49 protein-coding genes and 3 pseudogenes (2 of these 52 cut by a window edge) are annotated in these 56436 nt (G+C 65.1%); 24 read left to right on the top strand and 28 right to left on the bottom strand.

What is annotated here, in order from left to right; genetic code table 11:
- Window positions 1-375: the beginning of a LysR family transcriptional regulator gene (locus LRS11_RS05870; RefSeq protein ID WP_312026996.1), read on the bottom strand. Its footprint begins 576 nt before the window's first position; only the first 375 of its 951 coding nucleotides appear in the window; the start codon lies at window positions 373-375; its stop codon lies off the left edge, out of view.
- Between the two features lie 188 nt (window positions 376-563).
- On the opposite strand from LRS11_RS05870, the gene LRS11_RS05875 reads away from it, so the two are divergent.
- Window positions 564-1982: an acetyl-CoA carboxylase biotin carboxylase subunit gene (locus tag LRS11_RS05875; RefSeq protein ID WP_260495954.1), complete on the top strand. Its 1419-nt coding sequence runs from the start codon at window positions 564-566 to the stop codon at window positions 1980-1982.
- A 16-nt stretch (window positions 1983-1998) separates the two neighbouring features.
- Window positions 1999-3807 carry a sodium-extruding oxaloacetate decarboxylase subunit alpha gene (oadA, locus tag LRS11_RS05880; protein WP_260495955.1) on the top strand — a complete coding sequence of 603 codons (1809 nt, stop codon included), beginning with the start codon at window positions 1999-2001 and terminating at the stop codon, window positions 3805-3807.
- 191 nt (window positions 3808-3998) lie between these two features.
- Here oadA and LRS11_RS05885 read toward each other — a convergent pair whose 3' ends face one another.
- Window positions 3999-4214, bottom strand: coding sequence for a DUF1127 domain-containing protein (locus LRS11_RS05885; protein ID WP_260495956.1), 216 nt, complete (start codon window positions 4212-4214; stop codon window positions 3999-4001).
- A gap of 388 nt (window positions 4215-4602) precedes the next feature.
- On the opposite strand from LRS11_RS05885, the gene LRS11_RS05890 reads away from it, so the two are divergent.
- The gene (locus LRS11_RS05890; RefSeq protein ID WP_260495957.1) at window positions 4603-5640 is read left to right on the top strand and encodes a low specificity L-threonine aldolase; all 1038 of its coding nucleotides are present in this window, start codon (window positions 4603-4605) and stop codon (window positions 5638-5640) included.
- 259 nt (window positions 5641-5899) lie between these two features.
- Here the strand turns inward: LRS11_RS05890 and LRS11_RS05895 are convergent, their stop codons facing one another.
- The 3 genes from LRS11_RS05895 to LRS11_RS05905 all read right to left on the bottom strand — a co-directional run bounded on the left by LRS11_RS05895 (window position 5900) and on the right by LRS11_RS05905 (window position 8590).
- Entirely contained in the window at window positions 5900-6238 is a 339-nt protein-coding gene (locus tag LRS11_RS05895; protein ID WP_260495958.1) for a hypothetical protein, read from the bottom strand.
- Window positions 6239-6427: 189 nt separating this feature from the next.
- Window positions 6428-7537 carry a polyamine ABC transporter substrate-binding protein gene (locus LRS11_RS05900; RefSeq protein ID WP_260495959.1) on the bottom strand — a complete coding sequence of 370 codons (1110 nt, stop codon included), beginning with the start codon at window positions 7535-7537 and terminating at the stop codon, window positions 6428-6430.
- Between the two features lie 24 nt (window positions 7538-7561).
- On the bottom strand, window positions 7562-8590 hold the full coding sequence (locus tag LRS11_RS05905) for a histone deacetylase family protein (protein WP_260495960.1): 1029 nt from the start codon (window positions 8588-8590) through the stop codon (window positions 7562-7564).
- A 206-nt stretch (window positions 8591-8796) separates the two neighbouring features.
- On the opposite strand from LRS11_RS05905, the gene glsB reads away from it, so the two are divergent.
- Window positions 8797-9720, top strand: a complete 924-nt coding sequence (glsB, locus tag LRS11_RS05910; protein ID WP_260495961.1) for a glutaminase B — start codon at window positions 8797-8799, stop codon at window positions 9718-9720.
- An 82-nt stretch (window positions 9721-9802) separates the two neighbouring features.
- Here the strand turns inward: glsB and LRS11_RS05915 are convergent, their stop codons facing one another.
- The 3 genes from LRS11_RS05915 to LRS11_RS05925 all read right to left on the bottom strand — a co-directional run bounded on the left by LRS11_RS05915 (window position 9803) and on the right by LRS11_RS05925 (window position 12936).
- Window positions 9803-10795: an asparaginase gene (locus LRS11_RS05915; RefSeq protein WP_260495962.1), complete on the bottom strand. Its 993-nt coding sequence runs from the start codon at window positions 10793-10795 to the stop codon at window positions 9803-9805.
- Window positions 10796-10799: 4 nt separating this feature from the next.
- Window positions 10800-11246, bottom strand: a complete 447-nt coding sequence (locus LRS11_RS05920; protein ID WP_260495963.1) for a GNAT family N-acetyltransferase — start codon at window positions 11244-11246, stop codon at window positions 10800-10802.
- A gap of 244 nt (window positions 11247-11490) precedes the next feature.
- On the bottom strand, window positions 11491-12936 hold the full coding sequence (locus LRS11_RS05925; RefSeq protein WP_260495964.1) for an alanine/glycine:cation symporter family protein: 1446 nt from the start codon (window positions 12934-12936) through the stop codon (window positions 11491-11493).
- 177 nt (window positions 12937-13113) lie between these two features.
- Between LRS11_RS05925 and LRS11_RS05930 the strand changes: the two genes are divergently transcribed.
- Window positions 13114-13926, top strand: a complete 813-nt coding sequence (locus tag LRS11_RS05930; RefSeq protein ID WP_260495965.1) for a helix-turn-helix transcriptional regulator — start codon at window positions 13114-13116, stop codon at window positions 13924-13926.
- A gap of 76 nt (window positions 13927-14002) precedes the next feature.
- Window positions 14003-14710 carry a hypothetical protein gene (locus tag LRS11_RS05935; RefSeq protein WP_260495966.1) on the top strand — a complete coding sequence of 236 codons (708 nt, stop codon included), beginning with the start codon at window positions 14003-14005 and terminating at the stop codon, window positions 14708-14710.
- Window positions 14711-14841: 131 nt separating this feature from the next.
- Here LRS11_RS05935 and aspA read toward each other — a convergent pair whose 3' ends face one another.
- From aspA to LRS11_RS05950, 3 genes are all read right to left on the bottom strand, one after another.
- Window positions 14842-16266 (bottom strand): aspartate ammonia-lyase, encoded by a 1425-nt coding sequence (gene aspA / locus LRS11_RS05940; protein WP_260495967.1) that lies wholly within the window; start codon window positions 16264-16266, stop codon window positions 14842-14844.
- A gap of 450 nt (window positions 16267-16716) precedes the next feature.
- Window positions 16717-17472: a substrate-binding periplasmic protein gene (locus tag LRS11_RS05945; protein ID WP_260495968.1), complete on the bottom strand. Its 756-nt coding sequence runs from the start codon at window positions 17470-17472 to the stop codon at window positions 16717-16719.
- Window positions 17473-17576: 104 nt separating this feature from the next.
- Window positions 17577-19025: an alanine/glycine:cation symporter family protein gene (locus tag LRS11_RS05950; protein ID WP_260495969.1), complete on the bottom strand. Its 1449-nt coding sequence runs from the start codon at window positions 19023-19025 to the stop codon at window positions 17577-17579.
- Window positions 19026-19408: 383 nt separating this feature from the next.
- Between LRS11_RS05950 and LRS11_RS05955 the strand changes: the two genes are divergently transcribed.
- Together LRS11_RS05955 and LRS11_RS05960 are read left to right on the top strand one after the other, a co-directional pair.
- Window positions 19409-19552, top strand: coding sequence for a hypothetical protein (locus LRS11_RS05955; RefSeq protein ID WP_260495970.1), 144 nt, complete (start codon window positions 19409-19411; stop codon window positions 19550-19552).
- Between the two features lie 377 nt (window positions 19553-19929).
- Complete coding sequence (locus LRS11_RS05960) at window positions 19930-20835, top strand: LysR substrate-binding domain-containing protein (RefSeq protein ID WP_260495971.1); 906 nt, start codon at window positions 19930-19932, stop codon at window positions 20833-20835.
- Here LRS11_RS05960 and LRS11_RS05965 read toward each other — a convergent pair.
- Both LRS11_RS05965 and LRS11_RS05970 read right to left on the bottom strand, forming a co-directional pair.
- The gene (locus tag LRS11_RS05965) at window positions 20832-21626 is read right to left on the bottom strand and encodes a thioesterase family protein (RefSeq protein WP_260495972.1); all 795 of its coding nucleotides are present in this window, start codon (window positions 21624-21626) and stop codon (window positions 20832-20834) included. The two genes, LRS11_RS05960 and LRS11_RS05965, sit on opposite strands and share 4 nt — an antisense overlap.
- 37 nt (window positions 21627-21663) lie before the next feature.
- Window positions 21664-22485: a S9 family peptidase gene (locus LRS11_RS05970; protein ID WP_260495973.1), complete on the bottom strand. Its 822-nt coding sequence runs from the start codon at window positions 22483-22485 to the stop codon at window positions 21664-21666.
- Window positions 22486-22631: 146 nt separating this feature from the next.
- Here LRS11_RS05970 and LRS11_RS05975 point away from each other — a divergent pair.
- Together LRS11_RS05975 and LRS11_RS05980 are read left to right on the top strand one after the other, a co-directional pair.
- A pseudogene (locus LRS11_RS05975) lies at window positions 22632-23396 on the top strand (GlxA family transcriptional regulator); the annotation flags it as partial.
- Window positions 23397-23482: 86 nt separating this feature from the next.
- On the top strand, window positions 23483-23608 hold the full coding sequence (locus LRS11_RS05980; RefSeq protein ID WP_260496867.1) for a helix-turn-helix domain-containing protein: 126 nt from the start codon (window positions 23483-23485) through the stop codon (window positions 23606-23608).
- Between the two features lie 111 nt (window positions 23609-23719).
- On the opposite strand, the gene LRS11_RS05985 is transcribed toward LRS11_RS05980, so the two are convergent.
- The 6 genes from LRS11_RS05985 to LRS11_RS06010 all read right to left on the bottom strand — a co-directional run bounded on the left by LRS11_RS05985 (window position 23720) and on the right by LRS11_RS06010 (window position 30395).
- Entirely contained in the window at window positions 23720-25042 is a 1323-nt protein-coding gene (locus LRS11_RS05985) for a sigma-54-dependent transcriptional regulator (RefSeq protein WP_260495974.1), read from the bottom strand.
- The gene (locus tag LRS11_RS05990) at window positions 25035-26912 is read right to left on the bottom strand and encodes an ATP-binding protein (RefSeq protein WP_260495975.1); all 1878 of its coding nucleotides are present in this window, start codon (window positions 26910-26912) and stop codon (window positions 25035-25037) included. The genes LRS11_RS05985 and LRS11_RS05990 overlap by 8 nt, the downstream gene beginning before the upstream one ends.
- 183 nt (window positions 26913-27095) lie before the next feature.
- Window positions 27096-27830, bottom strand: coding sequence for an amino acid ABC transporter ATP-binding protein (locus LRS11_RS05995; protein WP_260495976.1), 735 nt, complete (start codon window positions 27828-27830; stop codon window positions 27096-27098).
- Complete coding sequence (locus tag LRS11_RS06000) at window positions 27827-28495, bottom strand: amino acid ABC transporter permease (RefSeq protein WP_260496868.1); 669 nt, start codon at window positions 28493-28495, stop codon at window positions 27827-27829. The genes LRS11_RS05995 and LRS11_RS06000 overlap by 4 nt, the downstream gene beginning before the upstream one ends.
- Entirely contained in the window at window positions 28492-29238 is a 747-nt protein-coding gene (locus LRS11_RS06005; RefSeq protein ID WP_260495977.1) for an amino acid ABC transporter permease, read from the bottom strand. The genes LRS11_RS06000 and LRS11_RS06005 overlap by 4 nt, the downstream gene beginning before the upstream one ends.
- A 242-nt stretch (window positions 29239-29480) precedes the next feature.
- Window positions 29481-30395 carry a glutamate/aspartate ABC transporter substrate-binding protein gene (locus LRS11_RS06010; RefSeq protein ID WP_260495978.1) on the bottom strand — a complete coding sequence of 305 codons (915 nt, stop codon included), beginning with the start codon at window positions 30393-30395 and terminating at the stop codon, window positions 29481-29483.
- A 374-nt stretch (window positions 30396-30769) separates the two neighbouring features.
- On the opposite strand from LRS11_RS06010, the gene LRS11_RS06015 reads away from it, so the two are divergent.
- The 4 genes from LRS11_RS06015 to LRS11_RS06030 all read left to right on the top strand — a co-directional run bounded on the left by LRS11_RS06015 (window position 30770) and on the right by LRS11_RS06030 (window position 34270).
- A complete protein-coding gene (locus LRS11_RS06015; protein WP_260495979.1) occupies window positions 30770-31516 on the top strand; it encodes an ABC transporter substrate-binding protein in 747 nt (248 codons plus the stop codon).
- 570 nt (window positions 31517-32086) lie between these two features.
- Complete coding sequence (purE, locus tag LRS11_RS06020; protein WP_260495980.1) at window positions 32087-32578, top strand: 5-(carboxyamino)imidazole ribonucleotide mutase; 492 nt, start codon at window positions 32087-32089, stop codon at window positions 32576-32578.
- Window positions 32579-32582: 4 nt separating this feature from the next.
- Window positions 32583-33665: a 5-(carboxyamino)imidazole ribonucleotide synthase gene (locus LRS11_RS06025; RefSeq protein ID WP_260495981.1), complete on the top strand. Its 1083-nt coding sequence runs from the start codon at window positions 32583-32585 to the stop codon at window positions 33663-33665.
- Between the two features lie 71 nt (window positions 33666-33736).
- Window positions 33737-34270 (top strand): DUF3299 domain-containing protein, encoded by a 534-nt coding sequence (locus LRS11_RS06030; protein ID WP_260495982.1) that lies wholly within the window; start codon window positions 33737-33739, stop codon window positions 34268-34270.
- Window positions 34271-34338: 68 nt separating this feature from the next.
- Here LRS11_RS06030 and LRS11_RS06035 read toward each other — a convergent pair whose 3' ends face one another.
- The 3 genes from LRS11_RS06035 to LRS11_RS06045 all read right to left on the bottom strand — a co-directional run bounded on the left by LRS11_RS06035 (window position 34339) and on the right by LRS11_RS06045 (window position 37695).
- A complete protein-coding gene (locus LRS11_RS06035; RefSeq protein WP_260495983.1) occupies window positions 34339-35244 on the bottom strand; it encodes a D-hexose-6-phosphate mutarotase in 906 nt (301 codons plus the stop codon).
- A gap of 73 nt (window positions 35245-35317) precedes the next feature.
- Complete coding sequence (locus LRS11_RS06040) at window positions 35318-37219, bottom strand: potassium transporter Kup (protein ID WP_409519782.1); 1902 nt, start codon at window positions 37217-37219, stop codon at window positions 35318-35320.
- A 71-nt stretch (window positions 37220-37290) separates the two neighbouring features.
- Complete coding sequence (locus LRS11_RS06045) at window positions 37291-37695, bottom strand: acyl-CoA thioesterase (protein ID WP_160077719.1); 405 nt, start codon at window positions 37693-37695, stop codon at window positions 37291-37293.
- A gap of 266 nt (window positions 37696-37961) precedes the next feature.
- Here LRS11_RS06045 and LRS11_RS06050 point away from each other — a divergent pair, with 266 nt between their 5' ends.
- From LRS11_RS06050 to LRS11_RS06090, 9 genes are all read left to right on the top strand, one after another.
- A complete protein-coding gene (locus tag LRS11_RS06050) occupies window positions 37962-39263 on the top strand; it encodes an MFS transporter (RefSeq protein ID WP_260495985.1) in 1302 nt (433 codons plus the stop codon).
- Between the two features lie 151 nt (window positions 39264-39414).
- The gene (locus tag LRS11_RS06055) at window positions 39415-40383 is read left to right on the top strand and encodes a phosphate ABC transporter substrate-binding protein PstS (RefSeq protein ID WP_260495986.1); all 969 of its coding nucleotides are present in this window, start codon (window positions 39415-39417) and stop codon (window positions 40381-40383) included.
- A 493-nt stretch (window positions 40384-40876) separates the two neighbouring features.
- Window positions 40877-42850 carry an ABC transporter permease subunit gene (locus LRS11_RS06060; protein WP_260496869.1) on the top strand — a complete coding sequence of 658 codons (1974 nt, stop codon included), beginning with the start codon at window positions 40877-40879 and terminating at the stop codon, window positions 42848-42850.
- A gap of 81 nt (window positions 42851-42931) precedes the next feature.
- On the top strand, window positions 42932-44548 hold the full coding sequence (pstA, locus tag LRS11_RS06065) for a phosphate ABC transporter permease PstA (RefSeq protein ID WP_409519804.1): 1617 nt from the start codon (window positions 42932-42934) through the stop codon (window positions 44546-44548).
- 65 nt (window positions 44549-44613) lie between these two features.
- The gene (gene pstB, locus LRS11_RS06070; protein ID WP_260495988.1) at window positions 44614-45447 is read left to right on the top strand and encodes a phosphate ABC transporter ATP-binding protein PstB; all 834 of its coding nucleotides are present in this window, start codon (window positions 44614-44616) and stop codon (window positions 45445-45447) included.
- A gap of 151 nt (window positions 45448-45598) precedes the next feature.
- Window positions 45599-46333, top strand: a complete 735-nt coding sequence (gene phoU / locus LRS11_RS06075; protein WP_260495989.1) for a phosphate signaling complex protein PhoU — start codon at window positions 45599-45601, stop codon at window positions 46331-46333.
- A 106-nt stretch (window positions 46334-46439) separates the two neighbouring features.
- Window positions 46440-47354, top strand: a complete 915-nt coding sequence (locus LRS11_RS06080; protein ID WP_260495990.1) for a response regulator — start codon at window positions 46440-46442, stop codon at window positions 47352-47354.
- 179 nt (window positions 47355-47533) lie between these two features.
- On the top strand, window positions 47534-48430 hold the full coding sequence (locus LRS11_RS06085; RefSeq protein WP_260496870.1) for a peptidoglycan DD-metalloendopeptidase family protein: 897 nt from the start codon (window positions 47534-47536) through the stop codon (window positions 48428-48430).
- Between the two features lie 94 nt (window positions 48431-48524).
- Complete coding sequence (locus tag LRS11_RS06090) at window positions 48525-50357, top strand: diguanylate cyclase (RefSeq protein ID WP_260495991.1); 1833 nt, start codon at window positions 48525-48527, stop codon at window positions 50355-50357.
- Between the two features lie 102 nt (window positions 50358-50459).
- Here the strand turns inward: LRS11_RS06090 and LRS11_RS06095 are convergent.
- A pseudogene (locus tag LRS11_RS06095) lies at window positions 50460-50791 on the bottom strand (transporter associated domain-containing protein); the annotation flags it as partial.
- Between LRS11_RS06095 and LRS11_RS22440 the strand changes: the two are divergent.
- Window positions 50783-50866, top strand: a pseudogene (locus LRS11_RS22440) (hypothetical protein); the annotation flags it as partial. The pseudogenes LRS11_RS06095 and LRS11_RS22440 sit on opposite strands and share 9 nt — an antisense overlap.
- Window positions 50867-51052: 186 nt before the next feature.
- Here LRS11_RS22440 and LRS11_RS06100 read toward each other — a convergent pair.
- The 5 genes from LRS11_RS06100 to ubiA all read right to left on the bottom strand — a co-directional run.
- The gene (locus tag LRS11_RS06100; protein ID WP_260495992.1) at window positions 51053-52171 is read right to left on the bottom strand and encodes an alpha/beta hydrolase; all 1119 of its coding nucleotides are present in this window, start codon (window positions 52169-52171) and stop codon (window positions 51053-51055) included.
- A gap of 455 nt (window positions 52172-52626) precedes the next feature.
- Window positions 52627-53967, bottom strand: coding sequence for a hemolysin family protein (locus tag LRS11_RS06105; RefSeq protein WP_260495993.1), 1341 nt, complete (start codon window positions 53965-53967; stop codon window positions 52627-52629).
- 81 nt (window positions 53968-54048) lie between these two features.
- Window positions 54049-55353, bottom strand: coding sequence for a phosphate regulon sensor histidine kinase PhoR (gene phoR / locus LRS11_RS06110; protein ID WP_260495994.1), 1305 nt, complete (start codon window positions 55351-55353; stop codon window positions 54049-54051).
- A gap of 37 nt (window positions 55354-55390) precedes the next feature.
- Complete coding sequence (gene phoB, locus LRS11_RS06115; RefSeq protein WP_173211039.1) at window positions 55391-56080, bottom strand: phosphate regulon transcriptional regulator PhoB; 690 nt, start codon at window positions 56078-56080, stop codon at window positions 55391-55393.
- An 82-nt stretch (window positions 56081-56162) separates the two neighbouring features.
- On the bottom strand, window positions 56163-56436 hold the end of the coding sequence (gene ubiA / locus LRS11_RS06120; RefSeq protein ID WP_260495995.1) for a 4-hydroxybenzoate octaprenyltransferase. 620 nt of this gene lie beyond the right edge of the window; 274 of the gene's 894 nt are visible here — the last part of the coding sequence; its start codon lies off the right edge, out of view — the gene reads right to left on this strand; the stop codon is at window positions 56163-56165.

Below are 56436 nucleotides of genomic sequence, written 5' to 3' on the forward strand. Positions count from 1 at the left end.
TTCCGGGTGCTGGGCGCGGAAGGCGGCGAACAGGTGCGGCACCAGGTACTTGGCGCTGGACTCGACCGCCAGGCTGAGCTGGCCCTGCAGCGAGCCCTGCAGGTCGGAGAGCTGCATGTCGAGGCTCTCCAGGCGGCCGAAGACGTCTTCGCTGGCTTTCAGCAGCGCCTCGGCGGCGGGGGTCAGGTAGAGCTTTTTGGCCACGTAGTCGAACAGCGGCTGGTCGATCAGCTCTTCCAACTGGCGAATCTGCAGGCTCACGGCTGGCTGGGTGAGGGCCATTTCCTCGGCGGCGCGGCTGTAGGAGCGGCTTTCGCAGACTGCCCGGAAAATCTGCAGCTGTCGAAATGTCATGCGCATCAGCGACTTACGCATAGCTATGGCTCGCCAGGAGGGTTGATTCGCTCAACTATAAGTCTTTACTAATGACTAGCCCAACAAATATTGATTTTGGTTAATCGCCGTGCCGGCGTAGGGTAAAGCCAAGACCGCTACAAGGCGTACGGTCGCCCGTCGACCGCTCTGCGGCGGTCGTTTGTTCACGTGATCGAGGAACCAGGCTCGTGATCAAGAAAATCCTCATTGCCAACCGTGGCGAGATTGCCGTCCGCATCGTGCGCGCCTGCGCCGAGATGGGCATTCGCTCGGTGGCGGTTTACGCCGAAGCCGATCGCATGGCGCTGCACGTCAAGCGCGCCGACGAGGCCCACAGCATCGGCGACGATCCGCTGGCCGGCTACCTCAACCCGCGCAAGCTGGTGAACCTGGCGGTGGAGACCGGCTGCGACGCCTTGCATCCCGGCTACGGCTTCCTCTCGGAGAACGCCGAGCTGGCCGATATCTGCGCCGAGCGCGGGATCAAGTTCATCGGCCCGTCGGCCGAAGTGATCCGCCGCATGGGCGACAAGACCGAGGCGCGGCGCAGCATGATCGCCGCTGGCGTGCCCTGCACCCCCGGCACCGAAGGTAACGTGGCGGATATCGCCGAAGCCCTGCGCGAAGGCGACCGCATCGGCTACCCGGTGATGCTCAAGGCCACCAACGGCGGTGGCGGTCGCGGTATTCGCCGCTGCAACAGCCGCGATGAGCTGGAACAGGCCTACCCACGGGTGATCTCCGAGGCGACCAAGGCCTTCGGTCGCGCCGAGGTGTTCCTCGAGAAGTGCATCGTCAATCCCAAGCACATCGAGGCGCAGATTCTCGCCGACAGCTTCGGCAACACCGTGCACCTGTTCGAGCGCGACTGCTCGATCCAGCGGCGTAACCAGAAACTCATCGAGATCGCCCCCAGCCCGCAGCTGACGCCTGAGCAGCGCGCCTATATCGGCGACCTGTCGGTGCGCGCGGCCAAGGCTGTCGGTTATGAGAATGCGGGCACCGTGGAGTTTCTGCTGGCCGAGGATGGCGAGCTGTACTTTATGGAGATGAACACCCGGGTGCAGGTGGAGCACACCATCACCGAAGAAATCACCGGCATCGACATCGTTCGCGAGCAGATCCGCATCGCCTCCGGCCTGGAGCTGTCGGTCAAGCAGGAAGACATCATCCACCGCGGCTATGCCCTGCAGTTCCGCATCAACGCCGAGGACCCGAAGAACAACTTCCTGCCCTCGTTCGGCAAGATCACTCGCTACTACGCCCCCGGCGGCCCCGGCGTGCGTACCGACACGGCGATCTACACCGGTTACACCATTCCGCCGTACTACGACTCCATGTGCCTGAAGCTGGTGGTCTGGGCGTTGACCTGGGAAGAGGCGCTGGCCCGTGGCCTGCGCGCCCTGGACGACATGCGCGTGCAGGGGGTGAAAACCACCGCCGCCTACTACCAGGAAATCCTGCGTAACCCGGAGTTTCGCAGCGGCCAGTTCAATACCAGTTTCGTCGAGTCTCACCCGGAGCTGACTGAGTATTCGATCAAGCGCAACCCGTCGCACCTGGCCATCGCCATCGCCACCGCCATTGCCGCCCACGCCGGCCTGTAGGGGAAGGAATCAGAACATGAGTAAGAAGATAACGGTCACCGACACCATCCTGCGCGACGCCCATCAGTCGATCATCGCCACGCGGATGCGCACCGAAGACATGCTGCCGATCTGCGCCAAGCTCGACAAAGTCGGCTACTGGTCGCTGGAAGTCTGGGGCGGCGCGACCTTCGACGCCTGCGTGCGCTTCCTCAAGGAAGACCCGTGGGAGCGCCTGCGCAAGCTCAAGGCCGCATTGCCCAACACCCGCCTGCAGATGCTCCTGCGCGGGCAGAACCTGCTCGGCTACCGCCACTACAGCGACGACGTGGTGCGCGCCTTCGTGGCCAAGGCCGCAGTGAATGGCATCGATGTGTTTCGTATCTTCGACGCGATGAACGACGTACGTAACCTGCGCGTCTCCATCGAGGCAGTGAAGGCCGCCGGCAAGCACGCCCAGGGCACCATCAGCTACACCACCAGCCCGGTGCATACGGTCGACGCCTTCGTCGCCCAGGCCAAGGCCATGCAGGCCATGGGCATCGACTCCATCGCCATCAAGGACATGGCCGGCCTGCTCACGCCGTTCGCCACCGCCGAGCTGGTCAAGGCGCTGAAAGCCGCAGTCGACCTGCCGGTGTTCATCCATAGCCACGACACCGCCGGCATGGGCTCGATGTGCCAGCTCAAGGCCATCGAGGCCGGTGCCGACCATATCGACACCGCCATCTCCAGCTTCGCCTGGGGCACCAGCCATCCGGGCACCGAGTCGATGGTCGCCGCCCTGCGCGGCAGCGAGTTCGACACCGGCCTGGACCTGCCGCTGATCCAGGAAATCGGCATGTACTTCCACGCCGTGCGCAAGAAGTACCACCAGTTCGAGAGCGAATTCACCGCCGTGGACACCCGCGTGCAGGTCAACCAGGTGCCGGGCGGGATGATGTCCAACCTGGCCAACCAGCTGAAGGAGCAGGGCGCGCTCAACCGCATCAACGAAGTGTTTGCCGAGATCCCGCGGGTGCGCGAAGACCTCGGCTTCCCGCCGCTGGTCACGCCGACCTCGCAGATCGTCGGCACCCAGGCGGTGTTCAACGTGCTCGCCGGCGAGCGCTACAAGACCATCACCAACGAGGTGAAATTGTACCTGCAGGGCCGCTACGGCCTGGCACCGGGCAAGATCAACGAGCAGCTGCGCAAGCAGGCGATTGGCAGCGAGGACGTCATCGACGTGCGCCCGGCTGACCTGATCCCGCCGGAGCTGGCCAAGCTGCGTGCCGAAATCGGCGCCCTGGCCAAGTCCGAGGAAGACGTGTTGACCTACGCCATGTTCCCCGACATCGGCCGCAAGTTCCTCGAGGAGCGCGCCGCCGGCACCCTGACTCCGGAAGTGCTGCTGCCGATTCCGGAAGCCGGCGGCGTCGCGGCGGTGGGCGGCGAGGGTGTGCCGACCGAGTTCATCATCGACGTGCACGGCGAGAGCTACCGCGTGGATATCACCGGCGTGGGCGTGAAGGGCGACGGCAAGCGCCACTTCTACCTGTCCATCGACGGCATGCCGGAAGAAGTGGTGTTCGAGCCGCTCAACGACTTCGTCGGCGGTGGTGGCAACAAGCGCAAGCACGCCAGCGCGCCGGGCGATGTCAGCACCACCATGCCGGGCAATATCGTCGAGGTACTGGTGAAAGAAGGCGACGTGGTCAAGACCGGCCAGGCCGTGCTGATCACCGAAGCGATGAAGATGGAAACCGAAGTGCAGGCGCCGATCGCCGGCACCGTCAAGGCCATCCATGTGGCCAAGGGTGACCGGGTCACCCCCGGCGAAGTGCTGGTGGAGATCGAGGCCTGATCGGTCGTAAGTAAGTCCCCAGTGGGGAGCCGCAAGGCTCCCCTTTTTATGCGCGGGTCTGAGTAGGGCGGGTGCAACCCGCGACACGGGCAACGCGGGTTTCACCTGCCCTACCCAGCACCTAGCGCGCAGATCGCAGGTACAAAAAAGGGAAGCACTCGGCTTCCCTTTTGCGCGGTGACGCGTTCGACTCAGCGCCAGAACGGCTTGCTGATCTCGGCCTGACGCTGATAGAGGCTGATGCCGGCGTCGGCCAGCAGGCGCTCGTCCAGACGGGCCAGCTGATGGCGGCTGATGATGCGGCGTTTCCACAGCAGCAGGGTGGCGATGATCTGCAGCGGCAGGTTGCCACGTACATTCGAGGAGCTGTCTTGAAAGAGCGAGTCGGAACTGAGGGTACGTTCCATGGTGGTGCTTCCTTCCGCTTGTGGCGGGGTGAGAGTGTGTTCGTCTGCTAAGTATTTTCCTGACTAAATGGTCGATTTTGTAGGCACAGCTGGATTAAATTGCAGGGCTATTCGTTAGCCGGCTTGGTAACTGTTCCGCTTCTATGCACACAACTGTACTGGTCATAAGTGAAAAGTCTGGGGTGCTGTATTAATGCAGGACTTTCGTCTGTAAATGGTGAGCATGGCGATAGATTCATGCAGGTACAGTTTTTCTACTGTCCCGTATCCAGTCGATCTGTTATTGCCGGCTGACGCTGTGTTTTTGCCCGGGCACGGGTGTGGCGCCTCGGCGTAATGGCGCGTCTTGTTCCATGCTTGTGCCCGAATGTTCAGCAAGGAAATCGTCATGCCTGACCAGACCCAACAATTCGCCAGCGACAACTATTCCGGCATCTGTCCGGAAGCTTGGGCCGCCATGGCCGAGGCCAACCAGGGGCACCAGCGCGCCTACGGCGAGGATCAGTGGACGGCGCGGGCCGCCGACCAGTTCCGCCAGCTGTTCGAGACCGATTGCGAGGTGTTCTTCGCCTTCAACGGCACCGCGGCCAACTCCCTGGCCCTGTCCAGCCTGTGCCAGAGCTACCACAGCGTGATCTGCTCGGAGACTGCCCACGTCGAGACCGACGAGTGCGGCGCCCCGGAGTTCTTCTCCAACGGCTCCAAGCTGCTCACCGCCGCTACCTCCAGCGGCAAGCTGACCCCGGATTCGATTCGCGAGGTGGCACTCAAGCGCCAGGACATCCACTACCCGAAACCGCGGGTGGTGACCCTGACCCAGGCCACCGAGGTCGGCACCGTCTACAGCCCGGATGAAGTGCGGGCGATCAGCCAGGTGTGCAAGGAGCTCGGCCTCAACCTGCATATGGACGGCGCACGCTTCTCCAACGCCTGCGCCTTCCTCGGCTGCAGCCCGGCCGAGCTGACCTGGCAGGCCGGCGTCGACGTGCTGTGCTTCGGCGGCACCAAGAACGGCATGGCGGTCGGCGAGGCCATCCTGTTCTTCAACAGGGCCCTGGCCGAAGACTTCGACTACCGCTGCAAGCAGGCCGGCCAGCTGGCCTCGAAGATGCGCTTCCTCTCCGCCCCCTGGGTCGGCCTGCTGCAGGATGACGCCTGGCTGCGCTACGCCAATCACGCCAACCGCTGCGCGCGCCTGCTGGCCGAGCTGGTGGCGGATGTGCCGGGCGTCAGCCTGATGTTCCCGGTGCAGGCCAACGGCGTGTTCCTGCAGCTCAGCGAGCCGGCCATCGAGCGCCTGCGCGCGTGGGGCTGGCGCTTCTACACCTTCATCGGCGCCGGTGGCGCGCGCTTCATGTGTTCCTGGGATACCGAGGAAGCGCGGGTGCGCGAGCTGGCGGCGGATATTCGCAAGGCCATGGCCTGAGAACCTGTTTACGATCTGCCATGCCGCGTTAAAAACAGGCTCGGAAAGCCGCTTGCGGCTAACGCGCTTCAGCGCGACCCGAAGGGCGAGTGGAAACGAGTCATGCTTATTTACAGCTCGTAAACTCCGCTTCCTCGCCTGTTTGATTCGCTGGCGCTCACCCTTCGGGCCAGCCTGCGGCTGTTACTCCCGTTGGTCATTGCGCCTTGCCTGGCTCTAGTCCAAAAGATCGTAAAAAGGTTCTGAGCATCGCGGCTTACTACTGCTCGTCCGGCTGGGTTGGCGGCGCGGTTTCTGCTGCCGGGTCTTCCTGCTTTTCCTCGCAGATGCCATTGGCGCCCTGCTTGCCGGTGTAGGACACCGTCGGCGTGCCACTGGCGGTGAGGCTGACGGAGACGGTCATGCCTTCGCCCTTGGCCTCGAAGTACTGCTCGCTGAACTTGTGCAGGGTGGCCTGCTGGTCGTTGATATACACCGGGCCGCCGGCTTCGGCGCGCACGCTGATATCGGTCGGGCAGGTGACGTTGAACGCGGGCAGGTTGGCAGCATGCGCCGCCGTGCTGGTGACGAGTAGGGCGGCGAGCAACAGATTTTTCATCGGATGGCTCCTGGCGTGGCAGTCGGCAGCGGACGCCAGAGCCATGGCCGGCCGGCGGCGTTCCTGACTGTTCACCTAAGCAGTCGCTATCGGGCTTGTCCAACCGCGTGGCGGCTTGCCGATAAGCTGCATGCCGAAATGCAGAACCGGCCCTGAGGCCGGTTCCGTTTCCGCTGTCGCGCCCGGTGTTCAGTTACCCGTCTTGATCTTGCTCCAGACGCGGGTGCGTACGCGCTCGATCTTCTGCGGCAGCGGCTGCAGCACGTAGAGGTTTGCCTGCGCGGCCGGCGGCGGGGTCAGGTCGGCATCGTCGCGGATCGCGGCGCTGACCAGCGCCATGGCGTCCTGGTTCGGGTTGGGGTAGCCGAGGAAATCGCTGATCGGCGCCACCACCTTGGGCTGCAGCAGGTTGTCGAGGAAGGCGTGGGCCTCGTCGACGTTCTTGGCATCGGCCGGGATGGCGAAGGAGTCGTACCACAGTGGCGCGCCTTCCTGCGGCAGCTTCCACTTCACCACTACGCCGTTGCCGGCTTCCTTGGCGCGGTTGGCGAACTGGTAGAAGCTGCCCGAGTAGCCGATGGCCACGCAGATGTCGCCGTTGGCGATGTCGGTCATGTACTTGGCCGAGTGGAAGTAGGCGACGTAGGGGCGGACTTTCAGCAGCAACTCGGTGGCCTTGTCGTAGTCGGCCGGGTTGGTGCTGTTCGGATCCAGGCCCAGGTAGTCGAGAGCAATCGGCAGGATCTCGGCGGGCGAATCCAGCATGGCCACGCCGCAGCTCTTCAGCTTCTCCATGTTCTCCGGCTTGAACACCAGGTCCCAGCTGTTCAGTGGCGCGTTGTCGCCGAGCGCGGCCTTGACCTTGTCCGGGTTGTAGCCGAGCAGCACGGTGCCGTACATGTAGGGCACGGCGTACTGGTTGCCGGGGTCGTTGGCGCTCATCAGCTTGAGCAGGTTGGGGTCCAGGTGTTGCCAGTTGGGCAGCTTGGCCTTGTCTAGTTTCTGGTAGACGCCGGCCTTGATCTGGGTGTCGAGGAAGGTGTTGGTCGGCACCACCAGGTCGTAGCCGGAGTTGCCGGCCAGCAGCTTGGCTTCGAGGGCTTCGTTGGACTCGTAGGTGTCCCAGGTCAGCTTGATGCCGGTGTTCTTGGCGAACTCCTTGGGCACTTCGGGCAGCATGTAGTCCGCCCAGTTGTACACGCGCAGTTCACGCTGTTCTGCTGCTTGCGCCTGCACCGCGCCGGTCAGCAGGGCGCTGCCGCAGAGGGTGATGCCGAACAGTTGCTGGAGTTTGTTCATCTTGTTCTCCTCATTGATGGCGCCTCAGGCGCCCTGGAAACCTTCGAGTACGTTGACCGCGTTGATGCCGATTTCCGCCACCGCGTAACCACCCTCCATGACGAACAGGGTCGGCTTGCCGAGCGCGGCGATGCGCTGGCCCATGCGCAGGTAATCCGGGCTGTCGAGCTTGAAGCGCGAGATCGGATCGTCCTTGTAGGTGTCGACGCCGAGGGACACCAGCACCACGTCCGGCGCGTAGTCGGCGATGCGCTGGCAGGCGCTGTCCAGGGCCGCGCCCCAGACATCCCAGGCGCTGCCGGCGGCCAATGGCAGGTTGAGGTTGTAGCCCGCGCCGGAACCCGCGCCGGTCTCATCGGCATAGCCGAGAAAGTGCGGGTACTCGAAGCTTGGGCTGCCGTGGATATTGGCGACGAATACGTCGGCGCGTTCATAGAAGATCGACTGGGTGCCGTTGCCGTGGTGGTAGTCGACATCGAGGATAGCCACCCGCGCAGCGCCCTGGTCGAGGAAGGCCTGGGCGGCGATGGCGACGTTGTTCAGGTAGCAGTAGCCGCCCATCACATCGCTGCTGGCGTGGTGGCCCGGCGGACGGCACAGGGCAAAGGCACTGCGCGCGCCGGCGGCGACTTCGCGCTGGGCGGTCAGGGCGACCTGAGCCGAGCTGTACACGGCCTGCCAGGTGCCGGCGGTGATCGGCGCGAAGCAGTCGAAACTGTGGAAGCCGTACTGGCCGTAGAGATCGTCCGGGCGCTTGGCGCGCATATGCCGGGCCGGGAACACACCGGGCAGGAAGTCGGCGCTGTTGCCCTGGGCGGCCCAGCCGGCCCAGGCCTGCTGCAGGAACTCCAGGTAATCGGCGCTGTGGATGCGTGCGATCGGGGCCAGGCCGAAGTCCTGCGGTGCGCGGATCTCGCCGAGCTGCTGCGCCTGCACGCGGGCCAGCACATGGTCGGCGCGCGCCGGCATTTCGAAGCAGGGTTTGTGTTCACCGCCGACCATCTCGCCCTGGGCGTGGTGCAGGCGGTGGTCGTCACTGTAGATGGTCAGCATCTGGTTGTTCTCCTCGGACGGGCTGGGCGCATTGTTGGCGCCGTGGCCGAGCCGGGAGAACGATAACCCCGGCCAACAAAGGGATAATTCCGGCCATTGTGTCAGCGAGAGTGGCCACCACGGGTTGCAAACGGCCAGCCCGGCACTGTGATGGCGCGTGGCCGGCGCGCGTCTATTCCGGCACCCGTACACGGAAGAGGTCGAGCATGCAGGCGTTGTTGAACGAGATTCTGGATCAGGTCCGGCCGCTGCTTGGCCAGGGCAAGGTCGCCGACTACATTCCGGCACTGGCCGAGGTGCCGGCCAACCAGCTGGGCATCGCCGTGTACGGCGTCGATGGCAGCCTGCACACCGCCGGTGACGCGACCACAGCGTTCTCCATCCAGAGCATCTCCAAGGTGTTCAGCCTGGTCCAGGCGATCCAGCATTCCGGCGAAGACATCTGGCAGCGCCTTGGCCACGAGCCGTCCGGCCAGCCGTTCAATTCGCTGGTGCAGCTGGAATTCGAGCGCGGCCGACCGCGCAACCCGTTCATCAATGCCGGCGCGCTGGTGATCTGCGATATCAATGAGTCGCGCTTCGCCGCCCCGGCGCTGTCCATGCGCGACTTCGCCCGCCGCCTGTCCGGCAACCTGCATGTGGTGGCGGACATGAAGGTCGCCGAGTCGGAATACCAGCACCGCGCGCGCAACGCCGCCGCGGCCTACCTGATGCAGGCCTTCGGCAATTTCCACAACGATGTCGAGACGGTGCTGCGCAGCTATTTCCACCACTGCGCGCTGGCGATGAACTGCGTCGACCTGGCGCGCGCCTGCGGCTTCCTGGCCAACCAGGGGCTGTGCACGCACAGCGGCGAACAACTGCTGACGCCGCGGCAGACCCAGCAGGTCAATGCGATCATGGCCACCAGCGGTTTGTACGACGAGGCCGGCAACTTCGCCTACCGCGTCGGCCTGCCGGGAAAAAGCGGGGTCGGCGGCGGCATTGTCGCGGTGGTGCCGGGGCGTTTCAGCGTGTGCGTGTGGTCGCCGGAACTGAACCCGGCCGGCAACTCGCTGGCCGGCATGGCGGCGCTGGAGCTGCTCAGCGAGCGGATCGGCGGCTCGGTGTTTTCACCGCTGAATCGCTGAGGGCCAGGCAACGACCCCTCTCCCTAGCCCTCTCCCGTAAACGGGAGAGGGGACGGTTTGGGGTAGGCCTGACGCCTTGTGCTTACTCGGCCAGCTCGCCGCACAGGTCGAGGGCGAACAGGCGCTCCACCTCGGCCTGGGGTAGGCCGGCGCCGAGCAGGCTGAACAGCTTGCCCAGCGCCGCCTCGCGGCTCATGCCGCCGCCGCTGACCAGGCCGGTCTGCGCCAGGGCGCTGCCGGCGGCATACACGCCGAACTCGACATGGCCCTGGGCGCACTGGCTGATCGCCGCCAGTACCACGCCGCGTTCATGCGCTTCGCGCAGGGCGGCGAGAATTTCGGGGTTGTCCGACGGTCCGGTGCCACTGCCATAGCATTCCAGCAGCAGCGCCTCGGCACCGCTGGCCAGCACCGCACGCAGTTGCGCCGCGCTCAGGCCGGGGAACAGCGGCTGCACGGCCAGCGCCACCGGGCGGCGCGACTGGCGGTAGTGCAGGGCGCTTGGTAGTGCGTCGATAGACTGGCCGTGGCGTGGCCGGCGGGTGTCCTGGAAGGCGTCGAAGGCCTCGCTCTTCAGCTTGCTGGCGCGCGCGCCGTGCAGCAGCTGGCCATTGAAATACAGGTGCACGCCAGGCGCCACGCCCTCGGCGAGCAGGGCCAGGGCGCCGAACAGGTTGGGCCAGGCATCGCTGCTGGGCACACCGGCCGGTTGCATCGAGCCGGTCAGTACAACGGGCACGCCGAGGCCGAGCAGCAGAAAGCTCAGGGCCGCCGCGCTGTAGGCCAGGGTGTCGGTGCCATGCAGCAGTATCACGGCATCGCAGCCCTGATTGTCGACGGCGGCGACTATGGCGTCGCGCATGGCCAGCCAGTTGGCCTGGGTCATGTTGGCGCTGTCCAGCGGCGGCAGCAGCTCGGCGAACTGCCAGGCCGGTGCCGGGCGCTCGGGGTGGGCGGCCTGTTCGGCGCGCAGGCGGGCTTCGAAGCCCGAGGCCGGGGCCAGCCCGGCGGCGCTCATCTGCATGCCGATGGTGCCGCCGGTATACAACACCAGCAGCTTTTGGGTCGGATTCATGGGGTCAACCAAACAAGTGACGATACTGGATAAAGCCGGAGCGGCTGGCGATCCGGTCGTAGAGCAGGCGCGCCTGGGCGTTGTCTTCCTGGGTCAGCCAGTGCACGCGGCTGGCGCCAGCGGCCTGGGCGGCGGCATACACATGCTCGATCAGCGCGCGGCCATGGCCACCGCTACGCACGGCTTTGTCGACGAACAGATCCTGCAGGTAGCAGTAGTCACCGACCGTCCAGCAGGAGCGGTGGAAGATCCAGTGCACCAGGCCGATGGCCACGCCGTCCTGCCAGGCCAGCGCGGCGTGCATCGGCTCGCTGGGGTCGAGGAAGCGTTGCCAGGTCACGGCGCTGACCTCGGCTGCAATCTCGGCCTGGTAGAAGCGCTGGTAGCCCTGCCACAGCGGCAGCCAGGCGGCGTGATCGGCGGCGGTGACGGGGCGGATTTGCAGAGACATGCACAGGCTCCTTGCGCGGGGTTTCGCCCGAGTGTAACGGCGAAACGGCGGCGATTGGACAAACAAAAGGCGATGTCTGCGTTAGTGGTTGGGCAGGCTTTTGTAGGAGCGGGCTTGCCCGCGATTGGGGCGACACAAGAGCATCGCGACCAAGGTCGCTCCTACACTTCAGGCCTTCAACCCATAACGGGTACAGAACCAAAGAAAAGGGGGCCTAAGCCCCCTCATCCTTGAGTGCGCTGACTCAGCGCTGGTGCGCGGTGTGAGCCAGCTCGGCGCGGGCGTCGGCGCTTTCGCTCTTGGCCTTGCTCGGCCAGGCAGCCGGGTCGAGATCGAGGTCGGCATAGGCCTTCGGATCGAGTACCGGCGATTGCACGCCCGCCTTGCGCTGGCTGTCGTAGTCGCGCATCAGGCGCAGGCCGGTCTTGAACAGCAGGAACAGCGCGGCCAGGTTGACCAGTGCCAGCAGACCCATGGTCACGTCGGCGAAGCCGAACACGGTGGACAGGTCCTGCATCGAGCCCCACATCACCAGGGCGATGACCAGCACGCGATAGACCTGCAGCAGGGCACGCTTGCTGCTGAAGAAGCTCAGCGCGTTCTCACCCAGGTAGTAGTTGTACACCAGGGTGGTGAAGACGAAGAGCAGCAGGGCGGTGCTGACAAAGATGCGGCCCCACTCGCCGACTTCGGCAGCCAGCGCGTTCTGGGTCAGGATCACGCCGGCCATCTCGCTGCCCGGCTGGTACACGCCGGAGAGCAGGATGATCAGCGCGGTGCTGGTGCACACCAGGATGGTGTCGATGAACACGCTGAGCGACTGCACGATGCCTTGGGCAGCCGGGTGCTTGACCTCGGCCACGGCGGCGACGTTCGGCGCACTGCCCAGGCCGGCTTCGTTGGAGAACAGGCCGCGCTTGACGCCCATCAGGATGGCCGCGCCGATACCACCGGCGAAGGCCGGCTCCAGGCCGAAGGCGCTCTTGACGATCAGGGTGAATACCGCCGGCACTTCGCTGATGTTCATGCCGATCACCACCAGCGCCATGCCGATGTAGGAGAAGGCCATGATCGGTACCAGCACGTCAGCCATGCTGGCGATGCGCTTGATGCCGCCGAAGATGATCAGGGCGATTACGCCGACCAGGGCCAGGCCGCTGGCCCAGGTGGGCACGCCGAAGGTGTCGTGCAGCGAGGTGGCCACGGTGTAGGACTGCACGGCGTTGAAGCCGAAGCCGAAGGTCACCAGCAGCAGGATCGAGAAGATCACCGCCAGCCAGCGCTGACCCAGGCCATGCAGGATGTAGAAGGCCGGGCCGCCACGGTAGGTGCCATCGGCTTCGCGGCGCTTGTACAGCTGGGCCAGGGAGCATTCGAAATAGCTGGTGGCCATGCCGAGCAGGGCCACCAGCCACATCCAGAACACCGCACCGGGGCCGCCGAGCATGATCGCCACCGCCACACCGGCGATGTTGCCGGCACCGACGCGGCCGGCCACGGAGAGCATCAGCGCCTGGAACGAGCTGAGCTGGCCCGGCTGACGCTGGAAGGCTTCGGCGAAGATGCTGAACATGTCGCCGAAGTAACGGAATTGGACGAAACGCGAGCGAATCGAGAAGTACAGACCGAGGCCGACCAGGGCGACGATGAGGACCTTGCTCCAGAGCAGGTCGTTAAGAAGATCGAGCATGATGAGGTTGTCTCTCTTGTTGTTCTGGATGGGCGAGGCCGCGCCACCGTGCGGCCCCGGAATGGTTGGCCAAGGACGGCGCCGAGGCAATTTCGCGGGTCGCGGCGAATTGACGCGAGTTGATGCTAGAATCGCGTCACTCGCATCACTAGCAATCTCATTATCAGAAGGGGCGCCATGGCGGAGCATTTCGGCGATAACCTCAAGCTGCTGTGCAGCCATTACCGTTCGATCGCCGAGGTTTGCCGCAAGCTGGCGATCAATCGCGCCCAGTTCAACAAATACCTCAATGGCCAGAGCCGCCCGACGCCCTACAACCTCAAGCGCATCTGCGATTTTTTCGGCGTCGAGGAATACGAGCTGGGCCAGCCGCCGGAGCAGTTCGCCCGCCTGATCGGTGCCCGCGGCACCACGCCGGGCAAGGTCAGTGAAGGCGACCCGCTATTGGAGTTGCTGCAGCCGCTGCGCGACAACGCCGGCAACCTCAGCCGCTACTGCGGCTACTACTTCGAATACTCCAACTGCATGTCGGTGCCGGGCTACATCCTGCTGTCGCTGGTGCACCTGCGCGAGGAGCGCGGCACCTACCTGTTCGAGCGTCAGGAACGCCAGGAGCGCACGCGGGCTGGCGAGGCCGAGGACTGGGTGCGCTGCCGCTACCTGGGCGCAGCCTTCGCCCTGCAGGACCGGCTGTTCCTGCTGGACTATGAGTCGCTGACCGTCAACGAGATGAGCCAGACCATCCTCATCCCCAGCTTCAAGAGCCGCATCACCCGCCTCAACGGCCTGAAGACCGGCGTCTCCAGCGCCGACGGCCGTAATCCGGCCTGCACCCGGGTGGTCTGGGAGTTTATGGGCGCGGAGATCAACCGGGTCAACGCCTACCGGCAGATCGGCCTGTACCGCCCGGACGACCCGCGCATCGATGCCGACATCCGCCTGCGCCTGACGGTGGAACCGCTGAAGAACGGTCTGTTCGAGATCGAATAGGCTCGGCGAATCTATTGCAACGGTCGAGGTCGAACGGCGAGCCAAGCCGGCCATAGCCATCATGGAGTGATATCTCGTGCGCCACCTTCTCGCAGCCAGGATGCCGCGGGCGATCCTGCGAATCAGCGCTACTTTGTTGATCGGCCTGGCCCTGGCTGGGTGCGGCAGCCTGTCGGGCAAGGGCTACCTGTTCACCGAGAACAGCCAGCCACTACGGCTGACGGATGACGTGGTGCTCAAGCAGGGGCACATGCGTCTGCAGTTTGCCCCGGACCCCTGGTTGATCGGTCGGCTCAAGCTGCATGACGCCACATCCGGCTTCAGCGCCTGGGTAACGGCCGGGGACTATGCCGGCAACTCCTTCTTCATCGACAGCGTGGACAGTGGCCTGGCCTACGACATCCAGGCCCGCTGGCGCGAAGTGCAGGCGGAGACCAGTGAGCGCAACGGCTCCGAGAGCTGTACCGCGGCCGGCTTCTGCAGCAAGAGCGTGCAACGTCTGGATTGTGGCCGCAGGAGCTATCGGCAAGGTACGCAGCGTTACGAGGAGCACGAGGACGACGACAATTGCGAGGAGGAGTCCGTTGTCGTGCGCGATCACTTCCCCGACTGCCCCGGCTTTCGCCAGTCGCGCAAGCGCTACCAGGTGTACAGGCTGATGGTCACCCTCGACTTCCTCGAGCCCTATGCGCAGAAGGAGCCGGTCGCAGTATTCGATGGTGAATCGCAGTATCGCGAGCGCCTGCTGCAAACCCTTGCAGAGGGTGAATGCCTGGTGCAATGAGTGGGCTACGGCTTGAGGGCCTGGCACTTTTCCGCGGACAAAAAAAGGGATGGCCGGAGCCATCCCTGAAGGTAAAGAGGCGGGGGCGCCTCTCGGTCGATGTTCAGTGCACGCTAGCGTGCGCCGCCGGCTCAGGCTTTCAGCGGCACCAGGCGTGGGGCGATCATGTTTTCCGGGCGGAGGATGTCGGCCAGGGTGGCGTCGTCCAGCAGCTTCTCTTCGCGCACCAGTTCCAGCACGCCGCGCCCGGTATCCAGGGCGACCTTGGCGATGCGCGTGGCGTTCTCGTAGCCGATGTAGGGGTTGAGCGCGGTGACCAGACCGATGGATTGCTCCACCAGGCGGCGGCAATGCTCTTCGTTGGCGCTGATGCCGTCGATGCAGTGCTCGCGCAGCATGTCCATGGCGCGGGTCAGCAGGCGGATCGAGTCGAGGATCTTGTAGGCGATCAGCGGCTCCATCACGTTCAGCTGCAGCTGGCCGCCTTCGGCCGCCATGGTCAGGGCCAGGTCGTTGCCGATCACTTCGAAGGCTACCTGGTTGACCGCTTCCGGAATCACCGGATTGACCTTGCCCGGCATGATCGAGCTGCCCGGCTGGCGCGCCGGCAGGTTGATCTCGTTGATCCCGGTGCGCGGGCCGCTGGAGAGCAGGCGCAGGTCGTTGCAGATCTTCGACAGCTTGACCGCAGTGCGCTTGAGCATGCCGGAGAACAGCACGAAGGCGCCCATGTCCGAGGTGGCTTCGATCAGGTCGGCTGCCGGCACCACCGGATGACCGCTGATGATCGCCAGACGCTCGACCGCCAGCTTCTGGTAGCCCGGGTCGGCGTTGATGCCGGTGCCGATCGCGGTGCCGCCCAGGTTGACCTCGGTGAGCAGCAGGGGCGCCAGGCGCTTGAGGTGTTGCAGGTCTTCGCCGAGGGTCACGGCGAAGGCGCGGAACTCCTGGCCGAGGGTCATCGGCACGGCGTCCTGCAGCTGGGTGCGGCCCATCTTCAGCACGTGGCCGAACTCCAGGCCCTTGGCGGCGAACGACTGGATCAGCTTGTCGAGGGCGTTGAGCAGGTAGTCATGGCCGAGCAGCAGGCCGACGCGGATGGCGGTGGGGTAGGCGTCGTTGGTCGACTGCGCCATGTTCACGTCGTTGTTCGGGTGCAGGTGCTGGTACTCGCCCTTCTCATGGCCCATGGCTTCCAGGGCGATGTTGGCGATCACCTCGTTGGCGTTCATGTTGGTCGAGGTGCCGGCGCCGCCCTGGATCATGTCGACCACGAACTGCTCGTGGAACTCGCCCTGGATGATGCGCGCACAGGCAGTGCTGATCGCGGTGTGCTTGGCGGCGGACAGGTGGCCCAGCTCGCGGTTGGCGTCGGCGGCGGCCTGCTTGACCATGGCTAGGGCCACTACCAGTTTCGGGTAATGCGACAGCGGTACACCGGAGAGACGAAAATTCTGCACGGCACGCAGAGTCTGGATGCCGTAATAGGCCTCGGCGGGGACTTCCAGTTTGCCGAGCAGGTCTTTTTCGACGCGGGTGGATGCAGCAGCGGACATGATGAGATTTATCTCTGGTAGATACGGCGAGTGCCGCGATGCCCAATAGACTAGGCCTGAGTCCGTTTGTCGGCTAATGCTGTTAAACGCTATGGTATGCACAATCGGCATAATGTCGCGGTGACCTGGGGTGAATGTCGCGCGTGCATAATTTCAAACGACTGCCTGGGGTGAAAATGCCTAGCCCGGATGTAATCCGGGAAGTCCCTGCGCCTGCTGCCGCGGATTGCATCCGGGCTACGGGGCTGCGATGAGCCTGGAAGCCAAGTGCCTGGAAGACGTCGTCACCCTGGCCGCCACCTGCAGCTTTTCCCTGGCGGATAGTGCCGAGCCCGAAGATTGGCGTGCCGGGTTTCGCTGCCGTGTCCGGGATGCGAATCGGCGAGGTCCGGCAGGCGTTACGCAGATCCGTGCCAGAGGGCACGGACCGTCTGACTTACGAGCAGGCCATCAGCACAGCTGCGGATTTTTTGTGCAGCTGCCGTAGCCTTCGCGGCGCATCTGCTCCAGGGCCTGTTGCAGGCGCTCCACCACCTCGTCCGGGGTGTCCTTGTTGAGCGCCAGGTAGAGCTGCGAGGTTTCGAAGCTCAGCACGGTGTCCAGGCCCTCGACCCCTTGTTCCTTGGCGTAGACGCGCCAGACCGGGTCGGAGGTGGCCCACAGGTCGATCCGCCCGCGTTGCAGCTTGTGGATATTTTCCTGGTCGCGCAGGGCGTTCTGCGGCTTGAAGCCCAGGCGCTCCAGGTGCTGGCTGACCGCCGCACTCTGGTAGGCGCCGATGCGGTAGGCCTTGGCCTGCTCCATGTCGGTTGGGCGCGGGCCGCCGTCCTTGAGGCCGACCAGCACGCTCTGGTACTGGGCGATGGGGCCTACCCACTTGAACAGCGGCTTGCGCGCCTCGCTCAGGGAGGTGGAGAACAGGCCGTGGTTGGGGGTGGTCATGGCCTGCTTGTAGATGCGGTCCCAGGGGAAGCGCAGGGTCAGGCTGTAGTCGATGGCGGCGCGCTTGAACATCTCGCGCACGATGTCGGCGCTGATGCCCTGGATATTGGCGTCGCGGGCGAAGTTCTTGCCGTTGCTGGCCATGTTGAAGGGCGGGAAGTTCTCGGTGAGCAGCACCACCTTGTAGTCGGGCGGCAGCTGGGCCTGGCTCAGGGGGCTGAACAGCAGGCAGAACAACAGAGCGGCGCAAAGATAATGACGCATGATCTGGCACTCCTGTGAAACAGAGAGTCCCGCGCCTGCCACCTGGCGGCGCGGGGCCTATGACACAACGCAAGCGCCCGGAGCGGAGTCCGGGCGGCAGGGTTCTAGCGTTGTTGCAGCGTGTTGGCCGGCGTCTGGCTGGTCGCGCTGGACCGGGCAGTCAGCGGCCTCTGCGGCCAGGCGGCCGGATCCAGGTCGAGGTCGGCATAGGCCTGCGGATCCAGTACCGGCGACTGCACGCCAGCTTTGCGCTGGTTGTCGTAGTCGCGCATCAGGCGCAAGCCGGTCTTGAACAGCAGGGTCACGGCGGCCAGGTTGACCAGCGCCAGCAGGCCCATGGTCACGTCGGCGAAGCCGAACACGGTGGACAGGTCCTGCATCGAGCCCCACATCACCAGGGCGATGACCAGCACGCGATAGACCTGCAGCAGGGCACGCTTGCTGCTGAAGAAGCTCAGGGCGTTCTCACCCAGGTAGTAGTTGTACACCAGGGTGGTGAAGACGAAGAGCAGCAGGGCGGTGCTGACAAAGATGCGGCCCCACTCGCCGACTTCGGCGGCCAGCGCGGTCTGGGTCAGCACGACACCGGCCATCTCGCTGCCCGGCTGGTACACACCGGAGAGCAGGATGATCAGCGCGGTGCTGGTGCACACCAGGATGGTGTCGATGAACACGCTGAGCGACTGCACGATGCCTTGGGCAGCCGGGTGCTTGACCTCGGCCACGGCGGCGACGTTCGGCGCACTGCCCAGGCCGGCTTCGTTGGAGAACAGGCCGCGCTTGACGCCCATCAGGATGGCCGCGCCGATACCACCGGCGAAGGCCGGCTCCAGGCCGAAGGCGCTCTTGACGATCAGGGTGAATACCGCCGGCACTTCGCTGATGTTCATGCCGATCACCACCAGCGCCATGCCGATGTAGGAGAAGGCCATGATCGGTACCAGCACGTCAGCCATGCTGGCGATGCGCTTGATGCCGCCGAAGATGATCAGGGCGATTACGCCGACCAGGGCCAGGCCGCTGGCCCAGGTGGGCACGCCGAAGGTGTCGTGCAGCGAGGTGGCCACGGTGTAGGACTGCACGGCGTTGAAGCCGAAGCCGAAGGTCACCAGCAGCAGGATCGAGAAGATCACCGCCAGCCAGCGCTGACCCAGGCCATGCAGGATGTAGAAGGCCGGGCCGCCACGGTAGGTGCCATCGGCCTCGCGGCGCTTGTACAGCTGCGCCAGGGAGCATTCGAAATAGCTGGTGGCCATGCCGACCAGCGCCACCAGCCACATCCAGAACACGGCGCCGGGGCCTCCGAGCATGATCGCCACCGCCACACCGGCGATGTTACCGGCGCCGACGCGGCCGGCCACGGAGAGCATCAGCGCCTGGAACGAGCTGAGCTGGCCCGGCTGACGCTGGAAGGCTTCGGCGAAGATGCTGAACATGTCGCCGAAGTAACGGAATTGGACGAAGCGCGAGCGAATCGAGAAGTACAGACCGAGGCCGACCAGGGCGACGATCAGGACCTTGCTCCAAAGCAGGTCATTGAGTAAATCCAACATGGGTCTCTCCCTCACTTGTGGTGATATCGGGGGATAAAAAGTGATGACGCCGCGGCGACGCCCGGATAGGACGGCGCCGGCGGTCGACAACGGGTGGGCCAGATGACCTGGGCGCCCGTTCAGTGGTTCAAGCTCGGCTTGCTTGTGCGCCGACACGGAACTGCCGCGCCGCGTCATGGCCAGCCATGGCGGATGCAACAGGGTTAACAAACCGGGCTTGAGTCAACTGAACGGGCTGTTCAGGCAGCTAGCAGTCGCTCGGGGATTAACCCGACTGACTGCTGGCGCGACAGGGATGGCCTGACGTTTGGCGGGGGAAGAGACGACTGCGATCGATCAATTTCATGGGGTCACCCTGTGTAGTTATTGTAGGTATGCCCTGGATGCCGATAAGCATCTCGTTGGCTGCCGGTTTCCTGCCGGCTTATGCCGATGCGCCGGGTTGGCGCATAAGCCCCGCACGTCCTGGTGCGGGTAGTGCTCTGGTTGACGAAGCCATCGCCTGCGATGCCCTGCATGCGTCGTGACTCAGGCGCTGAACGGCGCCAGGTGCGACGCGCTCAAGCCATGCTCAAGCACCCCGTTTCGCCCCGTGCGACAGCCGTACGCCGCCGCGGCGAACGTCTGTACTGCACGCAGGGGACGGCTGGCGCTATAGATCCGGGCGCCGATCTCCAGGATGCCAGGCAGGTCTTTTCCAGCTCGGGAAGATGCGGCAGCGGACATAATGGGGATCTGCTCTGGAAGAGGCGGCGGGTTCAGCGATACCCTGTAAGGTAAGGACTGCAGCACATTCACGACCAATGCTGTTAAAAGCTGGGCTATGCACAATCGGCATAGTGTTGGTGTGACGCCCCAAAGTCTTTGGACGTGTAATCGGCCTTTATCCGCCCACGGAGCCTCGATGAATCTGGAAACCAAGTGGCTGGAAGACTTCGTCACCCTGGCCGCCACCCGCAGCTTTTCCCAGGCGGCGGAGAAGCGCTTCGTCACCCAACCGGCCTTCAGTCGGCGTATCCGCAGCCTGGAGGCGGCGCTGGGGCTGACCCTGGTCAACCGCTCGCGCACCCCGGTGGAGCTCACCGAGTCCGGCCAGCTGTTTTTGGTCACGGCGCGGAGCATGGTCGAGCAACTGGGTGAGGTGGTGCGCCACCTGCACAACGTCGAGGGCCAGCAGGGCGAAGTGCTGCAGATCGCCGCGGCGCACTCGCTGACCCTGGGCTTCTTCCCTGAGTGGATCGCCCGCCTGCGCCGCGAAGGCCTGCCGCTGACCACGCGGCTGGTGGCGAGCAACGTCGGCGAGGCGATCCACGCCCTGCGCGAAGGCGCCTGCGACCTGATCCTCGCCTACTACGACCCGGACGCGGCGCTGCAGCTGGCCCCGGAAATCTTCCCCTCGCTGCACCTGGGCGCCACCTCGATGCTGCCGGTGTGCGCGGTGGACGAGGCCGGCGTGCCGCTGTTCGACCTCGACAGCGGGCAGAGCGTGCCGCTGCTGGCCTACAGCGCCGGCGCCTTCCTCGGCCGTTCGGTCAACCTGCTGCTGCGCCAGCGCGCGCTGCGTTCGACCACGCTGTACGAAACGGCGATGGCCGACAGCCTGAAGAGCATGGCCATGCAGGGCCTCGGCGTGGCCTGGGTGCCGCGCCTGTCGGTGACCGCCGAACTGGCCCGCGGCGAGCTGGTGATCTGTGGCGCCGAGCACTGGCAGGTGCCGCTGGAGATCCGCCTGTACCGCTGCGAGCTGTCGCGCAAGGCAGCGGTGCGCCTGCTCTGGCGCAAGCTGGAGGGCGGCCTGGGCGCGGCTTAGGCAAACACGCTGACGGTCTGGCGACTGATCAGCGCTGCGTTGCCGTGCTTGTTCCACACTGTGGCGTCTATGTGGCTGTAGCCGTTGGCCGCGTGTTGGATATCGGCCAGGTACTGCCACCAGTCGCCGGCCGCGCAGTCGTCCGGGGTGTCGGCGAAGCTGACGGTCCAGCTCAGCGAGCTGCCAGACGTTGGGGCCTTGAGCAGGCTGAACACCGCCGGTGGCCAGGCGTCCAGCAGGCACAGTAGCTCGGCCACGCTGGTGGCCTGCTCGCCGGGGTCGCGCAAGCGGATCCAGCCGCCCATGCGGGTCTCCTGGCCTCCCATGAAGGGCATCTTGCCGACCGTGTAGCGATAGTCGAAGTGCTGGGTGAAGTCCGGCGTTAGGCCGGCGATGAAGGGGAAGGGCGACACCGCCTCGGGGGCCTTGAACGCCGGTGCGGACAGCGCGCCCACGCTCACCGTCGAACTGCGGTCGCCGCCGAAGCTTGCCAGCATCACGGCACACACTTGATCTTGCTGAACCGCCGTGGCCTGGACCTGGGTTGCCGCCTTGCCCTCGCGCAGCACCTCGATTTGTACGTCCAGAATGCCAGGGGCCACGGGCGCGACGAAGGACAGCATGAGTGAGCGCACCGGTCGCCCGGCGGCGACCTGTGGTTGAATCTTGTCGAACAGGCAGGCGGCCAGCAGCCCGCCGAAGGTGGCTCTACCCTGGCCCCAGTGTTGCGGAATCTGTATCTGGGTGGGCGATGCATCACAGGCTGCGCGCAGCATTTCGTCGAAGGTCATGCTCGATCCTCTGGTTGGGCTATGGGTAATTCAGGGCTCAGTTGTGGCTGGCCAGATAGGTGTCGAGGAAGGCGGTTACCCGCTGCGCATAGGCCTGCGGCTGAGCTGTGTAGGCCAGGGTGTGCGCGGCCCCCGGCACCCGCCAGAACTCGGTATGGGTGGTGCCGCTGAGGGCCAGGTGCAGCTGTAGGCCGTCCTCCACTGGGGTGTAGTCGTCGTCTTCGCCATAGATCATCAGCAGCGGCGGCTTGCCGACCAGGCGTTCGGCGGCATGTAGCGGGCGCAGGCGCCGTTCGCCAGCCGGGTAGAGCAGCATCGACAGGCGGATGCCGAGGCTGGGGATGGGGTAGCGACGCCAGAAGTGCAGCAGGGTGGGGAAGGCCGCTTCGAGCACCGCCGCCTTGAACGGGTGTCCTGGCTGGGCCAGGGCGCACAGGCTCATGGCCGCGCCCATGGAGGCGCCGAGCACCGCCAGCGGCAGCTGCGGGTAGTGCTGCTGCAGCGCCTGGCCGGCGGCCAGCACATCCAGGGGGTAGTCCATGGTTGTGGAGCTGCTCTCGCCGAAGCCGTTGAGGTCGAACAGCATCACGTGATAGCCGGCTGCGCGCAGCAGTTCGGCGTGGCCCTGCTTCAGCCAGAAGCCCTTGGCCACCGTGCCCATGGGGTGGGCCAGCAGGATCGCGCCCTTGGCCTCGGGTGCATGGCTCTCGGCCAGCAGGGCCGACAGGCGCGCCCCGGAGCTGCTGTCGATGGTCAGGCGTTGCCAGGGCTGCGGATCGATCTGCTCGGGCCAGCGCCAGGGGCGCATGAAACGGCCGAAGAAGGGTTTTTTGAATAGCCGATAGGCTGTATTTTTCATCGCCACGTTTCCTTTGCTCACTGGGGCTTCATCCCCATGCGGTGCATGCTAGGTGGCGCGGCGCGGGGCCAACATGGGTGAAAGTGACGGAAAGCGTGCGAGATTCGCGCGAGACGAGGGCGTGTGAGATGAGAGTGACTGTTCTGATGGCCGAGCGCTGTTCGGCTACCAGTGTTTCTGCGGCCCTGGAGTTCCTCGAGTGCGCCAATGTGCTGCAGCGGCTTGCCACCGGCGGCGAGCCCTTCGAAGTGCAGAGCGCGTCCATCGACGGCGGGTCCGTCAGTTGCACGGGAGGCCTGCGCCTGACCCCGCAGAAGGCCCTAGCCGAGATCGAGGAGACCGACCTGATCATAGTGCCGGGCTTCATGTTCAACATTCTCACGGTATTGCCAGAGCTGGAGCCGGTATACGCCTGGCTGCGTCACCATCACGGGCGCAACAGCTACATCGCCAGCATGTGCACCGGCACCTTCGTCACCGCCCAGGCCGGCCTGCTGGAGGGCAAGCGCGCCACCACCCACTGGATCTTCAGCGAGCAGTTCGCCCGGCGTTTCCCGCGGGTGCGGCTGCAGGCCGAGCGCAGTGTGACCGATGACGGCCTGCTGCTCTGCTCGGCTGGCTCGACCACCGGCAGCGACCTGCTGCTGCACATCATCCGCCGCTTCGCCTCGCCCCAACTGGCGGCCGAATGCTCGAAGAAGCTGCTGGTCGACAGTGCCGAGCGCCTGCAGACCCCCTACATGAGCGACCACTTCAACAAGAACCATCAGGATCGCGACATCCTCAAGGTGCAGGTCTGGCTGGAGAAACACCTGGCCCAGCCCATCGACCTGGAGCAGGTGGCCGAGCGCTTCGCTCTCAGCCAGCGCAACCTGATCCGCCGTTTCAAGGAGGCCACGGGCGTGACGCCAGGGCAGTATCTGCAGAACCTGCGCATCGACCGGGCCAAGCACCTGCTGGAGGGGGGCAGGAGAACTTCGACCGCATCACCCAGCAGGTGGGCTACGAGGACGGCAGCTCCTTTCGCCGCCTGTTCAAGCAGCGGGTGGGCATCTCGCCGGGGGCCTACAGAAGCCGCTTCAACAGCCAGCGCCAGGCCGGCGCGGACTTCTCGGCGCCGTAGAGGCCAGCCGCGTAAGGGGCGGCGTGCCGCTCGCCGCAGGCAGTACACCGAGCCGGCTGCGGTGGGCTGTTCGCTGCACTTCTGAGCCCACCCTACGTGGGAGTGCCTACCTTACAGCCCGTACTTCTTCACCTTGTCGAACAGCGTGGTCTTGGCCATGCCCAGGGCCTGGGCGGCCTGGCTGAGGTTGCCGGCGTGGCGTTCCAGGGTGGCGCCGAGCAGGTTGCGCTCGAACACTTCCACTGCCTCGGCGAAGCTCGGCTCGTGGCCGTCCGGTGCCACGCCGCTGCCTTTGAACACCGGCAGGCCGAGGGCGAAGCGTTCAGCCACGTTGCGCAGCTCGCGCACGTTGCCTGGCCAGTCGTGGGCCAGCAGGGCGGCGCTGGTGCTGCGGTCGAGCAGCGGCGGGGCGCGGTCGAAGCGCAGCGCGGCGAGCTGCAGGAAGTGCTCGAACAGCAGCAGGATGTCCTCGCGCCGATCGCGCAGCGGCGGCAGCTCCAGGGTCACCACGTTGAGCCGGTAATACAGGTCGCTGCGGAATTCGCCGCGTTTGCCCAGCTCGTTCAGGTCGGCCTTGGTCGCGGCGATCACCCGGCAGTCCACGGCAATCGGCTGGTTCGAGCCGAGGCGTTCCAGGCTGTGTTCCTGCAGCACGCGCAGCAACTTGATCTGCAGGGCCAGCGGCATGCTCTCGATCTCGTCGAGGAACAGGCTGCCGCCGTCGGCGTGCTCGATCTTGCCGATCCGCCGTTTGCTCGCGCCGGTAAAGGCGTGCGCCTCGTGGCCGAAGATCTCGCTCTCGAACAGGCTCTCCGGCAGGCCGCCGCAGTTGAGGGCGACGAACTGCTTGCTGTGGCGCCGGCTGAAGTCGTGCAGGCAGCGCGCCACCAGCTCCTTGCCGGTGCCGGTCTCGCCTTCGATGATCACATTGGCGCCGGTGTCGGCGACGTTGGCGATCAGCTCGCGCAGCTGCTGGATGGCCGGCGAGCGGCCGATCAGACGCTGCTCCAGGGCCTGGCGCCCGGCCAGCTGGCGGCGTAGGGCGCTGACCTCGCGGGCCAGGCTGCGTTGCTCAAGAGCGCGACGCACCACCTCGACCAGGCGCTCGGGGGAAAAGGGTTTCTCGATGAAGTCGTAGGCACCGTCGCGCATGGCGCCGACCGCCATGCCGATGTCGCCGTGGCCGGTGATCAGCACCACCGGCAGGCTCGGGTCACGCTGCTTGAGGCGGCTCAACAGGGTCAGGCCATCGATGCCCGGCAGGCGGATATCGCTGACCACGATGCCGGCAAAGTCCGCGCCGACCTGGGCCAGCGCCTCCTCGGCGCTGGCCACGCCGATGCTGGCGATGTCCTCCAGCTGCAGGGCCTGCTGGCAACCGAGCAGCACGTGCGGGTCGTCTTCGACTATCAGGACGCTCAGTGCTTCAGGCATCGCGGGGGTTCTCCAGCGGCAGATTGAGGATAAAGGCGCTGCCGCCTTCCTCCGGGTGGCGCACGGCCAGGCTGCCGCCAGCAGCCGCGGCCAGGCTGGCAGAGAGGGTCAGGCCGAGGCCGAGGCCCTTCTCGCCGGGTTTGGTGGTGAAGAAGGGCTCGAACAGGTGCGCGCGCACGTCCGGGGCGATGCCGGCGCCGCTGTCGCGCACTTCCAGCTGGTAGCTGTCGCCAGCGACCGCGCCGCTCAGCCACAGCTCGCGGCGGGGCTGCTCGCGCAGGGCGTCGAGGGCGTTGCTCAGCAGGTTGACCAGGATTTGCTCCAGGCGGGTCTGGTCGATGGCCAGGCGCGCCTCGGCGAACTGCCGGTGCAGGCTCGGCCGCTCCTGTTCGATGCGGCTGTGCAGGAGGAACAGCGCGGCCTCCACCGCCTGCTCCAGGCTGGCCTCACCGCGGTCGCCGCCGCGCCGGGCGAAAGCGCGCAGGCTGGCAGTGATGCGGCCCATGCGGTCGACCAGCTCGCCGATCGCCTGCAGGTTGCTGCCGGCGGTATCCAGGGCGCCGCGTTCGAGAAAGCGCGCGGCATTCGCCGAGAGGGTGCGCAGCGCCGCCAGCGGCTGGTTCAGTTCGTGGGCGATGCTGGTCGACATCTGCCCGATCACCGCCAGCTTGCCGGCCTGGACCAGGCCGTCCTGGGCCTGGCGCAGGGTCGCCTCGGTCTGCTGGCGCTCGCGCACTTCGTCCTGCAGGCGGGTGTTGCTGGCCTGCAGGTCGGCGGTGCGTTCGGCGATCTTGCGTTCCAGCTCGCTGTTGGCCCGCTCCAGCGCCTCGCGCGCGGCCAGGCGGGTGGCGATCACCTTGCGCCGCTGGTTCAGCGCCAGGGCCAGGATGATCAGCAGGGCGCAGGCCACGGCGGCGAGCATGGCGTGGCTGCTGGCGGCGCGGCGCTGCTCATGCAGTGGGGTGAGCAGGGTCAGGTGCCAGGGGCTGTCGGCCAGCGGCCGGCTCTGCCGCAGGTAGTCGCGCGGCTGGCCGTCGGCGCTCGGCAGGCGCACTTCTTCGAGTCCGCCGCTCAGCTCGCGGCGGGCCAGTGGCTGCAGTTCATCCAGCGCCGCCCAGTGGTATTGCAGGCTGCGCGCCAGGCGTTCGCGGCTGGCGGCGTCCAGCGGGCGCACGGCCTTGAGCCGGCGCGCTGGATCGCTGGCGAGGATGATGATGCCGTTCTCGTCGCTGACATAGGCCTCGACGCGGGCGTCGGCCCAGCGCTTCTCCAGGGCATCCAGGCGCACCTTGACCACCGCCACGCCGATCACCCGACCGTTGCCGCGCAGGCCGTGGGCCAGGTAGTAGCCGGGCTCGCCGGTGGTGCTGCCGATGCCGTAGAAGCGCCCCGGCCGGCCGCGCACGGCATCCTGGAAATAGGCGCGGAACGACAGGTCTTCGCCCAGGTAGCTGTCCGCCTGGTTCCAGTTGCTGGTCGCCACCACCCGGCCATCGCGGTCCAGCACATAGGTGGCCAGGCTGCCGCTGCGGCGGTTGAGGCCTTCGAGGTAATCGTTGAGGCGCTGGCGATGCTGACTGCTCGGGGTCAGTAGCAGGCGACTGACGGTGCTTTCCAGCTCCAGCAGGCTGGGCAGGTAGGTGTACTGGTTGATCTCGCTTTCCACCGCGCGGGCGTTGAGCTCCAGCTGGCGTTCGCCGTTGTCGGCCAGGGTCTGGATGCCGCTGGCTTCGCTGAGGCGATAGCCGGCGAAGCCGCAGGCGCCGATCAGCAGGAGCGCCAGCAGGGTCAGCAACAGTTGGCGGAGCACACGCGGTTTGACCATGAGGGCGGGCGGCAGGGCGCGGACGCTGGGGGAGAGACATTGCATCACAGTCGTCCGGGGCTGGCCAGTTGGGGTGAGGTGCGCACGCCGCGGGTTTCACCCGCCCTACCGGGCTACCCATCGAATCCGAGGCCTGGGCTGAACGCCCCCTCTCCCGTTTACGGGAGAGGGCCGGGGAGAGGGCAGCAGGCGCCCCCACTTCTACCCCTGGGAGAGGGGAGCGCTTCGTCAGTGCTGGAGGATCTTGGCGAGGAACTGCTGGGCCCGCTCGGAACGGGCGTTGATGTCGCCGAAGAACTCCTCCTTGGCGCAGTCTTCGACGATCTGCCCGCGGTCCATGAAGATCACCCGGTCGGCGACCTTGCGTGCGAAGCCCATCTCGTGGGTCACGCACATCATGGTCATGCCCTCGTTGGCCAGCTGCACCATGACGTCGAGCACCTCGTTGACCATCTCCGGGTCGAGCGCCGAAGTCGGCTCGTCGAACAGCATCACCACCGGGTCCATGGCCAGCGCGCGGGCGATGGCCACGCGTTGCTGCTGGCCGCCGGAGAGTTGGCCGGGGTGCTTGTGCGCATGGGCGGCGAGGCCGACGCGGTCGAGCAGCTTGAGGCCCTTGGCGCTGGCTTCTTCCTTGCTGCGACCGAGCACCTTGACCTGGGCGATGGTCAGGTTCTCGACGATGCTCAGGTGCGGGAACAGCTCGAAGTGCTGGAACACCATGCCGACCCGCGAGCGCAGCTTGGGCAGGTTGGTGCCCTTGGCGGCGATGGAGGTGCCGTCGACTACGATGTCACCCTTCTGGAAGGCTTCCAGGGCGTTGACGCACTTGATCAGGGTCGATTTGCCCGAGCCGGATGGCCCGCACACCACCACCACTTCACCCTTCTTTACCTCGGTGCTGCAGTCGGTCAGCACCTGGAAGTCCCCGTACCACTTGTTGACGTTCTGGATGGTAATCATACGGCTAACCTTTTCTGCAGGAGCTTGACCACCTGCGAGGCGGCGAAGCTGAGGGTGAAGTACATGAGGCCGGCGAAGATCAGGAATTCGTGCGGCTGGCCGAGGATGTCGCCGCGCGAGCGGGCGGCGTTGAGGAAGTCCATCAGACCCACGGTGTAGACCAGCGAGGTGTCCTGGAACAGGATGATGCTTTGCTGCAGCAGCAGCGGGGTCATCTTGCGAAAGGCCTGCGGCAGGATGATCAGGCGCATGCTCTGCGCGTAGCTCATGCCCAGCGCGGAGGCCGCACCCATCTGGCCCTTGGGGATGGCCTGGATGCCGGCGCGGACGATCTCGCAGAAGTACGCCGCCTCGAACATCACGAAGGCCACCAGGCACGAGGTGAAGGCGCCTACCGGGGTGTCCTCGCCGGTGATCCAGCGCAGGATGAAGGGCACCATGAAGTAGAACCAGGTGATCACCAGCAGCAGCGGGATGGAGCGGAAGTAGTTGACGTAGGTGGCGGCGGCGTTGGCCAGCAGCTTGTTGTGCGACAGCCGTGCCATGGCCAGCAGGGTGCCCAGCAGCACACCGCCGAGCACGCCGAGTACCATCAGCTGCAGGGTCATCAGCATGCCGTTCCACAGGCCCGGCAGGGCCGGGACGATAGCGCTGAAATCCATTATTTGCCTCCCATGGCGATCAGCCCCGGCACCGCCACGCGCTTCTCGATCAGGCGCATCAGCAGCATCAGGCTCATGTTCAGGGTGAAGTAGATCAGCGTGGCCAGGGTGAAGGCCTCGAACAGGTTGGCGCTGAATTCGGCGGTCTGCTTGGTCTGCGCCAGCAGCTCCATGAGGCCGATCAGCGAGGCCACCGAGGAGTTCTTGAAGATGTTGAGGAACTCGCTGGTCAGCGGCGGAATGATGATGCGGAAGGCCTGCGGCAGCAGGACGTTGGCGTAGATCTGCGGCAGGCCAAAGCCCAGCGCATAGCCGGCGGCCAGCTGGCCCTTGGGCAGCGCCTGAATGCCGGTGCGCACCTGCTCGCAGACGCGGGCGGCGGTGAACAGGCCGAGGCACACGACCACGCTGATAAAGGCCGAGGTAGCGGGGTTGAGGTCCTGCTTGAACCACATCTCCAACGGCTCGGGCAGCAGATCCGGCACCAGGAAGTACCAGAGGAACAGCTGCACCAGCAGCGGCACGTTACGAAACAGCTCCACGTAGCAGGTGGCGAAGCCGCTGAGCCAGCGGTTCGGCACGGTGCGCAGCACACCGAGCAGCGAGCCCAGCAGCAGGGCGATCAGCCAGCCGGCCAGGGCGATGGCGACGGTCCAGCCCAGGCCGGTGACGAACCAGTCCAGGTAGATTTCGCTGCCGATGCCGGTGGACTTGAAGAACACGCTCCAGTCCCAGTTGTAATTCATCTTGGCTACCCACGATCAGGGTGGGCAGGAGCCGGGGCCGACACGGTCCCCCGTCGCGGTTGGCGACGGTGCTCCTGTCCTAATTGCAGAGGTGAGGCGGCGCCGCTCTCGTGAAGCGGCGTCGTACCAACAGGCCGGGTGGCTTTACCCCCTCTCCCGTTTACGGGAGAGGGCTGGGGAGAGGGTGCGTCGCCGCTCCTTTCCCCGGCCCTAGGAGAGCCCCCGGCCGCTACCGGGCGCGCTTAGAGTTGCTCGGCGGCCTTGTCGGTCGGGTTGGCGACCAGCTTTTTCAGCTCGTCGCTCATCGGGAAGTTCAGGTTCAGGCCCTTCGGCGGGACCGGGTTGAGGAACCACTTGTCGTAGATGGCGTTGACTTCGCCGGACTTGAAGGTGGCCACCAGCGCCTCGTCGACCACTGCCTTGAACGCCGGGTCACCCTTGCGCACCATGCAGCCGTAGATCTCGTAGGACTGCGGGGTGCCGACCACGTGCCAGTCGGCCGGCTTCTTGGCCTTGGCCATTTCGCCGGCGAGCAGGGCGTCGTCCATCATGAAGGCCACGGCGCGGCCGGATTCGAGCATCAGGAACGACTCGCCGTGATCCTTGGCCGAGATGATGTTCATGCCCATCTGCTGCTCGGCGTTCATCGACTTGAGCAGGCGCTCGGACGTGGTGCCGGCGGTGGTCACCACGTTCTTGCCCTTGAGGTCGGCGAAATCGGCGACGCCGGAGCTGGTCTTGGTCAGCAGGCGGGTGCCGACCTCGAAGATGCCGACGGAGAAGTCGACCTGCTGCTGGCGCTCGACGTTGTTGGTGGTGGAGCCGCACTCCAGGTCCACGGTGCCGTTCTGCACCAGCGGGATGCGCGTCTGCGAGGTCACCAGGTTGTAGCGCACCTTGAGCTCGGGCATGCCCAGCTTCTGCTTGAGCGCCTCGACCGCCTTCATCTGCAGGTCGTGGGAGTAGCCTTCCGGTTGTTGCGGGTCGCTGCCGAAGTAGGAGAAGGGAATGGAGGAGTCGCGGTGGCCGAGGACGATGGTGCCGCTGTCCTTGATCTTCTTCAGGGTGCCGGTCAGCTCCTCGGCCAGGGCTGGGGTGCTGCACAGGGTGGCAGCCAGGGCGATGCCGATGGCGCGGGAGAGATTGCTCTTGAACATGCTGATCCTCACTCTTGTTGTTATATGGGTGTTGTTATGCGGGTGGCCGTCAGGGTGCGGCGCGGTGCCCGTGGGTGGTGGAAGGCGCGTGGCGTTCCTGCAGTGAGGTAGAGCAGGTTGTGTGCCAGGCTTTTGGCACGTCTTGCTTTCTATCTAAGTTATTGAAAATAAAAGACTAAATATTATTTTGCGATGAGCGTCGGCAGCCGCCGCGTTCGCGTGGGCGAACGGGGCGCTGTAGCGCGTTCGGCTAACCGAACGTTTCTCCTGGTTAAGTGGCCCTGAGCGAAGCATCGAGCTCAGGCGAATGGCTGGATAGGCTCCGGCAGCCTAGAGTGGAAGTGTTGATTCCTGCCGCCCAGTGAGCTGCTGCCATGTTCGCCAGAGCACTTCTGCTGTTCCTGTTGCCCCTGTTGCTGATACGGGTCGCGCAGGCCGACGCGTTCATGGTCTACGGCACCCACGATGGTTACCCCAAGTACTACGAAGAGGATGGCCAGGCCAAAGGCATAGTCGTCGACATCAGCAGGCTCTGCCTGGATGAAATGCAGGTGCCCTACCAGATCAAGCTGATGCCCTGGGCGCGTGCCTACACCTTGGCCGAGCGCGGTGGGGGCGGGGTCATCGGCTTGTCGATGAGCGAGGAGCGGCTGCAGCTGTTCGATTTCTCTGAGCCGATCTTTACCGAGCACATCGTGCTGATCGTGAAGAAGGGCCGGGAGTTCACCTACGAGAAGATCGGCGACCTGCAGGGCAAGCTGGTCGGCGTGTCCATCGGCACCAGCTATGGCACCGCCTTTGACGAAGCGGTGGCCAACGGCAGCCTGACCATCGTCGGCTTCAACGACAGTCGCAGCGGCCTGGCCATGCTCCAGCGCGAGCGCATCGATGCGATCCTGATGGGCTCCAGCGTGGATATCGGCAAACTCGTCGAGGGCAGCCCGGACTTGCAGGGCGATACCTTTGCCACCCTGCCCGTGCCGTTCAAGTCCGACAGCAAGCACATGGGCATTGCCAAGGAGCTGAAGATGGGCTGGTTTCTGCAGCAGTTCAATCAGTGCCTGCGGCGCGGGCATGACGCGGGCGGCTTTGATTCGATCATCTACGACTACACCAATTGATTGGCTGTTCTCGTACGCTCCAGCGTGGCACCGATCAAATCAACAACCTTCCAGGCAGCTCCGGGCGCCCCATCAGGAGGCCGAGTGGAGTCGTTGCGTAGGGGGTTGAGCGGCATGGATGCCGCGAGAGCCGCGATGGGCCAGGGATGGCCCTTCGCGGCGGGCCCCCGGAACGATGACGGATGGAGGGAAGTCGAGCGTAGCGAGACCCGGATGCAAGGGGCATAGCGTTTTTGCTTATTTTTTCCGCGCCTGGAAAAAGTGAGCCGCCCAGGAGGGCGGAACAAGAAGTCCCATCGAAACTCGGTAATAGGCTTGAGTACTTGGTTTCAGGCGGGCTCTTTGCGGTTCCTCCTTGATATTGGTGGCCGAGGGCTAGAGGCACTCCCGCACACCCTATCCAGCCCTACTGACAAACGGTCACCCCAGGGGCGCGACACCCGTTGCTTTCCGGTATACTGCGCCGCCTCCAGGCCCCATGCGGCCTGGCCCGCACATAACAAGCCACGCCCGATGCGTGGCTTGTTGGTTTTTGTCGCGCCGACAGGCGCCCGAGTCAGAGGCAAAACGATGAGCGCACTGGTTGGCGTGATCATGGGCTCCAAGTCCGATTGGAGCACCCTCAGTCACACCGCAGAGATGCTGGACAAACTGGGCATTCCCTACGAAGTGCAGGTGGTTTCCGCCCACCGCACGCCGGACCTGCTCTTCCAGTACGCCGAACAGGCTGACGGCCGTGGTATCCAGGTGATCATCGCCGGTGCCGGTGGCGCGGCGCACCTGCCGGGCATGTGTGCGGCCAAGACCCACCTGCCGGTACTCGGCGTGCCGGTGCAATCGGCCGTGCTGTCGGGCGTCGACTCGCTGCTGTCGATCGTGCAGATGCCGGCTGGCATTCCGGTCGCTACCCTGGCCATCGGCAAGGCTGGGGCGATCAACGCCGCGCTGCTGGCGGCGAGTATTCTCGGTCACCAGCACCCGCAGTTTCACGAGAAGCTCAAACAGTTCCGCGACGAGCAGACCCAGACTGTTCTCGACAACCCGGACCCGCGCGAGGCCTGATCCCATGAAAATCGGTGTAATTGGTGGTGGCCAGCTCGGCCGCATGCTGGCTCTGGCGGGCACTCCGCTGGGGATGAGTTTCGCTTTCCTCGACCCGGCGCCGGACGCCTGTTCCCAGGCCCTGGGCGAGCACCTGCGCGGCGATTACAACGACCACGAACACCTGCGCCGCTTGGCCGATGATGTCGACCTGGTGACCTTCGAGTTCGAAAGCGTGCCGGCCGAGACCGTGGCCTTCCTCTCGCAGTTCGTGCCGGTGTATCCGAGCGCCGAAGCGCTGCGCATCGCCCGCGACCGCTGGTTCGAGAAGTCGATGTTCAAGGACCTCGGCATCCCCACCCCGGATTTCGCCGATATCCAGTCGCAGGCTGATCTTGACGCTGCCGTGGCCGCCATCGGCCTGCCGGCGGTGCTGAAGACCCGCACCCTGGGCTACGACGGCAAGGGCCAGAAGGTTCTGCGTGCTGCCTCCGACGTAGTGGGCGCCTTTGCCGAGCTGGGCAGCGTGCCGTGCCTGCTCGAAGGTTTCGTGCCGTTCACTGGCGAAGTGTCGCTGGTGGCCGTGCGTGGCCGTGATGGCGAGACGCGCTTCTACCCGCTGGTGCATAACCGCCACGACAGCGGCGTGCTGGCCCTGTCCATCGCCAGCACCGATCACCCGTTGCAGGCGCTGGCCGAAGACTATGTCGGTCGCGTGCTCAAGCAGCTGGATTATGTCGGCGTGCTGGCCTTCGAGTTCTTCGAAGTCGACGGCGGCCTCAAGGCCAACGAGATCGCCCCGCGCGTACACAACTCCGGGCACTGGACCATCGAAGGCGCCGAGTGCAGCCAGTTCGAGAACCACCTGCGCGCCGTCACCGGCCTGCCGCTGGGCTCCACGGCCAAGGTCGGCGAGAGCGCCATGTTCAACTTCTTGGGCTCAGTGCCGGACGTGAGCAAGGTCACGGCGATTGCCGATTGCCACCTGCACCACTACGGCAAGGCCTTCAAGGCCGGGCGCAAGGTCGGTCACGCCACCCTGCGCTGCAAGGATATGGCGACCCTCAAGGCGCGCATCGCCGACGTCGAAGCGCTGATCAAGGCCTGAGGCCGGCGGGGCGGCGGAAACTTCGCCGTCCCGCTGCCGGTCTACCGCTCACAGTCGTACCGGGAGCTGTCATGCGCCGAATCCTGCTTGCCCTGCTGCTAGCGCCGTTGCTGGCCCACGCCGAACCACGGGAAACCGACTGGCTGGAGCTGATGCCGCGCGAGGATCAACAGGCCCTCGAAGCCATGCCGGAAATCAGCCACGAGACCCCGGAGTCGGCCGGTACGTTCGGCCAGCAGGGCGGCCTCAAGCAGCAGTCCAGGGATCTGCCAGCGGTGATGTATTCGAGCAAGACCGTGGCCCATCTGAACGGCAAGACCGTGCGTCTGGGCGGCTACCCGGTGCCCCTGGAAAGTGACGCCGAGGGCCGCAGCACGCTGTTCTTCCTGGTGCCGTACCCCGGTGCTTGCATCCATGTGCCGCCGCCGCCACCGAACCAGATCGTGCTGGTGCGCTACCCCAAGGGCATCCTGCTCGACGACATCTACGCCCCGCTGTGGGTCGAGGGCCCGCTGCAGATCGAGACGGTCAGCAATGACCTGGCCGATGCGGCCTATGTGCTCAAGGCCAGCTCGGTGCGGGTGGTGGAAGAGGCTGATCTGTGACGCCACTTGGCGTCACGTCAGGGTAGGGCGGGTGCAACCCGCGTCGAGCTGCGCGGGTTTCACCCGCCCTACAGGGGTTCGCTGCTCAGGCTCAGGCGCAGACTGTGGCTGGCGCCCGGCGCCAGGGTTACGCAGTCGTCCCAGATATTCGCGGTTTCGATGCAGAGCATGCGCTGCCAGGCGTCTTCGGCGAACTGTGAGAGGCGTTTGGCCTTGTCGATCCACGGGTTCCACAGCACGGCCGAGTGTGAGCCCTGGGCATCCAGATGGATGCGTCGCTGCCAGCGCGGATCGACGATGCTCAGGCGCGTCGGCGTGTCCAGGTAGATGCGGTCGGTCTCGCCGGCGAAGTCCAGTGCGCCCTGCTGTCGGCGCTCCTGCCAGTCTTCCAGGGTTTCGATATAGCGGCAGCCTTCCAGGCCGTGCACGCTGACATCACGAATATCGCTGACGGCGAAGTAGGTGTGCAGAGCCTGGCTCAGCACCAGCGGCTGAGTACCCAGGTTGTGGCTGCGCAGTTCCAGGTGCAATTGCTGATCCAGGCGGATAGCCAGCTGCAGCTCGGCCGCGTGCGGCCAGTCGGGCAACGGGTGCTGGCGGCTGTCGAAGGCGAATTGCAGGGTTACGGCGCCGTCGTGCTGGTCGATGCCCAGCAGCTGCCAGTCGAGGCCGCGCACGTTGCCATGGGCCGGCGCGCTGGCCGGATGGTTGTGCATGGCCTGCACCGCTGGCGGGTTGCGCATCAGGCCGCCGAACCAGGGCCAGCACACCGGCGCGCCGCCGCGTACCGACTGGCCCCGCTGGTAGCGGGCCTGCTCGCTGAGCCAGATGATCGGCGCCTGGGTGCCGCGCTGGTAATGCAGGATCTGCGCACCCTGCTGGGCGACCAGCAGCTCGGCATCACCGACCTGCACGCGCCAGCAGGTCAGCTCATCCAGTTCAATGCGTTCGACGGCGGGGGAGGGAGCATTCATCTGGGCATCCACAGGCAAAAAATAGAGATTTACTCCAGGCACCGACTAAAGACCAGTGCCTGGGTGGAGCGCATCAGATCTCGACCTGGGTGCCCAGCTCGATCACCCGGTTGGTCGGCAGCTGGAAGTAGCGCAGGTTGCTGTTGGCGTTCTTCAGCAGGAAGGCGAACAGCGTCTCGCGCCAGGCCATCATGCCGATGCGTTTGGTGGCGATGATGGTTTCGCGGCTGAGGAAGTAGGTGGTGCTCAGCGGAGTGAAGTCGAGGCAGTCATGCGGGTTCTTTTCCAGTGCCGCCGGCACGTTGGGCTCGTCCATGTAGCCGAAATGCAGGACCACGCGATAGAAGCCCTCGCCGAAGCTGTCGACCTCGAAGCGCTTGGCCTGCGGCACGTGCGGGTGGTCGGCGATGGCCACCGTGAGCATGACGATCTGCTGGTGCAGCACCTGGTTGTGCAGCAGGTTGTGCAGCAGCGCATGCGGCACCGCATCGGCGCGTGCGCAGAGGAACACGGCGGTGCCGCGCACCCGGTGCGGCGGCTGGATGGCGATGCTGGAGACGAACACCGGTAGCGGCAGGGCGGTCTCGTCGAGGCGCTCGACCAGCAGCTCGCGGCCGCGCTTCCAGGTGGTCATCAGCATGAACAGGGCAATCCCGGCCAGCACCGGAAAGGCGCCACCCTGGGCGATCTTGGGGATATTGGCGGCAAAGAACAGCGTATCGACCACCAGGAAGCACAGCAGCAGCGGGATCGCCAGCCAGCGCGGGCTCTTCCACAGCAGCAAGGCGACGGCGGCGATCAGCAGGGTGTCGATCAGCATGGTGCCGGTTACGGCCACGCCGTAGGCGGCAGCCAGGGCGCCGGAGCTTTCGAAGCCGATCACCAGCAGGATCACCCCGACCATCAGCGCCCAGTTGACCACGCCGATGTAGATTTGCCCTTCGGCATCGCTGGAGGTGTGCTGGATGTGCATGCGCGGCACGAAGCCGAGCTGGATGGCCTGGCGGGTCAGAGAGAAGGCGCCGGAGATCACCGCCTGCGAGGCGATGATGGTGGACAGGGTGGCCAGGGCGATCAGCGGGATCAGCGCCCAGGCCGGTGCCAGCAGGTAGAAGGGGTTGCGCGCCGCTTCCGGGTTGTCCAGCAGCAGGGCGCCCTGGCCGAAGTAGTTGAGCACCAGGCCGGGCAGCACCAGGGCGAACCAGGCGCGGGCAATCGGCTTGCGGCCGAAGTGGCCCATGTCGGCATACAGCGCCTCGGCACCGGTCAGCGCCAGCACCACGGCGGCGAGGATGGTGATGCCGATGCCTGGGTGGCTGATGAAGAAGTTCAGAGCCCACCAGGGGTTGAGCGCGTGCAGCACTTCCGGGTGGCGGACGATGCCATAGATGCCGAGCACGCCGAGGGTGGTGAACCACAGGCCCATGACCGGGCCGAACAGTACGCCGATGCGCGCGGTGCCGTGCTTCTGGATCAGGAACAGGCCGATCAGCAGGGCCACGGTGATCGGTACTACCCAGTGGCCGATACCTGGCAGGGCGACATCCAGGCCTTCCACCGCGGAGAGCACCGAGATCGCCGGGGTGATCATGCTGTCGCCGTAGAACAGCGCGGTGCCGGCCAGACCGGCCAGCACCAGCAGCCGTGACAACCGTGGATAGGCCTGGGTGGCACGGCGGGCGAGTGCGGTCAGGGCCATTACGCCGCCTTCGCCTTCGTTGTCGGCGCGCAGGATGACCAGCACGTATTTCAGCGTCACCACCCACATCAGCGACCAGAAGATCAGCGAGAGGATGCCGTAGACCCCGGCCGGATCGACGTTGACCCCGTAGTGGCCGGCGAAGACTTCCTTGAGGGTATACAGCGGGCTGGTGCCGATATCGCCGTAGACCACGCCGAGCGCGGCGACGGTCAGGCTCAGTTGGCTGGTGCTGGATTGGCTCATGAGCGGGCCTAGGTGGTTAGAGGCGCGCATGCTGCGCCGGCTTTTCAGTCTAGGCAAGCGCCTGACTGCCTGTTGCCGGCGTGCAGCAGAGGTTCAGCAGATCAGCCGCGGCGTGGCGGCACCGGACGGGTGCGGCCGCTGCCGTCGATGGCGACGAAGACGAACACCGCCTCGGTGACCTTGCGCCATTCGCTGGACAGCGGGTCGTCGCTCCACACCTCGACCAGCATCTGGATCGAGCTGCGGCCGATTTCCAGGGCCTGGGTATAGAAGGACAGTTGCGCGCCGACGGCGACCGGCACCAGGAAGGCCATGCGGTCGATGGCCACGGTGGCCACCCGGCCGCCGGCGACCTTGCTGGCCATGGCGGTGCCGGCCAGGTCCATCTGTGACACCAGCCAGCCGCCGAAAATATCGCCGAAACCATTGGTTTCGCGCGGTAGTGCGGTCAGCTGCAGGGCCAGATCGCCTTGCGGTATGGGATCTTCCTGTTCGAGTTCGATCATGGTGGTGGGGCCCCGGTGCCGTTTTTCTTATGTTTGGAGTGGTGTGGGAGGTTCTGCCAATACTTTGCCGGCGGCCAAGCCTTGGCACAATCCCCCGTGGCCCAGCGGGCCGAGCGCGCAGTATATCGGGCGGCGCGTCAGGCGACGACCGCCCGGTTCTGCATTTCTCGGCTCGCCCGGCTGCCGGCCCGCGGTGCAATTTGCTATCGTGCGCCGGCTGCCATCAGCGCCAGCCATCCCTACTCTTATAAAAGAAGCTGTCGACCATGTCTTCCGTGCCCTCCAGCGCTGCGCCCGCGGCGCGCCCGTTGAACCGTAGCGATTACAAGACCCTGTCGCTGTCCGCCCTCGGCGGTGCGCTGGAGTTCTACGACTTCATCATCTTCGTGTTCTTCACGGCGGTGCTCAGCAAGCTGTTCTTCCCCGCCGACATGCCCGAGTGGCTGCGCCAGCTGCAGACCTTCGGCATTTTCGCCGCCGGCTACCTGGCGCGGCCGCTGGGCGGCATCGTCCTGGCGCACTTTGGCGATCTGCTCGGGCGCAAGCGCATGTTCACCCTGAGCATCTTCCTGATGGCCGTGCCGACCCTGCTCATGGGTTTGCTGCCGACCTACGCGCAAATTGGCATCTGGGCGCCGCTGGCGCTGCTGGTGCTGCGCGTGGTGCAGGGCGCGGCGATTGGCGGCGAAGTGCCGGGGGCCTGGGTGTTCGTCGCCGAGCACGTGCCGCCGCGGCACATCGGCTTCGCCTGCAGCACCCTGACAGCTGGTCTGACCGTGGGCATCCTGCTCGGTTCGCTGACGGCCAGCCTGATCAACCGGGTGTTCAGCCCGGAAGAGCTGATGGCCTATGCCTGGCGCATCCCGTTCCTGGTCGGTGGCCTGTTCGGCCTGATTGCCATGTACTTGCGCCGCTGGCTGCACGAGACTCCGGTGTTCGCCGAGATGCAGCTGCGCCAGACCCTGGCCGCCGAGCTGCCGCTGAAGACCGTGGTACGCGAGCATCGCCCGGCGGTGATCCTGTGCATGCTGCTGACCTGGGTGCTGTCGGCCGGCATCGTCGTGGTCATCCTGATGACCCCGACCCTGCTGCAGACCCTGCATGGCTTCAAGCCGGCCGAGGCGCTGCAGGCCAACAGCCTGGCTATCGTCTGCCTGAGCATCGGCTGCGTGCTGGCTGGCTGGCTGGCGGATCGCCTCGGTGCCGGGCGAGTGTTCGTCGGTGGCGGCCTGTTGCTGCTGCTCAGCTCCTGGACTTTCTACAACAGCCTGGCCAGCCACCCCGAGCTGCTGCTGCCGCTGTATGCCCTGGCCGGTCTGTGCGTGGGCATGATCGGCGCCATCCCGCTGGTGATGGTCAGCGCCTTCCCGGCGCTGGTGCGCTTCTCCGGGCTGTCGTTCTCCTACAACCTGGCCTACGCCATCTTCGGCGGGCTGACGCCGATCCTGGTCAGCCTGTTATTGAAGTGGAGCCCGCTGGGCCCGGCCTACTATGTCGGCGCCCTGTGCCTGCTGTTCATGCTGATCGGTGGCTGGCTGTGGCAGCGCCAGCCACAGGCCGCGACCTGAGCGGCAGAAGCACAGAAAAAGGCCCGTTCGCGGGCCTTTTCAGTTTTTCGCCCGCTTTAATCTAATTGTCACAATCCCTTCATAGAGTGTTCATACGGCCTGCAGATACTTGGCCCCGTTCAATCCAACACTAGTTTTCCAGGAGCAAGGCATGAAACTGAAGCGTTTGATGGCGGCCATGACTTTCGTCGCCGCTGGCGTGAGCGCCGCCACTGCGGTAGCCGCTATCGACCCGGCTCTGCCGACCTATGAAAAGACTTCCGGTGTATCGGGCAACCTGTCCAGCGTCGGCTCCGACTCCCTGGCCAACCTGATGACCCTGTGGGCTGAAGAGTTCAAGAAGGCCTACCCGAACGTCAACATCCAGATCCAGGCCGCCGGTTCCTCCACCGCGCCGCCCGCTCTGACCGAAGGCACCGCCAACATGGGCCCGATGTCCCGCGCCATGAAGGACAACGAGCTGCAGGCTTTCGAAGAGAAGTACGGCTACAAGCCGACTGCCATTCCGGTAGCCATCGACGCCCTGGCCGTGTTCGTGCACAAGGACAACCCGATCAAGTCGCTGGACATCGCTCAGGTCGACGCCATCTTCTCCGGCACCCGCCTGTGCGGCGGCGCCAAGGACATCGCTACCTGGGGTGAGCTGGGTCTGACCGGCGAGTGGGCGAACAAGCCGATTCAGCTGTTCGGTCGCAACTCGGTATCTGGCACCTACGGTTACTTCAAGGAAGAAGCCCTGTGCAAAGGCGACTTCAAGCCGAACGTCAACGAGCAGCCGGGTTCGGCTTCCGTGGTCCAGTCGATCTCCAGCACCCTGAACGCCATCGGCTACTCGGGCATCGGCTACAAGACCTCCAGCGTACGTGCCGTACCGCTGTCGAAGAAAGGCGGCGAAGCCTTTGAAGCCAACGAAGCCAACGCCCTGGCTGGCAAGTTCCCGCTGTCGCGCTTCTTCTACGTCTACGTCAACAAGGCGCCGAACAAGCCGCTGAGCCCGCTGGACGCCGAGTTCGTCAAGCTGGTGCTGTCCAAGCAAGGTCAGGAAGTGGTGGTGAAGGATGGTTACATCCCGCTGCCGAGCAAAGTGGTCGAGAAGACCATGAAGGAACTGGGTCTGTAATACAGCCCGGCAGTGCCGGCGGGCCACAAGCCCACCGCACAACCCGCAGCGCCCGCTACTCTTTGGAGTCGCGGGCGTTGTTGCGTCACCCGACTGTAATCTTTCTGTCACACAAGGCGGATAGATTTAGGCTCCTGCTCAAATCAGGGGTGCGCGTGCGCAACCGCCCAGAGAATTTCGCATGAACGACTTGGCCAACGACTCCATGACCGCTTCCTCGAACAACAGCCAACGGCTGGACTTCAACACCCCGGCCCTGCTGCGCAAGCGCCGCATCCGCGCGCTCAAGGACCGCCTGGCGCGCTGGTACGTGTCCATCGGTGGCTTGGCCGTGCTGGGTGCGATCACCCTGATCTTCTTCTATCTGGCCCATGTGGTGCTGCCGATGTTCGCCGGCGCCGAGCTGGAGGCGCGCAAGGCCCAGCAGCCAGCCTGGCTGGCCGGGCAGGGCGAGGCCCTGTTGCTGGCTGTGGAAGAGCAGAACAAGGTGGCCATGCGCCTCAGCCGCACCGGCCAGGTGCAGTTCTTCGAAGTCAAGGACAGCACTGCCCTGAAGAATTACCAGCTGGCCCTGCCGGCAGGCGCCAGCATCAGCTCGGTGAGCCAGGACCAACCCGGCAGCCGCCGTGTGGTGCTCGGTCTATCCACTGGCCAGGTGCTGGTGTTCCAGCACGACTACAAGGTCAGCTACCCGGACAACGTCAAGACCATCACCCCGGTCATCTCCTATCCCTTCGGTGAAACGCCGCTGAGCCTGGATAGCCAGGGCCGTGCCCTGGAGCACGTGACGCTCAGCCAGAACGGCGAGACCCTGATGCTCAGCGCCTCCACCGGTGCCGAGCTGCATGTGCTGTCGATCACCCGCGAAGAGAACATGCTGACCGGGGAAACCACCCAGAACGAGGAACGCATCGCCCTGCCGCAGATCGCCGAGCCGATCAAGGCGCTGGTCATCGATCCGCGACAGATGTGGCTGTACGTGATCAACGGCAAGGCCACTGCGGATGTCTTCGACCTGCGCAGCAAGGCCCTCAATGGCCGCTACAAGCTGCTCGAGGGCGAAGCCGAGGTGACCACGGTGACCCAGCTGCTCGGCGGCATCTCGCTGATGGTCGGCGACAGCAAGGGCGGCATCGCCCAGTGGTTCATGGTCCGCGACAGCGACGGCAAGGCCGAACTGACGCGCATCCGTGACTTCCAGCTGGCCGATAGCGCGGTTATCCAGATCCTCCCGGAAGAACGTCGCAAAGGTTTCCTCGCCCTGGATGCCGCCGGCACCCTGGGTATTTTCCACAGCACCGCGCACCGCACCCTGCTCACCGAGCAGGTCGCCGAGGGCGCCGGTGTGGCGGCACTGTCACCGCGCGCCAACCGCGTGCTGGTCGAGTCCCAGGGCCAGGTTCAGCGTTTCGTGGTCGACAACCCGCACCCGGAGATTTCCTGGAGCGCACTGTGGGGCAAGGTCTGGTACGAGAGCTATGACGAGCCGAAATACGTCTGGCAGTCGACCTCGGCCAACACCGACTTCGAGCCCAAGCTGAGCCTGTCGCCGCTGACCTTCGGCACCCTCAAGGCGGCCTTCTACGCCATGCTGCTAGCCGCGCCGCTGGCCATCTGCGCGGCGATCTACACCGCCTACTTCATGGCCCCGGCCATGCGCCGCAAGGTCAAGCCGGTGATCGAGCTGATGGAGGCGCTGCCAACGGTGATTCTCGGCTTCTTCGCCGGCCTGTTCCTCGCACCCTATGTGGAAGGCCACCTGCCGGGCATCTTCAGCCTGCTGTTGCTCACGCCGATCGGCATCCTGCTCGCCGCCTATGGCTGGAGCCGCCTGCCGGAGAAGATCCGTCTGCTGATCCCGGATGGCTGGGAAGCGGCGCTGCTGATTCCGGTGATCCTGCTGATCGGTGCCGGTTCGCTGGGCATGAGCGGTCACCTGGAAAACTGGTTCTTCGGCGGCGACATGCGCCTGTGGATCAGCAATGACCTGGGTATCGCCTTCGACCAGCGCAACGCCCTGGTGGTCGGCCTGGCCATGGGCTTCGCGGTGATCCCGAACATCTACTCGATCGCCGAAGACGCCGTGTTCAGCGTACCGAAGAGCCTGACCTTCGGTTCCCTGGCCCTCGGCGCCACGCCCTGGCAGACCCTGACTCGTGTGGTGATCCTCACCGCCAGCCCGGGCATCTTCTCGGCGCTGATGATCGGTATGGGCCGTGCGGTCGGCGAAACCATGATCGTGCTGATGGCCACCGGCAACACGCCGATCATGGAAATGAACATCTTCGAAGGCCTGCGCACCCTGGCCGCCAACGTGGCGGTGGAAATGCCGGAGTCGGAAGTCGGCAGTACCCACTACCGCGTGCTGTTCCTCGCCGCGCTGGTGCTGCTGAGTTTCACCTTCGTGATGAACACACTGGCGGAGATGATCCGTACCCGCCTGCGCAAGAAATACGCGTCGCTCTGAGAGCTGGGAAGGTAGATGTCCGTGAAAACCAAAGAGCAAAACCTCAAGTCCTGGTTCAAGAGTGGCGCGCCGTGGGTGTGGATGACCGCCGGTGGCGTGTCCATCGCGGTGATCATGACCATCGGCCTGCTGGCCGTGATCGCCACCCGCGGCCTCGGCCACTTCTGGCCGGCCGACGTGATCGAGGCCGATTACCAGGTGCCGGGCGAAGCGCCGCGCGTTCTCGCCGGTGAGCTGGTGCAGAAAGAGGAAGTGCCGCGCGCACGCCTGGCCGCTGCCGGCCTGCCGGTGGATGTGAAGGGCGGCGAGTTCATGACCCGCGAGCTGCTCAAGGTCGGCAACCGCGAAGTGTTCGGCGCCGACTTCAGCTGGATCGTGGCCGAGTGGAGCAGCAACCCGCGCACCCCGGCCAACCTGCTGGTCATGGAGCGCCGCGAGTGGGGCAACTTCTATGGCTACCTGGTCAACGTCAAGCAGAGCGGCGAGCTGGTCGCCGAGGGTGACGCTGCCTGGGATGAGCTGCAACAGCGCATCATCCGCATCGACGAGCTGCACGCGCAGATCGCCAAGCTGGAGAAGAAGGACATCGGCCGCATCAACGCCGGCCTCGAGCGCCTGCGCCTGCAGACCCGTCGCCTGGAGCTGGACGGCCAGCTGGATGCCACTGCCCAGGCTGACCTGGATGCCCAGCGTGCCGAGTGGGATGCCCAGTACAAGGTGCTGGAAGCCCAGCTGATCGAACTCAACACGGCGTTCAACCGCGACAGCGTGACGCTGAAGACGGTCGACGGCCGTGAGGTGGAAATCAGCCTGGGCAAGGTGGTGCGTGCCTTCCAGCCGAACGCCATGGGCACCTTCGACAAGCTCGGCTTCTACTTCGCCAAGCTGTGGGAGTTCGTCAGCGACGAGCCGCGTGAGGCCAACACCGAGGGCGGCATCTTCCCGGCCATCTTCGGCACGGTGATGATGACCCTGATCATGGCGGTGATCGTTACCCCGTTCGGCGTGCTGGCGGCCATCTACCTGCGCGAGTACGCCAAGCAGGGGCCGATGACCCGCATCATCCGCATCGCCGTGAACAACCTGGCCGGCGTCCCGGCGATCGTCTACGGCGTGTTCGGCCTGGGCTTCTTCGTCTATGTGCTGGGCGGCTCGATCGACAGCCTGTTCTTCGCCGAAGCGGCGCCGGCGCCGACCTTCGGTACCCCCGGTCTGCTGTGGGCTTCGCTGACCCTGGCGATCCTCGCCGTGCCGGTGGTGATCGTCGCCACCGAAGAAGGCCTGGCGCGTATCCCGCGGGCCCTGCGCGAAGGTTCCCTGGCCCTCGGCGCGACCAAGGCCGAGACCCTGTGGAAAGTGGTGCTGCCGATGGCCAGCCCGGCCATGATGACCGGCCTGATTCTCGCCGTGGCGCGTGCCGCCGGCGAAGTGGCGCCGCTGATGCTGGTGGGCGTGGTCAAGCTGGCACCGAGCCTGCCGGTAGACGGCAACTACCCGTACCTGCACCTCGACCAGAAGATCATGCACCTGGGCTTCCACATCTACGACGTCGGCTTCCAGAGCCCCAACGTCGAGGCAGCGCGCCCGCTGGTATACGCCACGGCGCTGCTGCTGGTGCTGGTCATCGCCCTGCTCAACCTGAGTGCAGTGTTCATCCGTAACCACCTGCGCGAGAAGTACAAGGCGCTGGATCATTAATCAATTGCGTCGCCCTGGCAGTGGCCGGGGCGGCAGGCATGAATTGTTAGCGTAGGGAGCATCCCATGCAGCACGAAGTACAGACTCACGGCATCAACATGGCGGCCCTCGGTCGCGAGAAGCAGGGCCTCAACCTGGCCCAGGAAACCGTGGCCCTGCAGGTGCCCGGTCTCAATCTGTTCTATGGCGACAAGCAGGCTCTGTTCGACGTCAGCCTGAACATCCCCAAACAGCGTGTCACCGCCTTCATCGGCCCGTCCGGTTGCGGTAAGTCGACCCTGCTGCGCACCTTCAACCGGATGAACGATCTGGTCGACGGCTGCCGCGTGGACGGCCAGATCCTCCTCGACGGCCATGACATCTACAGCAAGAGCGAAGACGTCGCCGAGCTGCGTCGCCGTGTTGGCATGGTGTTCCAGAAGCCCAACCCGTTCCCCAAGAGCATCTACGAGAACGTGGTCTACGGCCTGCGCATCCAGGGCATCAACCAGAAGCGCGTGCTCGACGAAGCAGTGGAGTGGGGCCTGAAGAGCGCCGCCCTGTGGGACGAAGTGAAGGACCGCCTGCACGAATCCGCCCTCGGCCTGTCCGGCGGCCAGCAGCAGCGCCTGGTGATCGCCCGTACCGTGGCGGTGCAGCCGGAAGTGCTGCTGCTCGACGAGCCCTGCTCGGCGCTCGACCCGATCTCCACCCTCAAGGTCGAAGAGCTGATCTACGAGCTGAAGAGCAAGTACACCATCGTCATCGTTACCCACAACATGCAGCAGGCGGCGCGCGTCTCCGACTACACCGCGTTCATGTACATGGGCAAGCTGATCGAGTTCGGTGATACCGATACCCTGTTCACCAATCCGGCCAAGAAGCAGACCGAAGATTACATCACCGGTCGCTACGGCTAGCCCGCCGGCTATGGCAAATCGCGCTGCGCTTCGTCGGCGGCGCTTGCCGTACTAGTTGTACTGTCTGCGCGCCGCCTCCTCGCTCAGCACGATTTTCCAAAGGCCGGCACGTTTCGATAAGCATTCCATCCAGTTTCGCAAGGGCTCGACCATGATCAACAAAGACAGCCTCACCCATCACATCTCCCAGCAGTTCAACGCCGAGCTGGAGGAAGTGCGCAGCCACCTCCTGGCGATGGGCGGCCTGGTCGAGAAGCAGGTCAACGACGCGGTCACCGCGCTGATCGACGCCGACTCGGGCCTGGCCCAGCAGGTGCGCGAGATCGATGACCAGATCAACCAGATGGAGCGCAACATCGACGAGGAATGCCTGCGCATCCTCGCCCGCCGCCAGCCGGCCGCTTCCGACCTGCGCCTGATCATCAGCATCTCCAAGTCGGTGATCGACCTGGAGCGCATCGGCGACGAGTCGGCGAAGATCGCCAAGCGCGCCATCCTGCTGTGCGAGGAAGGCGAAGCGCCGCGTGGTTATGTCGAAGTGCGGCATATCGGCGATCAGGTGCGCAAGATGGTGCAGGAGGCGCTGGACGCCTTCGCCCGCTTCGACGCCGACCTGGCCCTGTCGGTGGCGCAGTACGACAAGACCATCGACCGCGAGTACAAGACCGCCCTGCGCGAGCTGGTCACCTACATGATGGAAGACCCGCGCTCGATCACCCGCGTGCTCAACGTGATCTGGGTGCTGCGCTCGCTGGAACGCATCGGCGACCACGCGCGCAACATCGCCGAACTGGTGATCTACCTGGTGCGCGGTACCGACGTACGGCACATGGGCCTGGCGCGCATGCAGGAAGAAGTGCAGGGCACCGGCAAGACCAAGGAATAAGCGCACTGCAGGGCCGGTCGTCACTCGGGTAATCCCTGAGTGATCGCGGTTGGCCTTGGGCCATCATCCGCGGCTATGCTTGTGAGCATTGTCGCAGGAGTGGCCGATGAGCAAAGTCAGTGTGCTGGTGGTGGACGACGCAACCTTTATCCGTGACCTGGTGAAGAAGGGGCTGCGCGACCATTTCCCCGGTATCCAGATCGAAGAAGCGATCAATGGACGCAAGGCCCAGCAGATGCTGAGCCGGCAGCCGGTCGACCTGATCCTCTGCGACTGGGAAATGCCTGAGCTGTCGGGCCTCGAACTGCTCACCTGGTGCCGCGAGCAGGACAGCCTGAAGATCGTGCCCTTCATCATGGTCACCAGCCGGGGCGACAAGGAAAACGTCGTGCAGGCGATCCAGGCCGGCGTTTCCGACTTCATCGGCAAGCCGTTTTCCAACGAGCAACTGATCACCAAGGTGAAGAAGGCCCTGCACCGTGCCGGCAAGCTGCAGGCCCTGGCCGCCAGCGCGCCGCCGAAGATGCTCAGCACGGGCAGCTTTGCCAATGATTCGCTGACTGCCCTGACCGGCGGTAAGAACGAAGTGGTCAAGCCGGCAGCCAAGGCTGCCGCGCCGGTTGCCGCCGCAGGCTTCGCCAAGCCAGCAGCGGCCGCCAAGCCGGCTGCCGGCAGCGCCCCGGCCGGCCGTGGCCAGGGTCAGCTACGCCTGCCCGGCGGCAACATGGACTGCGTGATCAAGGCCCTGAGCCTCAAGGAGGCACTGCTGGTGGTCAGGCGCGGCGAGCCGTTGCCGCAGGTGCTGGAAAGCGCAGTACTCGACCTGGAGCAGGGCGAGGCCGCCGAAACGGCGCGGCTCAACGGCTATCTGCACGCGGTGGCGGCGCTGGAGCCGAAGCCAGATAGCGAATGGCTGCAGGTCACCTTCAAGTTCGTCGACCGCGATCCACAGAAGCTCGACTACCTGTCGCGCCTGATCGCCCGTGGCAGCGCGCAGAAGCATTTCAGCCCTGGCGCGTAGCCGCATGCAATCCGGGAGGCAGGCCGCTCCGCCCCCGGATTGCATCCGGGCTACGGGTCACCGCGACCGACGGCGGTGAGCCCGGTCACAGCGCGACCCTTCGTGGCTCGCACGTGCTGGCTGGCGCTGCTAGTCTTGCTAACCCCGGATACCCAAAAACCACTCGATCCGTGACAGTCATGCTAGGGCGTTCATTTCTCTTCTGCGCAGCGTTGCTGGCGGCTACCCAGGCCAGCGCACTGACCATCTACAAATACGTCGATGCCAACGGCGTGGTTACCTATAGCGACAAGGCCGTGGCCGGCGCTCAGGTGTTCGTGTTCCGCGATCGCATGATCGAGCGCCTGGACAACCTGGTGAAGCTGGAAACCAAGAAGCACGACGCCGGCGAAACCCTGCTGATCCGCAATGACCTCTACGCCCCGGTAGAGATCGAGCTGAGCCTGAACAAGGTGGTCAATGCCACGGGCGCACCGGAACAGCCGATCCGCTGGGTGCTGCCACCGCGCAGCAAGATCCGCCTGGCCACCCTGGCGCCCCTCGACGCCGCTAAACCGATGAGCTACAAGCCGCGCCTGCGCTACGCCATGGGCGACCCACGGCTGCAGCCGCTGCTCTATCGCTACCCGCTGCCCTGGCGTGGTGGGCCGTTCAAGCTGACCCAGGGCGCCAACGGCAAGTACAGCCACTTCACACCGCGCGGGCGCTATGCCCTGGATATCGCCATGCCGCAGGGCACGCCGATCGTCGCCGCGCGTGGCGGGGTGGTGGTGAAAACCGAGAACCAGCAGAGCGGGCGCGGCAACAACCCGTCCGGCAACTTCGTGCGCATCCTGCATGACGACGGCACCATGGGCGTCTACCTGCACCTGCTGCGCGGTTCGGTAAGCGTGCAGGAGGGCCAGCGGGTCGAAACCGGCAGCCACCTGGCGAACTCCGGCAACACCGGCAACAGCACCGGCCCGCACCTGCACTTCGTGGTGCAGCGCAATGTCGGCCTGGCCCTGGAATCGATTCCGTTCAACTTCGCCCAACCGGTCGACAGCCTGCCCAACTTCGCCGTGGGCGGCGAGTAGTCGGACTGGCGCGCTGCTCGATTTGCGGCAATGCTGGAGGTTGGCGCTTGCAGTCCCCCGAGAGTGGCGCCGAGTCGAGGAAGCCAATCTGCTCATGCGCCTGTTGAGTCTGCTGTTCTGCCTGCTGGCTACGCTGAGTTGCGTAGCTGCCCCACTCGAACTCACCGACGACCGCCCGGCGGTGCGCCTGACCGCCCAGTTGGAGTACCTGCTGCCCAGTCAGGAGCTGGACTTTGTCGGCGCCAGTCAGGCCAAAGGCTGGCGCCCCTTGGATGGCGCTTCATCGAGTCTCGGTTTCAAGACTGGAACGATGTGGATGCGTCTGGCTGTGGACAATCGCTCGTCGCAAAGCGACTGGCGCCTGTTGCTGGAGTGGCCGGTTCTCGATCTGATCGAACTGCGTACCTTCGACCCGGCCAGCGGCCGCTGGGGTCCGCTATTTGCAGCGGGGGACCATTTGCCGTTGGACGCCTGGCCCGAGCGCAGCCGACAGCCGCTGTTCCCCCTGCTGCTCGCCCCCGGCGAGGGGCGCTGGATCTACCTGCGTCTGCACAGCGAGGAGATCCTGGTGGCGCCCATGCAACTGCTCACGGCTGAGGCCTTCCAGCGCCAGGAACTGACGCAGCGCACCCTGTTCGGGTTGTTCTTCGGGGCGATGCTGGCCGTGCTGCTGTACAACGCCAACCTCTATCTGTTCGCCGGCGGCAGCAGCCATGTCTGGTACAGCCTCTATCTGCTTGGGGTGGTGGTCTACGAACTGAGTCTGAGCGGTTTCGGCGTGCTCCATCTGTGGCCGCAGTTGGGGCGTCCGGCGGGGCTGATCTACTTCGCCTCGGCGAGCTTGAGCTTTCTGGCCGCGACCCTGTTCATGCGCAGCTTCCTGCGCATTCCGCAGTACGGCGGTTGGGTGTTGTGGGCCAACAACCTGCTGCTGGTCTACTGGGGCGTGGTTCTGGTGCTGTTGCTAGTGCTGCAGCGCCCACAATTGCTGCACAGTCTCGGCGTCTTCCCGGTGGCACTGCTGTACTGCCTGGTGACTCTGGCCACGGCCTTCAGCCTGTGGCGTCGCGGCAATCGTTCGGCGCGGCTGTTCGCTGCTGCCTGGGGGTTCCTGATCATCTGCACGACTGTGCATGTGGCGGCCCTGCTGGGCATGCTGCCGGTGAACGTGCTGACTCTGCACATCCAGACGTTCGGCTTCTTCGCCGAGTTTATCCTGCTCTCGGTCGCGCTGGTCGACCGCGTCAATGGCGAGCGGGCGGCGCGCATGGCGGCGCAGAACGAACTGATCGGCGAGCGCGAGGCGCGTCTGGCCAGCCAGCAGCAGCTGCTAGACGAACAGGCCCGGCTCAACGAGGAACTGGAGCTCAGGGTGCAGGCGCGCACCGTCGAGCTGCAGCAGTCGACGCGAGAACTGGCCGAGGCCAATTCCGTGCTGACCCGCCTGAGCAACACCGACGCGCTGACTCAACTGGCCAACCGACGTCACTGCGACCAGCAGTTGGCACAGCAGGACAACATCCGGCTGGCGGTGCTGGTGCTCGATATCGACCACTTCAAGCGGATCAACGATGGTTACGGCCATCCCTTCGGCGACCGCTGCATCGCCGCCGTGGCCGAGGTGCTGCGTGGCGGCGCGCGGCGTACCGGCGACTTGGCCGCGCGCTATGGCGGCGAGGAGTTCTTGCTGGTGCTGAGTGACGTCGACCTGGCCGGCGCGACGGCCATGGCCGAGCGCATCCGCGCCGAGGTGGCGGCGCTCGACTTGCAGCAGCGTGGCGTTAGCGTTTCGCTGAGCGTGAGCATCGGCCTGGTTCACCACGATGGCCAGGCGCCGTTGCGCATGCAGGCGCTGATCGATGCCGCGGATCAGGCGCTGTACGCGGCCAAGGAGAGTGGGCGCAATCGGGTGTGCATCGCCAACTGACCCTTGGTTGGTGTGCGGCGCCGTCCGGGCCAAGGTGGCCTGACTGCAGAAAGCACTACGCCGCAGGATCGCTGCGGCGTAGGAGTGGGACGGTTCGGCGCGTCAGTCCAGTTTCAGCACTTTGGCCAGGACGATCTTCGGGCCCCTCATCTTCTTGACGATGATGCGCAGGCCCTCGGTTTCCAGCTCCTCTTCCGGCACGCGGTTGAGGCTCTCGTAGACCAGAGCCCGGCCAGGGTCTCGGCCTCGATATGGTCGATGCCGAGCAGGCGCTCGATTTTGAACAGCGGGGTGTCGCCGCGCACCAGCAGCTTGCCCGGCTGGTAGGCGAGGATGGCGCGCTTGGCCTTGTGGTGTTCGTCCTGGATATCGCCGACCAGGGCTTCCAGCACGTCTTCCATGGTCAGGAAGCCGATCACCTTGCCGTCGGCCTGGCCCTGGAATCGATTCCGTTCAACTTCGCCCAACCGGTCGACAGCCTGCCCAACTTCGCCGTCGGCGGCGAGTGAGCAACGCCAGGCTGTCGGTTGTCGATTCGGGGTGAACAGGCTTTAGGCGCAGTCTTATCGACCCCGTCATGGGTGCGTTCTGCACCTTGGGTCCCACCTGTCAGCTCACGCAGCCGCCGACCCCGCCAGCCGGAGTTAGCCGCTGCCCTGCTCAGCGAGCGGGCAGCGGCTCGTGCCTCTCTCGCCCTACTGCAACTTGCGCAGGATGAAGTTGGTGAGGCTTTCCTCGGTGCTGGCTATCTTCAGCGCCGGCACTATGAACCCAGCCTTCAGCCCGACTGCCCGGGCCTGATCACGCAGGGTGCGGGCATGGTAGGGGTGGTGGTAGAGGATGCCGGTGCTGGTCGGTGCCGTGACCGGTACGCCGTCGGTGGCGACCCAGATCTCCGGGTCGCCGGCGTCCATCATGTGCAGGAAGTCCACTTCCTGGCGGTAGGCCACGGTGCTGGAGCGGTACAGATCGGCCGTGCTGCGGACGCCGTAGAAGTTTGGCCCGCTGCTGCCCATATCCTCCACCGACCAGTTGTACTGGGCGAACACCTGCTCCCAACCGATGACATCCATGGTGGATTGAGTCTGGCTCGCCGCCGCGCCGCGAACGCGGGTGGACTGCTGCTCCACCGGGTCGGTACTGCTGAGGTTGGCCATGTCGTCGTGGAAGGCCAGCCACAGCGCGATGCTGGCGCCGGCGGAGCTGCCGAGCAGTACCACGCGCTGCGGGTCGATGTTGTAGCGCGTGTCCTGCTTCAGGTACTGCAGCGCACGCTGGGCGCCGCGCAACGACTTGATCAGGCCCACCGTCTCGCCGCTCTTGCTGATCAGCGGATAGTTGATGCTGGCGAATGCGGCGCCTTTGGCCAGCAGGGCCTTGATCAGCTTCTGGTTGCTACTGCTGTAGGCGTCTTCCTTGGCGCCGGAGGAGAAACCGCCGCCGTGAATGAAGATCGCCAGCGGCGTGCGCGTCTTGCTGTTGTAGGCGCTCTTGGGCAGGAAGATGTCGAAGCGGTGACGGGTATCTGCACCGTAGGCAGCGTTCTTCACGAAGTAGGCGTTGTTGCCGTCCAGGGTGAAGGGTGGGGTGCTGGTTGGCAGGGTGCTGCTCGACACGCTGGGCGCTTCGGCTGGTGGCGGGCTCTCTGCAGCGTCCCGGTTCAGGCGTTCCTCCAGCAGCTCGCGCAGGCGCTGGGAGGTGTCGGATGCGGCAGAGGCTGAAGGTGTGGCGAGTGTGGCGCCGAGTAGAGTGAGCAGGGCGGCACAGGTGGCGCGGCGAAGGCGGTGCGCAGGGTGACGAACAGTGTGGGTCATGACGGTCTCGGTATTCTGAGAACCGCTCAATCGAGGTACATCTCTTCCACGAGTTGCGACTGCATCCAGGCTGATACTTCGAAGCGGCTGGGCTTAAGGAATGTCCGGCGAACCCGGACGGGGCGCAGTGTGGGTGTATCAGGGAGTGAAGAAAAGGGCGCAGGCCGCATATTTTTAGCGTCAAAATTCAGTTATTTCGCAACTTTATAGTCCAGAAAGTGCCATTACTGGCGCATTGCCGGCAGAGCGCAGCGACTGCTGTTTCGACTTATGCCAAATGGTTATTGGCGTTTTGGCGGCATAAATTTGACGAAATCGGAATTCCGCATCCGTTCTGCCTGCTTCTTGTACAGGCAGCTAACGGACAGGCGGTAGTCAATGCGCGGCCATACCCTGAGCGGCGGCATGCTCAACGGCTCGAGCTGCCGCCGATTGACCTCGCGCCGTGGCGGCGCTCAGTCCAGTTTCAGCACCTTGGCCAGGACGATCTTCGGGCCCTTCATCTTCTTGACGATGATGCGCAGGCCTTCGGTCTCCAGCACCTCTTCCTCTTCCGGCACCCGGTTGAGGCTCTCGTAGACCAGCCCAGCCAGGGTTTCCGCCTCGATATGGTCGAGGTCGATGCCGAGCAGGCGTTCGATCTTGAACAGCGGGGTGTCGCCGCGCACCAGCAGCTTGCCCGGCTGGTAGGCGAGGATGCCGCGTTCGGCCTTGTGGTGTTCGTCCTGGATATCGCCGACCAGGGCCTCCAGCACGTCTTCCATGGTCAGGAAGCCGATCACCTTGCCATCAGCCTCCTCGACCAGGGCGAAATGCGCGCCACCCTGGCGGAACTGTTCCAGCAGGCTGGACAGCGGCATGTGCTTGGTCACCCGCTCCAGCGGGTGCAGCAACTCGACGAGCTTGAACTTGGACGGCAGCATTTCCAGCAACGACAGCTGCAGCAGCAGGTCCTTGATATGCAGCAGGCCGATGAAGTGGCCGGCTTCCTCGTCGTACACCGGGAAGCGGCTGTACTTGTGGCGGCGGAACAGGCTGAACACTTCATCCAGCTGGGCGTCGCTGTTGAGGTAGACCAGGTCTTCACGCGAGTTGGCCCAGTCGACCACTTCCAGTTCGCCCATTTCCACGGCCGAGGCCAGTACACGCATGTCCTGGTCGCTGGGGTCGCTGGCGCGGCTGGAGTGGAGGATCAGTTTGAGCTCGTCGCGGCTGTAGTGATGCTCGTGGTGTGGCCCCGGCTCGCCCTGGCCGGCAAAGCGCAGGATGGCGTTGGCGCTGGCGTTGAGCAGGAAGATCGCCGGGTACATGGCCCAGTAGAACAGGTACAGCGGCACGGCCGTCCACAGCGACAGCAGTTCCGGCTTGCGGATCGCCCAGGACTTCGGTGCCAGCTCGCCGACCACGATATGCAGGTAGGAAATGATGAAGAAGGCGAAGAAGAAGGCTATGCCGTGGACCAGCTTCTCCGACTCGATGCCGAGCATGCCCAGCAGTGGCGTGAGCAGTTCGGCAAAGGCCGGCTCGCCGACCCAGCCGAGGCCCAGCGAGGCCAGGGTGATGCCCAGCTGGCAGGCCGACAGGTAGGCGTCGAGCTGGTTGTGCACAGTGCGCAGGATCTGCCCACGCCAGCCGTTCTGCTCGGCGATGGCCTCGACCTTGGTCGAGCGCAGCTTGACCATGGCGAACTCGGCGGCGACGAAGAAACCGTTGAGCAGAACGAGAAACAGGGCGAACAGGACAAGGCCAATATCGGCGAAGAGGGCGGAGCTGGAGAGACTAGAGGAAGGGTCCATGGGGGCTTTGGTTGGCGAATGACCGCTAAAGGGTGGCGGCTGGCGCCGACGATTGCAAGTCGGCGACCAGGCGCAGGGGTGTCAGCTGCGGCGAATGACCTGCTGCGCCGGGAAGTGACAGGTGAAGGTGCTGCCCTTGCCGGGCACGCTGGCGATGTCCAGGCGGGCGCGATGGCGCAGCAGTACGTGCTTGACGATGGCCAGGCCGATACCGGTGCCGCCGGTGTTGCTGGCCCGGCTGGAGTCGACCCGGTAGAAGCGCTCGGTCAGGCGTGGCAGGTGCTTGGCCTCGATGCCGGGGCCGTTGTCGCTCACGCTGAAGTGCCCGCCTTGTTCGTCGCCCCACCAGCGGATGCGGATCTCGCCTTCGGCCGGGGTGTACTTCACCGCGTTGAACACCAGGTTGGAGAAGGCGCTGCGCAGTTCCGTCTCGCTGCCCTTGAGCTTGAGATGGGCATCGGCTTCCAGGCTGATCCGGTGATGCTTGGCCGCAGAGAGCGCCTGGGCGTCGTTCTTGATGCTCAGTAGCAGCAGGTCGACGGCTATCGGCTGGTTGTCCGAGGGGTAGTCGGTGGCTTCCAGCTTGGCCAGCAGGAGCAGGTCATTCAGCAGGTTCTGCATGCGTGCGCCTTGCTGCTGCATCTGCTGCAGCGCGCGCAGCCAGCGCGGATTGACCTCCTCGACGTTGTCCAGCAGGGTCTCCAGGTAGCCGGCAATCACCGTCAGCGGGGTGCGCAGCTCGTGGGAGACGTTGGCGACGAAATCCTTGCGCATCTGTTCCAGCTGATACAGACGGGTGACGTCGCGTACCAGCATCAGGTGCTCGCGGTTGCCGTACTGGGTGATCTGCAGCTGCAGGCGCAGGTGATCGTTGATCGGCGAGGGCAGCTCCAGGGCCTCCTGGTAATTGCCCTGCTCGAAGTATTCCTTGAAGCGCGGGTGGCGCAGCAGGTTGCTGATCGACTGGCCGCTGTCCTGCGGTGTCTTCAGGCCCAGCAGGGTTTCCGCGGCACGGTTCCACCACTCCAGGTTGCCGTCGCTGTCGAGCATGATCACCGCGTCGCGCAAGGCGGAGGTGGATTCCTGCACGCGGTCGATCACCGCCTGCAGGCGGCCGCGCACGCGCTGGTCGCGGCGTTGCAGGTGATAGATGTTGTCGAACACCTCGCCCCACAGGCCATAGCCTTCGGGTGGCGCCTCGTCCGGCTGGCGATGGCGCAGCCAGTGGTGCAGACGCAGCAGTTGCTTGACGTGCCAGGCCAGGTAGGCGCCGAGGCCGAGCACCAGGGCCCAGGCATACTCGCCGCTGATCAGCCCGAGCAGGGCACAGCAGGTCACTAGCAACAACAGGTGGCGCACTACGGCACCACGCCAGTTCTGGTTCACCTAGCGCATCCTTTCATTTACTGCAGCAAAGCCGGTTTCAGCTTTTGGTGGAGAAACGATAACCGGTGCCGCGTACCGTTTGAACGAGATTTTCGTAGGCCTCGCCCAGGGCCTTGCGCAGGCGGCGGATGTGCACGTCGACGGTGCGTTCTTCCACATACACGTTGCCGCCCCAGACCTGGTCGAGCAGCTGGCCACGGGTGTAGGCGCGCTCCTGGTGGGTCATGAAGAATTGCAGCAGGCGGTATTCGGTGGGGCCCATCTCGGCCGGCTTGCCGTCGATGGTGACGCGGTGGCTGATCGGGTCGAGCAGCAGGCCGCCGACTTCGATCGGCGATTCGCCGTCATTCGGCGCGGCGCGGCGCAGCACGGCCTTGAGCCGGGCCACCAGCTCGCGCGGCGAGAAGGGCTTGGTGATGTAGTCGTCGGCGCCGACTTCCAGGCCCTGGATCTTGTTGTCCTCTTCGCCCTTGGCGGTGAGCATGATGATCGGGATGTCGTCGGTCAGCTCGTCGCGCTTGAGCCGGCGCGCCAGCTCGATGCCGCTGGTGCCGGGCAGCATCCAGTCGAGCAGGATCAGGTCGGGCTTGCGGTCGACGATCAGGGCGTGGGCCTGCTGGGTGTTTTCCGCTTCCATGCAGTCGTAGCCAGCCATTTCCAGCGCCACTGCGATCATCTCGCGGATCGGCGCTTCGTCGTCAACGATCAGGATGTTCTTGCCAACCATGGGGTCCTGCCTCGGTTCATCTGTCTTGCGCCGCATTAGATAACGGAATTATTGCAGCGATGTGACAGCCAGGAGTCCCAGGCTAGCGCAATGCGTAATCCAGCACGATGCCCAACAGGATAGCCAGTCCAGCCCAGTGGTTGTGCAGGAAGGCGGCGAAGCAGGCTTGCGGCGCGCGCTCGCGGGTGCTCCAGAACTCCCAGGCGAAGCAGGCGGCGGCGCCAAACAGGCCGAACAGGAACCAGATACCCAGGCTGAAGCGCGCCCCGGCCATGGCCAGGCACAGCAGGGCCAGACCCTGCAGGGTGAGGATGATCACCCGGTCGGCCTCGCCGAAGAGGATGGCGGTGGATTTG

It is taken from the genome of Pseudomonas sp. J452, assembly GCF_024666525.1.
Taxonomy (GTDB): Bacteria; Pseudomonadota; Gammaproteobacteria; order Pseudomonadales; family Pseudomonadaceae; genus Aquipseudomonas.

Excerpts from the sequence above, each read along its gene's own strand:
- aspA (WP_260495967.1), bottom strand. The coding sequence starts at position 16,266 with ATGTCCGCTGCTGCATCCACCCGCGTCGAAAAAGACCTGCTCGGCAAA.
- LRS11_RS05885 (WP_260495956.1), bottom strand. The coding sequence starts at position 4,214 with ATGGAACGTACCCTCAGTTCCGACTCGCTCTTTCAAGACAGCTCCTCG.
- LRS11_RS05950 (WP_260495969.1), bottom strand. The coding sequence starts at position 19,025 with ATGTTGGATTTACTCAATGACCTGCTTTGGAGCAAGGTCCTGATCGTC.
- LRS11_RS05985 (WP_260495974.1), bottom strand. The coding sequence starts at position 25,042 with ATGCCTGAAGCACTGAGCGTCCTGATAGTCGAAGACGACCCGCACGTG.
- LRS11_RS05970 (WP_260495973.1), bottom strand. The coding sequence starts at position 22,485 with ATGAAAAATACAGCCTATCGGCTATTCAAAAAACCCTTCTTCGGCCGT.
- LRS11_RS06035 (WP_260495983.1), bottom strand. The coding sequence starts at position 35,244 with ATGAATGCTCCCTCCCCCGCCGTCGAACGCATTGAACTGGATGAGCTG.
- glsB (WP_260495961.1), top strand. The coding sequence starts at position 8,797 with ATGCAGGCGTTGTTGAACGAGATTCTGGATCAGGTCCGGCCGCTGCTT.
- LRS11_RS06005 (WP_260495977.1), bottom strand. The coding sequence starts at position 29,238 with ATGAATTACAACTGGGACTGGAGCGTGTTCTTCAAGTCCACCGGCATC.
- LRS11_RS06025 (WP_260495981.1), top strand. The coding sequence starts at position 32,583 with ATGAAAATCGGTGTAATTGGTGGTGGCCAGCTCGGCCGCATGCTGGCT.
- LRS11_RS05960 (WP_260495971.1), top strand. The coding sequence starts at position 19,930 with ATGAATCTGGAAACCAAGTGGCTGGAAGACTTCGTCACCCTGGCCGCC.
- LRS11_RS06055 (WP_260495986.1), top strand. The coding sequence starts at position 39,415 with ATGAAACTGAAGCGTTTGATGGCGGCCATGACTTTCGTCGCCGCTGGC.
- LRS11_RS05895 (WP_260495958.1), bottom strand. The coding sequence starts at position 6,238 with ATGAAAAATCTGTTGCTCGCCGCCCTACTCGTCACCAGCACGGCGGCG.
- LRS11_RS06050 (WP_260495985.1), top strand. The coding sequence starts at position 37,962 with ATGTCTTCCGTGCCCTCCAGCGCTGCGCCCGCGGCGCGCCCGTTGAAC.
- LRS11_RS06010 (WP_260495978.1), bottom strand. The coding sequence starts at position 30,395 with ATGTTCAAGAGCAATCTCTCCCGCGCCATCGGCATCGCCCTGGCTGCC.
- oadA (WP_260495955.1), top strand. The coding sequence starts at position 1,999 with ATGAGTAAGAAGATAACGGTCACCGACACCATCCTGCGCGACGCCCAT.
- pstB (WP_260495988.1), top strand. The coding sequence starts at position 44,614 with ATGCAGCACGAAGTACAGACTCACGGCATCAACATGGCGGCCCTCGGT.
- LRS11_RS06100 (WP_260495992.1), bottom strand. The coding sequence starts at position 52,171 with ATGACCCACACTGTTCGTCACCCTGCGCACCGCCTTCGCCGCGCCACC.
- purE (WP_260495980.1), top strand. The coding sequence starts at position 32,087 with ATGAGCGCACTGGTTGGCGTGATCATGGGCTCCAAGTCCGATTGGAGC.
- LRS11_RS06105 (WP_260495993.1), bottom strand. The coding sequence starts at position 53,967 with ATGGACCCTTCCTCTAGTCTCTCCAGCTCCGCCCTCTTCGCCGATATT.
- LRS11_RS06085 (WP_260496870.1), top strand. The coding sequence starts at position 47,534 with ATGCTAGGGCGTTCATTTCTCTTCTGCGCAGCGTTGCTGGCGGCTACC.
- phoB (WP_173211039.1), bottom strand. The coding sequence starts at position 56,080 with ATGGTTGGCAAGAACATCCTGATCGTTGACGACGAAGCGCCGATCCGC.
- LRS11_RS05995 (WP_260495976.1), bottom strand. The coding sequence starts at position 27,830 with ATGATTACCATCCAGAACGTCAACAAGTGGTACGGGGACTTCCAGGTG.
- LRS11_RS05930 (WP_260495965.1), top strand. The coding sequence starts at position 13,114 with ATGGCGGAGCATTTCGGCGATAACCTCAAGCTGCTGTGCAGCCATTAC.
- LRS11_RS06060 (WP_260496869.1), top strand. The coding sequence starts at position 40,877 with ATGCGCCTCAGCCGCACCGGCCAGGTGCAGTTCTTCGAAGTCAAGGAC.
- phoU (WP_260495989.1), top strand. The coding sequence starts at position 45,599 with ATGATCAACAAAGACAGCCTCACCCATCACATCTCCCAGCAGTTCAAC.
- LRS11_RS05905 (WP_260495960.1), bottom strand. The coding sequence starts at position 8,590 with ATGCTGACCATCTACAGTGACGACCACCGCCTGCACCACGCCCAGGGC.
- LRS11_RS06090 (WP_260495991.1), top strand. The coding sequence starts at position 48,525 with ATGCGCCTGTTGAGTCTGCTGTTCTGCCTGCTGGCTACGCTGAGTTGC.
- pstA (WP_409519804.1), top strand. The coding sequence starts at position 42,932 with ATGACCGCCGGTGGCGTGTCCATCGCGGTGATCATGACCATCGGCCTG.
- LRS11_RS05900 (WP_260495959.1), bottom strand. The coding sequence starts at position 7,537 with ATGAACAAACTCCAGCAACTGTTCGGCATCACCCTCTGCGGCAGCGCC.
- LRS11_RS05915 (WP_260495962.1), bottom strand. The coding sequence starts at position 10,795 with ATGAATCCGACCCAAAAGCTGCTGGTGTTGTATACCGGCGGCACCATC.
- LRS11_RS05925 (WP_260495964.1), bottom strand. The coding sequence starts at position 12,936 with ATGCTCGATCTTCTTAACGACCTGCTCTGGAGCAAGGTCCTCATCGTC.
- LRS11_RS05945 (WP_260495968.1), bottom strand. The coding sequence starts at position 17,472 with ATGCGTCATTATCTTTGCGCCGCTCTGTTGTTCTGCCTGCTGTTCAGC.
- LRS11_RS06015 (WP_260495979.1), top strand. The coding sequence starts at position 30,770 with ATGTTCGCCAGAGCACTTCTGCTGTTCCTGTTGCCCCTGTTGCTGATA.
- LRS11_RS05890 (WP_260495957.1), top strand. The coding sequence starts at position 4,603 with ATGCCTGACCAGACCCAACAATTCGCCAGCGACAACTATTCCGGCATC.
- LRS11_RS06030 (WP_260495982.1), top strand. The coding sequence starts at position 33,737 with ATGCGCCGAATCCTGCTTGCCCTGCTGCTAGCGCCGTTGCTGGCCCAC.
- LRS11_RS05955 (WP_260495970.1), top strand. The coding sequence starts at position 19,409 with ATGCCGATAAGCATCTCGTTGGCTGCCGGTTTCCTGCCGGCTTATGCC.
- LRS11_RS06045 (WP_160077719.1), bottom strand. The coding sequence starts at position 37,695 with ATGATCGAACTCGAACAGGAAGATCCCATACCGCAAGGCGATCTGGCC.
- LRS11_RS05920 (WP_260495963.1), bottom strand. The coding sequence starts at position 11,246 with ATGTCTCTGCAAATCCGCCCCGTCACCGCCGCCGATCACGCCGCCTGG.
- LRS11_RS06040 (WP_409519782.1), bottom strand. The coding sequence starts at position 37,219 with ATGCGCGCCTCTAACCACCTAGGCCCGCTCATGAGCCAATCCAGCACC.
- LRS11_RS05990 (WP_260495975.1), bottom strand. The coding sequence starts at position 26,912 with ATGCAATGTCTCTCCCCCAGCGTCCGCGCCCTGCCGCCCGCCCTCATG.
- LRS11_RS06080 (WP_260495990.1), top strand. The coding sequence starts at position 46,440 with ATGAGCAAAGTCAGTGTGCTGGTGGTGGACGACGCAACCTTTATCCGT.
- LRS11_RS05965 (WP_260495972.1), bottom strand. The coding sequence starts at position 21,626 with ATGACCTTCGACGAAATGCTGCGCGCAGCCTGTGATGCATCGCCCACC.